The organism is Jiangella rhizosphaerae (assembly GCF_003579925.1).
GTDB classification, from domain to species: domain Bacteria; phylum Actinomycetota; class Actinomycetes; order Jiangellales; family Jiangellaceae; genus Jiangella; species Jiangella rhizosphaerae.
The window spans coordinates 1-56,404 of record NZ_QUAL01000190.1; the positions used below are offsets into that span (position 1 = coordinate 1).

Annotated in this window: 55 protein-coding genes and 1 pseudogene (1 of these 56 cut by a window edge); 27 read left to right on the forward strand and 29 right to left on the reverse strand. The window is 71.4% G+C overall.

The genetic code is table 11. The features are described 5' to 3' along the window. Positions 1-1,912: helix-turn-helix transcriptional regulator (locus DY240_RS21520; RefSeq protein WP_119661896.1), on the forward strand; the 1,912-nt coding region annotated here is incomplete at its 5' end. A 2-nt stretch (positions 1,913-1,914) separates the two neighbouring features. Here the strand turns inward: DY240_RS21520 and DY240_RS21525 are convergent. Further along, a complete protein-coding gene (locus DY240_RS21525; protein WP_119661897.1) occupies positions 1,915-2,118 on the reverse strand; it encodes an SHOCT domain-containing protein in 204 nt (67 codons plus the stop codon). Then, on the reverse strand, positions 2,115-2,597 hold the full coding sequence (locus DY240_RS21530; protein WP_119661898.1) for a DUF6325 family protein: 483 nt from the start codon (positions 2,595-2,597) through the stop codon (positions 2,115-2,117). Before DY240_RS21530 ends, DY240_RS21525 begins: the two co-directional genes overlap by 4 nt. A 223-nt stretch (positions 2,598-2,820) precedes the next feature. Between DY240_RS21530 and argF the strand changes: the two genes are divergently transcribed. Genes argF through DY240_RS21560 form a run of 7 tightly spaced genes read left to right on the forward strand, consistent with a single transcriptional unit; the run spans position 2,821 to position 11,985 of the window. Then, on the forward strand, positions 2,821-3,822 hold the full coding sequence (gene argF / locus DY240_RS21535; RefSeq protein WP_119661899.1) for an ornithine carbamoyltransferase: 1,002 nt from the start codon (positions 2,821-2,823) through the stop codon (positions 3,820-3,822). 13 nt (positions 3,823-3,835) lie between these two features. Beyond that, positions 3,836-4,780: a carbamate kinase gene (arcC, locus tag DY240_RS21540; protein WP_119661900.1), complete on the forward strand. Its 945-nt coding sequence runs from the start codon at positions 3,836-3,838 to the stop codon at positions 4,778-4,780. Next, entirely contained in the window at positions 4,777-6,042 is a 1,266-nt protein-coding gene (locus tag DY240_RS21545) for an arginine deiminase (RefSeq protein WP_119661901.1), read from the forward strand. The genes arcC and DY240_RS21545 overlap by 4 nt, the downstream gene beginning before the upstream one ends. 10 nt (positions 6,043-6,052) lie before the next feature. Further along, complete coding sequence (locus tag DY240_RS32170; protein WP_158602934.1) at positions 6,053-6,205, forward strand: hypothetical protein; 153 nt, start codon at positions 6,053-6,055, stop codon at positions 6,203-6,205. A 17-nt stretch (positions 6,206-6,222) separates the two neighbouring features. Continuing rightward, on the forward strand, positions 6,223-7,743 hold the full coding sequence (locus DY240_RS21550; RefSeq protein WP_119661902.1) for a Na+/H+ antiporter NhaC family protein: 1,521 nt from the start codon (positions 6,223-6,225) through the stop codon (positions 7,741-7,743). Continuing rightward, entirely contained in the window at positions 7,733-9,310 is a 1,578-nt protein-coding gene (locus DY240_RS21555; protein ID WP_119661903.1) for a YfcC family protein, read from the forward strand. Before DY240_RS21550 ends, DY240_RS21555 begins: the two co-directional genes overlap by 11 nt. 20 nt (positions 9,311-9,330) lie before the next feature. Further along, positions 9,331-11,985 (forward strand): LuxR C-terminal-related transcriptional regulator, encoded by a 2,655-nt coding sequence (locus tag DY240_RS21560; protein WP_119661904.1) that lies wholly within the window; start codon positions 9,331-9,333, stop codon positions 11,983-11,985. Between the two features lie 670 nt (positions 11,986-12,655). Here DY240_RS21560 and DY240_RS21565 read toward each other — a convergent pair. The 5 genes and pseudogenes from DY240_RS21565 to DY240_RS21585 all read right to left on the reverse strand — a co-directional run. Then, positions 12,656-13,042: pseudogene (locus DY240_RS21565) on the reverse strand (NADP-dependent oxidoreductase); the annotation flags it as partial. Positions 13,043-13,082: 40 nt separating this feature from the next. Further along, positions 13,083-13,862, reverse strand: coding sequence for an ABC transporter ATP-binding protein (locus tag DY240_RS21570; RefSeq protein ID WP_119661905.1), 780 nt, complete (start codon positions 13,860-13,862; stop codon positions 13,083-13,085). Beyond that, positions 13,859-14,917: a FecCD family ABC transporter permease gene (locus DY240_RS21575; protein WP_199701989.1), complete on the reverse strand. Its 1,059-nt coding sequence runs from the start codon at positions 14,915-14,917 to the stop codon at positions 13,859-13,861. The genes DY240_RS21570 and DY240_RS21575 overlap by 4 nt, the downstream gene beginning before the upstream one ends. Then, a complete protein-coding gene (locus tag DY240_RS21580; RefSeq protein ID WP_119661906.1) occupies positions 14,914-15,723 on the reverse strand; it encodes a class I SAM-dependent methyltransferase in 810 nt (269 codons plus the stop codon). The genes DY240_RS21575 and DY240_RS21580 overlap by 4 nt, the downstream gene beginning before the upstream one ends. 17 nt (positions 15,724-15,740) lie before the next feature. Continuing rightward, complete coding sequence (locus tag DY240_RS21585; protein WP_199701995.1) at positions 15,741-16,754, reverse strand: ABC transporter substrate-binding protein; 1,014 nt, start codon at positions 16,752-16,754, stop codon at positions 15,741-15,743. Positions 16,755-17,510: 756 nt separating this feature from the next. Here DY240_RS21585 and DY240_RS21595 point away from each other — a divergent pair. Together DY240_RS21595 and DY240_RS21600 are read left to right on the forward strand one after the other, a co-directional pair. Further along, positions 17,511-17,861: a hypothetical protein gene (locus tag DY240_RS21595; protein WP_119661909.1), complete on the forward strand. Its 351-nt coding sequence runs from the start codon at positions 17,511-17,513 to the stop codon at positions 17,859-17,861. A 585-nt stretch (positions 17,862-18,446) separates the two neighbouring features. Beyond that, positions 18,447-19,106 (forward strand): hypothetical protein, encoded by a 660-nt coding sequence (locus tag DY240_RS21600; RefSeq protein WP_119661910.1) that lies wholly within the window; start codon positions 18,447-18,449, stop codon positions 19,104-19,106. 230 nt (positions 19,107-19,336) lie between these two features. Here DY240_RS21600 and DY240_RS21605 read toward each other — a convergent pair whose 3' ends face one another. The 4 genes from DY240_RS21605 to DY240_RS21620 form a co-directional block, all read right to left on the reverse strand. After that, on the reverse strand, positions 19,337-19,609 hold the full coding sequence (locus DY240_RS21605; protein ID WP_119661911.1) for an SHOCT domain-containing protein: 273 nt from the start codon (positions 19,607-19,609) through the stop codon (positions 19,337-19,339). Between the two features lie 31 nt (positions 19,610-19,640). Further along, positions 19,641-20,147: an SDR family NAD(P)-dependent oxidoreductase gene (locus DY240_RS21610; protein WP_119661912.1), complete on the reverse strand. Its 507-nt coding sequence runs from the start codon at positions 20,145-20,147 to the stop codon at positions 19,641-19,643. A 78-nt stretch (positions 20,148-20,225) separates the two neighbouring features. After that, a complete protein-coding gene (locus tag DY240_RS21615) occupies positions 20,226-20,807 on the reverse strand; it encodes a DoxX family membrane protein (RefSeq protein WP_119661913.1) in 582 nt (193 codons plus the stop codon). A gap of 132 nt (positions 20,808-20,939) precedes the next feature. Further along, positions 20,940-21,377: a pyridoxamine 5'-phosphate oxidase family protein gene (locus tag DY240_RS21620; RefSeq protein ID WP_199701998.1), complete on the reverse strand. Its 438-nt coding sequence runs from the start codon at positions 21,375-21,377 to the stop codon at positions 20,940-20,942. A 130-nt stretch (positions 21,378-21,507) separates the two neighbouring features. Here DY240_RS21620 and DY240_RS21625 point away from each other — a divergent pair, with 130 nt between their 5' ends. Beyond that, positions 21,508-22,173, forward strand: a complete 666-nt coding sequence (locus DY240_RS21625) for a response regulator transcription factor (RefSeq protein ID WP_325049301.1) — start codon at positions 21,508-21,510, stop codon at positions 22,171-22,173. Here the strand turns inward: DY240_RS21625 and DY240_RS21630 are convergent. Continuing rightward, complete coding sequence (locus DY240_RS21630) at positions 22,142-23,857, reverse strand: sensor histidine kinase (protein ID WP_119661914.1); 1,716 nt, start codon at positions 23,855-23,857, stop codon at positions 22,142-22,144. The two genes, DY240_RS21625 and DY240_RS21630, sit on opposite strands and share 32 nt — an antisense overlap. Positions 23,858-23,944: 87 nt before the next feature. Next, the gene (locus DY240_RS21635) at positions 23,945-24,157 is read right to left on the reverse strand and encodes a DUF1918 domain-containing protein (RefSeq protein WP_119661915.1); all 213 of its coding nucleotides are present in this window, start codon (positions 24,155-24,157) and stop codon (positions 23,945-23,947) included. Positions 24,158-24,279: 122 nt separating this feature from the next. Here DY240_RS21635 and DY240_RS21640 point away from each other — a divergent pair, with 122 nt between their 5' ends. Then, complete coding sequence (locus DY240_RS21640; RefSeq protein ID WP_119661916.1) at positions 24,280-26,766, forward strand: glycoside hydrolase family 65 protein; 2,487 nt, start codon at positions 24,280-24,282, stop codon at positions 26,764-26,766. A gap of 21 nt (positions 26,767-26,787) precedes the next feature. Continuing rightward, a complete protein-coding gene (locus DY240_RS21645) occupies positions 26,788-27,213 on the forward strand; it encodes an Hsp20/alpha crystallin family protein (protein ID WP_199702001.1) in 426 nt (141 codons plus the stop codon). Positions 27,214-28,282: 1,069 nt separating this feature from the next. Here the strand turns inward: DY240_RS21645 and DY240_RS21650 are convergent. The 3 genes from DY240_RS21650 to DY240_RS21660 are packed head-to-tail and all read right to left on the reverse strand — an operon-like array spanning position 28,283 to position 33,383. After that, positions 28,283-31,213, reverse strand: a complete 2,931-nt coding sequence (locus DY240_RS21650; protein WP_119661917.1) for an FtsX-like permease family protein — start codon at positions 31,211-31,213, stop codon at positions 28,283-28,285. A gap of 5 nt (positions 31,214-31,218) precedes the next feature. Continuing rightward, positions 31,219-31,935 carry an ABC transporter ATP-binding protein gene (locus tag DY240_RS21655; RefSeq protein WP_119661918.1) on the reverse strand — a complete coding sequence of 239 codons (717 nt, stop codon included), beginning with the start codon at positions 31,933-31,935 and terminating at the stop codon, positions 31,219-31,221. Further along, a complete protein-coding gene (locus DY240_RS21660) occupies positions 31,935-33,383 on the reverse strand; it encodes a DUF4389 domain-containing protein (RefSeq protein ID WP_119661919.1) in 1,449 nt (482 codons plus the stop codon). Before DY240_RS21660 ends, DY240_RS21655 begins: the two co-directional genes overlap by 1 nt. Positions 33,384-33,553: 170 nt before the next feature. Here DY240_RS21660 and DY240_RS21665 point away from each other — a divergent pair, with 170 nt between their 5' ends. The 4 genes from DY240_RS21665 (at position 33,554) to DY240_RS21680 (ending at position 35,956) form a co-directional block, all read left to right on the forward strand. After that, positions 33,554-34,279: an SRPBCC family protein gene (locus tag DY240_RS21665; protein ID WP_147375426.1), complete on the forward strand. Its 726-nt coding sequence runs from the start codon at positions 33,554-33,556 to the stop codon at positions 34,277-34,279. A gap of 32 nt (positions 34,280-34,311) precedes the next feature. After that, on the forward strand, positions 34,312-35,379 hold the full coding sequence (locus DY240_RS21670; protein ID WP_119661921.1) for a zinc-dependent alcohol dehydrogenase family protein: 1,068 nt from the start codon (positions 34,312-34,314) through the stop codon (positions 35,377-35,379). A gap of 3 nt (positions 35,380-35,382) precedes the next feature. After that, positions 35,383-35,583 (forward strand): hypothetical protein, encoded by a 201-nt coding sequence (locus DY240_RS21675; RefSeq protein WP_119661922.1) that lies wholly within the window; start codon positions 35,383-35,385, stop codon positions 35,581-35,583. Positions 35,584-35,722: 139 nt separating this feature from the next. Beyond that, positions 35,723-35,956: a hypothetical protein gene (locus DY240_RS21680; RefSeq protein WP_119661923.1), complete on the forward strand. Its 234-nt coding sequence runs from the start codon at positions 35,723-35,725 to the stop codon at positions 35,954-35,956. On the opposite strand, the gene DY240_RS21685 is transcribed toward DY240_RS21680, so the two are convergent. Next, positions 35,913-38,516: a cation-translocating P-type ATPase gene (locus tag DY240_RS21685; RefSeq protein WP_119661924.1), complete on the reverse strand. Its 2,604-nt coding sequence runs from the start codon at positions 38,514-38,516 to the stop codon at positions 35,913-35,915. The two genes, DY240_RS21680 and DY240_RS21685, sit on opposite strands and share 44 nt — an antisense overlap. Continuing rightward, entirely contained in the window at positions 38,513-38,971 is a 459-nt protein-coding gene (locus tag DY240_RS21690) for a CBS domain-containing protein (protein ID WP_119661925.1), read from the reverse strand. The genes DY240_RS21685 and DY240_RS21690 overlap by 4 nt, the downstream gene beginning before the upstream one ends. Before the next feature lie 153 nt (positions 38,972-39,124). On the opposite strand from DY240_RS21690, the gene DY240_RS21695 reads away from it, so the two are divergent. Both DY240_RS21695 and DY240_RS21700 read left to right on the forward strand, forming a co-directional pair. After that, entirely contained in the window at positions 39,125-39,622 is a 498-nt protein-coding gene (locus tag DY240_RS21695; protein ID WP_119661983.1) for a flavodoxin family protein, read from the forward strand. A 30-nt stretch (positions 39,623-39,652) separates the two neighbouring features. Next, the gene (locus tag DY240_RS21700) at positions 39,653-40,072 is read left to right on the forward strand and encodes a pyridoxamine 5'-phosphate oxidase family protein (RefSeq protein ID WP_147375427.1); all 420 of its coding nucleotides are present in this window, start codon (positions 39,653-39,655) and stop codon (positions 40,070-40,072) included. On the opposite strand, the gene DY240_RS21705 is transcribed toward DY240_RS21700, so the two are convergent. Next, positions 40,024-40,845: an HAD family hydrolase gene (locus DY240_RS21705; protein ID WP_119661927.1), complete on the reverse strand. Its 822-nt coding sequence runs from the start codon at positions 40,843-40,845 to the stop codon at positions 40,024-40,026. The two genes, DY240_RS21700 and DY240_RS21705, sit on opposite strands and share 49 nt — an antisense overlap. Continuing rightward, positions 40,842-41,756 (reverse strand): universal stress protein, encoded by a 915-nt coding sequence (locus DY240_RS21710; protein WP_119661928.1) that lies wholly within the window; start codon positions 41,754-41,756, stop codon positions 40,842-40,844. The genes DY240_RS21705 and DY240_RS21710 overlap by 4 nt, the downstream gene beginning before the upstream one ends. 177 nt (positions 41,757-41,933) lie before the next feature. Between DY240_RS21710 and DY240_RS21715 the strand changes: the two genes are divergently transcribed. Together DY240_RS21715 and DY240_RS21720 are read left to right on the forward strand one after the other, a co-directional pair. Next, entirely contained in the window at positions 41,934-42,206 is a 273-nt protein-coding gene (locus tag DY240_RS21715; protein ID WP_119661929.1) for a DUF1876 domain-containing protein, read from the forward strand. Positions 42,207-42,211: 5 nt separating this feature from the next. Further along, positions 42,212-42,841: a hypothetical protein gene (locus DY240_RS21720; protein ID WP_147375428.1), complete on the forward strand. Its 630-nt coding sequence runs from the start codon at positions 42,212-42,214 to the stop codon at positions 42,839-42,841. On the opposite strand, the gene DY240_RS21725 is transcribed toward DY240_RS21720, so the two are convergent. Then, the gene (locus tag DY240_RS21725; RefSeq protein ID WP_407659370.1) at positions 42,769-43,440 is read right to left on the reverse strand and encodes a hypothetical protein; all 672 of its coding nucleotides are present in this window, start codon (positions 43,438-43,440) and stop codon (positions 42,769-42,771) included. The two genes, DY240_RS21720 and DY240_RS21725, sit on opposite strands and share 73 nt — an antisense overlap. 219 nt (positions 43,441-43,659) lie before the next feature. On the opposite strand from DY240_RS21725, the gene DY240_RS21730 reads away from it, so the two are divergent. Continuing rightward, positions 43,660-43,869 carry a hypothetical protein gene (locus DY240_RS21730; RefSeq protein WP_147375429.1) on the forward strand — a complete coding sequence of 70 codons (210 nt, stop codon included), beginning with the start codon at positions 43,660-43,662 and terminating at the stop codon, positions 43,867-43,869. 3 nt (positions 43,870-43,872) lie between these two features. Here the strand turns inward: DY240_RS21730 and ppsA are convergent, their stop codons facing one another. From ppsA to gap, 6 genes are read right to left on the reverse strand one after another with little or no spacing between them, the layout of a single operon-like run. After that, positions 43,873-46,257 (reverse strand): phosphoenolpyruvate synthase, encoded by a 2,385-nt coding sequence (ppsA, locus tag DY240_RS21735; protein ID WP_119661932.1) that lies wholly within the window; start codon positions 46,255-46,257, stop codon positions 43,873-43,875. Then, positions 46,254-47,888: an NAD(P)-binding protein gene (locus tag DY240_RS21740; protein ID WP_199702007.1), complete on the reverse strand. Its 1,635-nt coding sequence runs from the start codon at positions 47,886-47,888 to the stop codon at positions 46,254-46,256. Before DY240_RS21740 ends, ppsA begins: the two co-directional genes overlap by 4 nt. After that, on the reverse strand, positions 47,888-48,901 hold the full coding sequence (locus DY240_RS21745) for a thiamine pyrophosphate-dependent enzyme (RefSeq protein ID WP_119661934.1): 1,014 nt from the start codon (positions 48,899-48,901) through the stop codon (positions 47,888-47,890). The genes DY240_RS21740 and DY240_RS21745 overlap by 1 nt, the downstream gene beginning before the upstream one ends. A 14-nt stretch (positions 48,902-48,915) precedes the next feature. Next, entirely contained in the window at positions 48,916-50,091 is a 1,176-nt protein-coding gene (locus tag DY240_RS21750) for a transketolase C-terminal domain-containing protein (protein WP_119661984.1), read from the reverse strand. Continuing rightward, positions 50,084-50,665, reverse strand: coding sequence for a 2-oxoacid:acceptor oxidoreductase family protein (locus DY240_RS21755; protein ID WP_119661985.1), 582 nt, complete (start codon positions 50,663-50,665; stop codon positions 50,084-50,086). Before DY240_RS21755 ends, DY240_RS21750 begins: the two co-directional genes overlap by 8 nt. A gap of 28 nt (positions 50,666-50,693) precedes the next feature. Further along, on the reverse strand, positions 50,694-51,695 hold the full coding sequence (gene gap / locus DY240_RS21760; protein ID WP_119661935.1) for a type I glyceraldehyde-3-phosphate dehydrogenase: 1,002 nt from the start codon (positions 51,693-51,695) through the stop codon (positions 50,694-50,696). 203 nt (positions 51,696-51,898) lie between these two features. Here gap and DY240_RS21765 point away from each other — a divergent pair, with 203 nt between their 5' ends. The 4 genes from DY240_RS21765 (at position 51,899) to DY240_RS21780 (ending at position 55,011) form a co-directional block, all read left to right on the forward strand. Next, a complete protein-coding gene (locus tag DY240_RS21765) occupies positions 51,899-52,867 on the forward strand; it encodes a universal stress protein (protein ID WP_158602935.1) in 969 nt (322 codons plus the stop codon). Between the two features lie 228 nt (positions 52,868-53,095). Then, a complete protein-coding gene (locus DY240_RS21770; RefSeq protein WP_119661937.1) occupies positions 53,096-53,464 on the forward strand; it encodes a hypothetical protein in 369 nt (122 codons plus the stop codon). Positions 53,465-53,476: 12 nt separating this feature from the next. Then, a complete protein-coding gene (locus DY240_RS21775; RefSeq protein ID WP_119661938.1) occupies positions 53,477-53,956 on the forward strand; it encodes a GyrI-like domain-containing protein in 480 nt (159 codons plus the stop codon). A gap of 11 nt (positions 53,957-53,967) precedes the next feature. Continuing rightward, a complete protein-coding gene (locus tag DY240_RS21780; protein WP_119661939.1) occupies positions 53,968-55,011 on the forward strand; it encodes a DUF3048 domain-containing protein in 1,044 nt (347 codons plus the stop codon). 45 nt (positions 55,012-55,056) lie between these two features. Here the strand turns inward: DY240_RS21780 and DY240_RS32175 are convergent, their stop codons facing one another. Together DY240_RS32175 and DY240_RS32180 are read right to left on the reverse strand one after the other, a co-directional pair. After that, positions 55,057-55,206 (reverse strand): VOC family protein, encoded by a 150-nt coding sequence (locus DY240_RS32175; protein ID WP_158602936.1) that lies wholly within the window; start codon positions 55,204-55,206, stop codon positions 55,057-55,059. A 46-nt stretch (positions 55,207-55,252) separates the two neighbouring features. After that, positions 55,253-55,729 carry a universal stress protein gene (locus DY240_RS32180; RefSeq protein WP_158602937.1) on the reverse strand — a complete coding sequence of 159 codons (477 nt, stop codon included), beginning with the start codon at positions 55,727-55,729 and terminating at the stop codon, positions 55,253-55,255. A gap of 199 nt (positions 55,730-55,928) precedes the next feature. Between DY240_RS32180 and DY240_RS21790 the strand changes: the two genes are divergently transcribed. Continuing rightward, positions 55,929-56,404, forward strand: the 5' portion of a protein-coding gene (locus tag DY240_RS21790; protein WP_158602938.1) for an SDR family NAD(P)-dependent oxidoreductase. 283 nt of this gene lie beyond the right edge of the window; 476 of the gene's 759 nt are visible here — the first part of the coding sequence; it begins with the start codon at positions 55,929-55,931; its stop codon lies off the right edge, out of view.

Genomic DNA, 56,404 nt, shown 5'->3' on the forward strand with positions numbered 1-56,404 from the left:
GGCCGGCCTGCGCCTGGGCGCCCTCGCCGTACGGGCCGCGCAGGCCCGGCCGGACGCCGCGCCACCGGCGCCCGATGCCGAGCTGATGATCGAGGACTACGTGCTGCACGAGGTCCTCGGTGCGGAGAGTCCCGCCGTCACCACGGCGCTCGCCGACATCGCCGTCGTCGAGCGGGTGAACCCCAGCCTCGCCGAAGCACTGACCGAACGGCCGGACGTCGGCGCGCTACTGCTGCAGGCGGAGGAGCGCGGCCTGTTCGTCACGCGGATCGACGCCGGATGGTTCGAGATGCACGCGCTGGTCCGCGAGGTCCTGCTCACCCAGCTCGCCAGGGGTTCCCCCGACCGGCTGGCCACCCGGCACGCGCGCGCCGCCCGGTGGTTCACCGATGCCGACGAGATCCCGCTGGCGCTGGAGCACTGGCTGCGCGCCGGGCTCCACCGCGAGGCACTGCGGCTGCTGGCGGCCAAGAACGTCGAGCTCTACGACACCGGCCGCGAGGCGACGATCATCCGTACCCTCACCGCCATCCCGCTGCGGGTCGCGACAGCCGACCTGAGCGCCATGATCGACTACGCGTGGTGCCAACTGCTGGTCAGCCGCCGCGGATTCCTCGATGCCGTCGACCGCCTCAGTTGGTGGGCCACCCAGTCGGTGCATCGTGGTAAAGGAGCCGCCAACCGGCTCACCATGTTCCGTTCGATCGCGGCCACCATGACCGGCGACTGGTCCACCGGCATGTCGCTGGCCAAGCGCACACTCAGCGATGCCGGATCCGGCTGGTGGCGCGACCCGGTCGGCCGGTTCGGCTGGAACATGCTGGCTCGTGCCGTAGCGCTGTACGAAGGGTGGGACGACAACAGCGACGACATCCGCGAAGCCGACATCGCGGTCAGTGGCGACCCCGAGAGCCGGCTGGCGCTGGAGGGCACCCGAGCCCTGGGTGAGGCGCTTGCTGGCCGCCCCCTCCAGGCCGTCCAGGTGGCGTCGGGCATCCGCCGGTCCGCGACCGTCGCCAACCGGGCGGTGCTGCGGGCCGAGCTGGCCACCGCCGAGGCGCTGGCCCACCGAGAGCTCGGCGACCGGTCGCGCGCTCTCGCGGAGTCCACCGCGGTGGCCGCCACACCGCTGGAGCCGGTGTTGTACTGCAGCGTGCTCGCTCAGCTCGACGTCACCGAGGCGCACGCCGATGACGGAGACCTCGACGCCGCGCATGTCGCGTTCGACCGTGCTCGCAGCCTGGCCGAGCCCGACCTGGCCGGCCCTGGCGGGCGCACGATGCTGGCCCGCGTGGCGACGCGGCTGCAGCTCGCCGCCGGGGACACCGAACGTGCCCGCCGCTGGTCCGACCAGATCGTCGACCCGTTCTGGCGCGCTGCGAGCGATGCCCGCGTGCTGCTCGCCGAGGGCCGGCCCCTCGAAGCGGCATCGGCGCTCGAGCAGGCCCGGCCCCGGTGCGTGCGTCACGACGTCGTGCGCAACCTGCTGCTCTCGCGCACCGCCGGCAGCCACGAGGCGGCCCTCAAATACGTCGCGGCAGCCGCTGAGCGGGCGGCCGCGCACGGCATGGTCCAGACGGTCGCGTCAGAAGGAAGCGACGTCGTCGAACTGCTCGAGCGCGCGGCCTGGCAGGTACCCCCGGAGTGGCTGGATCGAGTGCGCCGGACGACGGTACCTCGCCGGGGTGAGGCCGGGCTGGTCCGCGGAACCGGCGAGCCGCTCACCCAGCGCGAGCGCGACGTCTTGCGCTTCCTGCCCAGCAGGCTCTCGCTTCCGGAGATCGCCGACGAGTTGTACATCTCCGTCAACACGTTGAAGTTCCACGTCAAGGTCATCTACCGCAAGCTCGGCGTCCGCTCGCGGGCCGAGGCGGCCGAGATCGCCCGGGCGATGGCCGGGCTGCGGCGGTGACCTCACGGCGAGAGTATCCGGCCCTTCTGCTGCTCGAACTCCTCCGGCGAGAGCAGGCCGCGCGTCACCAGATCGTCCAGCTCCTTGAGCTGCTCCACCGGGTCGACCACCAGGCCGGGTGAGCGGATCGGTCCGGGCAGGTCCGGGCACGGCGGGCGGACCAGCAGGTCCGTACCGCGGGCTCTGGTGGCGGCGACGCGTCTCATGGCACTGCTCCTCCCGGTGGTCCGCCGGCCCGGCCGTTGCGTTCGGCCAGGACGTCCTCGACCCTTGACGGCGGGATCCGCTCGCCGGCGGCGATCCGGCCGCCCGCTTCGTGCGCCGCCACCGAGAGCGGCAGCGCCCAGCGGTCCTCGGTGACGACCAGCACGCCGCAGGTGCCGAGGCGCAAGGTCGAGGACGCCAGCTGGATGTCGTGCTCGGTGAGCAGGCCGCCGACGTCGCCCTCGACACCACGCAGCCCGGCGAGGCTCTCGACGCCTTCCAGCTCGTGGACGTCGACCACACCGTCGGCGCCGCGTTCCAGCACGACGAGGTCGAGGAGACGGACCGCCGCCGCTTCGACCAGCTCCGCCAGGGCCGGGACCAGCCGCTCCAGCGACCGGAGGTCCGGCACCGACACGACCAGGTATGACATGAGGTCCGGCGCCATCGGGGTCCCCTCGATCGGTTCGTGGCCGTCCACAGCACCTCCCGCGGTCGGGCGATCCCACCATCTTCTACCTCGCCCGGCCGTTGCGGACCACACGGCGCGGGGTGGACTTCCTCCCCGTCGAGCTCGCGGCGCCGCCGGCGGCGCGCACTGGTGCCGCCGCGCGCCCACCCCGCGCTGGGTGGGAGCTCACCACCCGGATCACCGGCACCCTCTCCGATAGCTGGAGCAGGACCGACGCGAGGAGTGGCACACCATGCTCAACCTCCGCAACCGGAGCTTCCTCAAGGAGCTCGACTTCGAGCCCGACGAGCTGCGCCACCTGCTGCGGCTCTCCGAGGCCGTCAAGATCGCCAAGTACGCCGGCACCGAGGTCAAGCGGCTCGAGGGCAAGGAGATCGCGCTGATCTTCGAGAAGACCTCGACCCGGACCAGGTCCGCGTTCGAGGTGGCCGCGTTCGACCAGGGCGCGCACGTCACGTACCTCGACCCGTCCGGCTCCCAACTCGGGCACAAGGAGTCGGTCGCCGACACCGCCCGCGTCCTGGGCCGCATGTACGACGCCATCGAGTACCGCGGCTCCCGGCAGGCCGACGTCGAGACGTTGGCGGAGTACGCCGGCGTTCCCGTGTACAACGGCCTCACCGCCGAATGGCACCCCACCCAGATGCTGGCGGACTTCCTCACGATGCACGAGGCGAGCCAGAAGCCCTACGACGCCCTGGCGTATGCCTTCGTCGGTGACTGCCGGTTCAACATGGGCCGCTCGCTGCTGGCCATGGGCGCGCTGATGGGCGCCGACGTCCGCCTGGCCGGGCCGGAGTCGCTCGCCCCGCCCGACGACGTCGTCGCGACGGCGCGCGAGATCGCCGCCCGCACCGGCGCGCAGATCACCGTCACGACTGACGCCGCGCAGGCCGTGTCGGGCGTCGACTTCGTCCACACCGACGTGTGGGTGTCGATGGGCGAGCCGAAGGACGTCTGGACCGAGCGCGTCCAGCTGCTCACGCCGTACCAGGTCAACCGCACGCTGCTGGAGAAGTCCGGCAACCCGAGGGTCCGGTTCATGCACTGCCTACCGGCCTTCCACGACCCGAACACCACGGTCGGGCGCGAGATGATGGAGCACACCGGCATGCACAGCGGCCTCGAGGTCACCGGCGACGTCTTCGACTCGCCCGCGAGCATCGTCTTCGACCAGGCCGAGAACCGCCTGCACACCATCAAGGCCCTGCTCATGGCGACCCTCGGTGCCTGAGGAGGCTGCCGTCATGCGCATCCTCGTGGCCCTCGGCGGGAACGCCCTGCTCCGCCGCGGCGAGCCGATGACCGCGGACGTCCAGCGGGCCAACGTCCGCACGGCCGCGCTCGCGCTGGCTCCGGTCGCCGCCCGACACCAGCTGGTGGTCTCGCACGGCAACGGGCCCCAGGTGGGCCTGCTCGCCCTGCAGGCGGCCGCCTACGCCGACGTCGAGCCGTACCCCCTCGACGTCCTCGGCGCGCAGACCGAGGGGATGATCGGCTACCTCATCGAGCAGGAGCTGGGCAACGCACTCCCGCCGGAACTGCCCTTCGCCACCCTGCTGACCATGGTCGAGGTCGACGCCGCCGACCCGGCGTTCCAGGACCCCACGAAGTTCGTCGGGCCGCTGTACGACGACGACACCGCCGCCGGCCTGGCGGCGGCCAAGGGCTGGGCGTTCAAGCGCGACGGCGACAACCTCCGCCGCGTCGTCCCGTCGCCGCAGCCGAAGCGCATCTTCGAGATCCGGCCGATCCGCTGGCTGCTCGACCGCGGCGTGCTCGTCGTGTGCGCGGGCGGCGGCGGGATCCCGACCACCTGGCTGCCCGGCCGCGAGCGCACGCTCGGCGGCGTGGAGGCGGTCATCGACAAGGACCTGGCCAGCGAGCTGCTCGCCCGCGAGGTCGGCGCCGACCTGTTCGTCATGGCCACCGACGTGCCCGGCGTCTTCCTGGACTGGGGGACGCCGGACCAGCGGCAACTGGGCCACGTCACCCCGGAGGAGTTGCGCGCGCTGCCGTTCGCCGCGGGCTCCATGGGCCCGAAGGTCGACGCCGCCGCCCGCTTCGTCGAGGCCACCGGGCGGCGCGCCGCCATCGGCGCTCTCGCCGACCTGGGCCGCATCGTCGAAGGCACCGCGGGCACCACCGTCGAACCGGCCGCCGACCGCGCGCTGGCGAAGGAGGAACGATGAACAGCTTCGGTGTGCACTCCGAGGTCGGCACGCTCCGCAAGGTGCTCGTCCACCGGCCGGATCTGAGTCTGCAGCGGCTCACCCCGGGCAACCACGACGACCTCCTCTTCGACGACGTCCTCTGGGTCGAGCGCGCCCAGTACGAGCACGACCGCTTCGTCACGCTGATGCGCGAGCGTGGCGTGCAGGTGTACCTGCTCACGGACCTGCTCGCCGAGACGATCGCCGCCGACGACGCGAACAGGACCCGGCTCATCGAGCTCGTCGCGTCCGAGTACACCGTCGGCTGGTCGCTCGTCGACGAGGTCCGCCAGATGCTCGCCGAGCTCAAGCCCGAGGACTTGGCCCGTCACCTGGTGGGCGGCCTCACCGTCGCCGAGTCCGGGCTCGACCTCGGCAAGGCGGCGACCAGCTCGCTCATCGGTGCCGCGGCGGCCGACGACCCCAGCGTGTTCGTCCTGCCCCCGTTGCCGAACACCTTGTTCACCCGCGACTCGTCGTGCTGGATCTACGGCGGCGTGTCGGTCAATCCCATGTACTGGCCGGCCCGCCGGCGCGAGGCGTACAACGTCGCCGCGATCTACCGCGGCCACCCGATGTTCCGCGATGCCGGCTTCGAGTTCTGGTACCCGCCGCAGGACCGCGCCGGGCGGCTCGAGACCGCCGACTTCGGCCGCGCGTCACTGGAGGGCGGCGACGTCATGCCGATCGGCAACGGCACCGTGCTCATCGGGATGAGCGAGCGCTCGCAGGCCCGCATGATCGAGCAGATCGCCCGGACGCTGTTCGCCGCCGGGGCGGCCGAACGCGTCATCGCGTGCGTCATGACGAAGGACCGCGCGCACATGCACCTGGACACCGTCTTCACGCTGCTCGACCGCGACAGGGCGACCGCGTATCCGAAGGTCGTCCCGCACATCAAGGCGATCAGCCTGCGGCCGGGGCGGCGCGAGGGCGATTTCCACGTCACCGTCGAGCCGGACTTCGTCGGCGCCGTGGCCGACGCCCTCCGCGTGCCGCGGCTGCACATCGTCGAGACCGGCGGCGATTCGTACCAGCAGGAGCGGGAGCAATGGGACGACGGCAACAACGTCGTCGCGCTCTCCCCCGGCGTGGTGGTCGCCTACGAGCGCAACACCTACACGATCGCCAAGATGCGCGAGGCCGGCGTCGAGGTGCTCGAGATCGAGGGGTTCGAGCTGGGCAAGGGTCGCGGCGGCGGGCACTGCATGACCTGCCCGCTCGAGCGGGACCCGATCTAGGCGGGCGGCCATGAGCACGGGGATGCGCTGGCTGGTCGGGATCGTCGTGGCGGCGGCCATCGTGGCGCTGGTCGCCTACGCCCGCAATCCGGCCAAGGCCGGACGCAGCCTGGACGACGCCGGCGTCGTGGCCGTGGGTCCGGCCGCGACGGCGGCGCCCTGAACGGCGACGGGGCCGGCATGGCTCCCGACGAGGCACTTCCCGCGCACCGGCAGGAGCCGCGGCCGCCCAGCCTGCTCGACGCGGTGGCTCCAGTGGTCGTGCTGGTGGTGCTGCTGACGCTCACCATCGTGCTGTTCGGCATCGACGCCGCCGCCGGTCCGCTCCAGGTCGCATTGCTGGCCAGCGCCGTCTTCGCCGGCCTGGTCGCGCTGAAGAACGGGCACACGGTCGCCGCCGTCCGCGACGCCGCTATCGGCGGCGTGACCTCGGCACTCGGCGCTGTCTTCATCCTGCTGGCCGTCGGCGCGATGATCGGCACCTGGAACATGGCCGGCGTCATCCCGACGGTGGTGTCGTACGGCCTGCTGTTCCTGGTGCCGTCCATCTTCTACGCCGCGGTCGCCGCGATCTGCGCGCTGGTGGGTGCCGTCACGGGGAGCTCGTGGACGACAGCGGCCACCCTCGGGGTCGCCTTCGCCGGCATGGCGCCGATCCTGGGCATGGACACCGCGATCACCGCGGGCGCCGTCGTGTCCGGCGCGTACATGGGCGACAAGATGTCCCCGCTCTCGGAGACGACCGTGCTGGTGCCGAGCCTGGTCGGCGGCGTCACGGTGAACCAGCACATCCGGGGCATGGCCTGGACGGCGTTCCCCGCGTTCGGGATCGCGCTCGTGCTCTTCCTGGTCATCGGGCTGGCCGCAGATCCGGCGGCGTCGGCGATCGGCACCGACGAGGCCCGTGCCGAGCTCGCGTCGGCGTTCTGGATCTCACCGGTCAACCTGCTGCCGCTGCTGTTGTTGATCGCCCTGTCGCTCCTGCGCACGCCGCCGTTCCTGGCGATCTTCTCGGTCGCCGTGTTCTCAGGCGTGTTCGCCTGGCTCACCCAGCCCGACGCCGTCGAGGCCTTCGTCGACGAGCCCGGCCAGGGGCGGCTGCTCACCGGCATCGAGGCGGTGTACGACGCCATGGCGAACGGGTTCGTGTCGGTCAGCGGCAACGCCACCATCGACGACCTCTTCTCGACCGGCGGCATGGCGGGCATGCTCACCACGGTCTGGCTCATCCTCGCCGCGCTGAGCTTCGCCGCGATCATGGAGCAAGCCGGGTTCCTCACCCGGCTCATCCAGCCGCTCGTCCAGCGGGTGCACTCCGACCGGGGCCTGATCGCGTCCGCCGGCGGCACCGCCGTGGGCCTCAACGTCGTCGCCGGCGACCAGTACGTCGCCGCGGTGCTGCCCGCTCGGGTGTTCAGGTCGGTGTTCGCCCGGCAGGGCCTGGCGCCGCGGATGCTGACGCGCACCGTCGAGGACTCCGGCACCGTCACGTCGCCGCTCGTCCCGTGGAACAGCTGCGGGGCGTACATGACCGGCGTGCTCGGCGTCTCGACCATGCAGTACCTGCCATTCGCGTTCTTCAACCTGCTCAACCCGCTGGTGTCGCTGGCGTTCGCCGTCACCGGCTACCGCATCGAGCACGTCCGCCCGGAGCCGGCCGCAGAGCCGGAGCCGTCCCGAGGAGGCAGCCATGTCGAGTGACGCCCGTGCGCCGGACCGGCCGGCCGTGACCGAGGAACCGGCCGAGCGCACGGCCGAGCGTGCTCCATCGGGTCCCCGACCGCCGGACGAGCAGCCGCGGCGCGGGCGGTTCAGCCTGCCGTCGGCGTACACGATCCTGTTCGCGCTCATCGTCCTGACGGCGATCGCGACGTGGATCGTCCCGGCCGGGCAGTACGCGCTCTCCCCCGAGGGCACGCCGGTCCCCGGCACCTACGAGGAGGTCGAGTCCAACCCCCAGCGGATCGTCGTCGATTCCCTGGAGGCACCGATCAACGGGCTCTACGGCATCGAGGACCCGGCCACCGGCAACGTCGACGTCTTCAACACCGGCACGCTGTTCGGCGCCATCGACGTGGCGCTGTTCATCCTGGTCATCGGCGGTTTCATCGGCATCACGATGCAGACCGGCGCCATTCAGGCGGGCATCGCCGTGCTGGTGCGGAAACTGCACGGGCGCGAGCGCTGGCTGATCCCGATCCTCATGATGATCTTCGCCGCGGGCGGCACCACCTTCGGGATGGCCGAGGAGAGCCTGGCGTTCTACCTGCTGATCACGACGGTGATGATCGCGGCCGGGTATGACGCCCTCGTCGGTGCGACGGTCATCCTGCTGGGTGCCGGTATCGGCGTGCTCGGCTCGACGGTGAACCCGTTCGCCACCGGCATCGCCTCGGAGTTCGCCGACGTCCCGCTGACCGACGGCCTGTGGCTGCGCATCGCCATCCTGGTCCTGTGCCTCGCGGCCGGCATCTGGTGGGTGCTGCGCTACGCGATCAGGGTCAGGCGCGACCCCTCGGCGTCGCTCGTCGCCGACCTGCGCGAGTCGAGCGCGAAGCAGATCGCGTCGGCCGCGCCCGCCGACGACGACAGCGTCCGGCTGGCCGGGCGGCACAAGCTCATCCTGGTCGTCTTCGGCGCCGCCTTCGCTCTCATGGTGTACGGCGTCGTGCCGTGGGAGGACATCGGCATCGACCTGCCGACGCTGTGGTGGTGGTTCCCCGAGATGACGGCGCTGTTCCTGCTGTTCGCGATCCTCATCGGCCTCATCGGCGGCATGGGTGAGGGCCGGCTGACGACGGTGTTCGTCGACGGTGCCCGCGACCTGCTGGGCGTCGCCCTGATCATCGGCATCGCCCGCGGCATCACCGTCATCATGAACAACGGCCAGATCACCGACACCGTGTTGCACTGGGCCGAGACGGCGCTCGGCGACGTCGGGGCGACCGCGTTCTCGATCGTGATGTACGCGTTGTTCCTGCCGCTGTCGTTCCTGATCCCGTCGTCGTCAGGCCTCGCCACGGTGGCGATGCCGATCATGGCACCGCTGGCCGACTTCGCCGGCGCCGACCGCAGCCTCGTCGTCACCGCCTATCAGAGCGCGTCCGGGCTGCTCAACCTGGTGACGCCGACGTCGGCAGTCGTGATGGGCGGGCTGGCGATCGCCCGGGTGCCCTACGGCCGGTACCTGCGGTTCGTGTGGCCCCTGCTGGTGATCCTGGCCGCGATCACCGTCGTCATGCTCGCCGTGGGCGCCTACACCACCTGAAGCGGACGCGAGGAGGGGACATGGTCCTGGAATCCAAGATCCGCATACCGCGGCTGTCCGCGCACACCGTGCCGCGCCACCGGCTGCTCCACGGCATCGAGGCCGCGGACGCCGCTGGTCAAGCCGTCACCGCGGTGTCCGCACCCGCGGGTGCGGGGAAGACGGTACTGCTGGCCCAGTGTGCCCGCCAGGCGCTGGCCCAGGGCCGATCCGCGGCCTGGCTGTCGCTGGACGCGGCCGACGACGATCCCGTGATTCTGTGGGCCGGGCTACTGGCCGCGTGCCGCCGTGCGGTGCGGGCCACCGACGCCGATGCGGCGGCCCGCATCTCAGAACTGGAATCGCAGACCGACCGGGTGGGCCCGGGGTTCCTGGCCGACTTCCTGGACACGCTCGGATCGTTGACGACGCCGCTGTGGATCATGGTTGACGACGTCCATCTGATCCGGCCGGGCCCAGCTTTGGAGGTCCCGGCCCTCCTGCTGCGGAACCGCCCCGCGCCCGTACGGCTGGTGCTGAGCGGCCGGTCCGACCCGCCGCTTCCGATACCGCGGCTGATCCTGGCCGGCGAGGCAACCGAACTCAGGGCGGCCGACCTCGCGTTCGATCACAAGGAGGCCGGCCAGCTACTCCGCCGCCACGGAATCCACCTTCCCGAGGAGGATCTGCGCCTGCTCCTCGACCGCACCGAGGGGTGGGCGGCGGGTCTGCGCCTGGCGGCATTGTCGCTGGCCTCGGAGCACGACCCCGCCGGCTACATCGCCCGGCTCGCCGGTGATGAACGGCCACTCGCGGACTACCTCGTCGCCGAAGTCCTCGCCACGCTGTCCCCCGACACCGTCGACCTGCTGATCGCGGTCTCGGTCGTCGACACCGTCGGCCCGGATCTGGCCGCCCGGCTCTCCGCCCGTCCCGACGCCGGAGCCACGCTGGATCGGCTCGCCCGCGAGAACGCGCTCGTCTATCACGTCGATCATGCGCCACCCTCGTACCGGCTGCACGGACTGCTGCGGAGCTTCCTCGTGGCCGAGGGCAACCGCCGGGACACCGAGATCCACCGTCGCCACCACGCGCGGGCCGCCCGCTGGTTCGCCGCGCAGCGGCTCACGACGCAGGCGATCTCCCACGCCGTCGACGCGGGCGACTGGCCGTTCGTCGCTGAGTTGGCCCGGCGCGACGGTGTCAGCATGCTGCTGCGCGGCGACGGGCAGAGCCTCGCCACCGCCCTCCGGCTGCTTCCGGCCGGCTGCGGCGCCGACCCGGGGACTCAGCTGGTCGGCGCGCTGGCCGCGGTCGAGAACCACGACCTCGGCCGAGCCCGTCAGCATCTGGAGGACGCCGGTCGCCACGATGCCATGCGCACCGACCCTCACCTGCGCCACCTGCACGCCGCTGCGCTCATGGCCGAGGCGAGGTTCCGCGGCGACCGCACGTCCCGTGCCGCCGCGCTCGTGACCGCCGGCCGCACCCCATCGGGTCGGCCCGACGTCGAGCTCCTGACAACCGCCCAGCGGGGCGCGCTCAGGCTCTGGCTCGGCACCTACGCGGACGCGGTCACCGACCTCACCGCGGCCGTGCATCAGGCGCGGCGCACGGAGTATGCCGCCGCGACCCTGGAATGCCGGTCGTACCTTGCGCTGGCCCATTCGGCCCTGGGCGACTTCCGGGCCGCAGAGGACCAGGCCACCCTCGCCCTCGCCGTCGCCGCACGGCGCAACTGGAGCTCGTCGCCGCGGATGGTGCCGGCGTACCTGGTGGCGGCCTACGCGGCTTGGCAACGCCTGGAGAACGACACCGTCTCCCGCTACGTCTCCCTCGCGGTCACGCTCGACGGCGACGTCGAACCGGAGCTCGGTCTCGCCGCCCGCCTCCTGGACGCGTCGCGAGCCTGTGACGTGACCGCGAACCGGCGCCAGGCGCTCCGTCTCCTGCACCACCAGTGGCCGCTCGGTGAGCCCGCGTTGCTGCCCACTCACGGCAGTGCGGTCTGCCTCACCGAACTGCAGACCGCCCTGTCGCTGGGCGATCGATATGACGCCGCCCAGGCGCTGACCCGGGCGGAACACCTCCTCGGCGACTGCGGAGACGTCCTCGTCATGCGTGCGCTCCTCCACGCCTCCCAAGGACGCCGTGCCGCACTGGAGACCGACCTGGCACCCATCCGCGCCGGAACGGCCTGCTTCCACTCGGCCGACGCCGAGCTGGCCGGGTGGCTCCTGCTGGCGGACGTGACAGCCGAGTCCGATGAGCCGTCACGTTCCCACGAGGCACTCGTCAGGGCGCTCGCCATCGCCGCGCCCCGCCGGCATCTGCGCGGCATGCTCGCCGCGTCGCCACGAGTGATGTCGATGCTCGTACACGACGCCGGCCGGTTCGGCGAGCACGACGACTTCGTCCACACGGTCCTCGCCGCCCGGCCGAAGCAGGCCGGACCATGGCCATCATCGATGTACGGCGAGAGCCTCACGGCCCGCGAACTCGACCTGCTCCGAGACCTTCCCTCACTGCTCTCCCTGGATGAGATCGCCGAGGCGCACGTCGTGAGCGTCAACACCGTCAAGACCCACCTCAAGGCCATCTACCGCAAGTTCGACGTCAGCAACCGCCGCCAAGCCGTCGGGCGCGCACGCGAGCTCGGCCTGCTGGGCGCGCCCCAGCGGGTCGACCGGCGATGACTGACGTGCCGTGGTCCGCTCGGGAGTTCATCGCATCAGGGCGCCACGTCCGAGAAACCCACCCGCCTGCGATCTTGTGCGGTCGACGGGCTACGGCCGGCCGAGGCTGATGATGGTCTTGCCCGTGGGGCGTTCGGTGGGGTTGAGTGCGGCGACGGCCTCGTCGAGCGGGCATACCGCGCCGATGCCGGTACGCAGCGTCCACGGAGCGGTACCCGATGTCGCCGCCGATGACGTCGAACACGAGATTCACCGGCCCGGCCGAGGTCAGGTCGCCGGTTGTGAGCCGGCGTTGGTCGTGCCGGTGGGAGGGTCGCGGGGGTTCGCGATGGAGCCGACATCGTGCCGACGGCCACGCGCGCGGCTGTGGCCCCCTCACCGTGCCGACGAACCCAGCCGTGTGGTGCCAGTCAGGCCGGGCGCACCGGTCTTGTCGCCGTCGACCCCGCGGTGCCGATGACGACGAGCCGCAGGCCGCTGATGGGGGAGGGATCCGGGTAGCCAGGACGACGCGGATCCCTCACCCATCCAGGCCGCGAAAGCACCACCTGCCGACCGCGACACCGCGACGACGACACCGCCACCATGACCACCACACCACGACACACACCCCACGCATTCATCGGCATCCCCCAGGCCGCAGCGCCGGCAATCTCGGCGTCGGCTAACAGTCGGTCTCCAGGTCGACGAACTCGTGCGCTCCGAACCCGAGGGCGGTCTCTCTGTCCGCGGTGCGGCCGGTGCCGATGACGTAAGCGCCCGATTCGCGCGCGAGCTGCGTCGCGACGGACCCGACCCCGCCGGCCGCACCGTGCACCAGCACGCTCTCACCGAGCTGCAGGCGACCGTGGTCGAAGAGGCCCTGCCAGGCGGTGAGGCCCGAAATCGGCAGGCTGGCCGCGGTGACGAAATCGATGTCGGCCGGGAGCGGAGCGAGGTTCCGGGCCTCGACGGCCACGAGCTCGGCGAGCGTGCCGTTGCGGGCCCAGTCGGCGAGGCCGAACACGCGCTGTCCGACGGCGAGGCCGGTGGTGCCGTATCCGAGTGCGGCGACGACGCGCTCACGCCGCCACTATGCAGGCCCTTCCAGGCCGGTGCTACCGGGCGTCCGTCGTCCGCAGGTAGGTCACGGTGGGCGCGCCGGTGTGCGGCGAGGTCTCGACGACAGTGTCGACGCCGTAGATCTGCCGGATGAGCGCATCGGTGAGGACGGCGCCGGGTGCGCCCGCGGCCGCGACCCTGCCGTCGTGCAGGACGACGAGGCGGTCGCAGTACCGGGCGGCGAGGTCGAGGTCGTGCAGCGCGGTGACCACGGTGAGGTCGAGCCGGCGCAGCAAGGTGAGCACGTCGAGCTGGTAGCGGATGTCCAGGTGGTTGGTCGGCTCGTCGAGGACGATGACGGCCGGTTCCTGGGCGAGCGCGCGGGCGAGCTGGGTGCGTTGCCGTTCGCCGCCGGACAGGGTGCGCCACGACCGCGTCCGCAGCGCGGTCAGGCCGGTGAGGTCGAGGGCACGCTCGATGGCCGCGCGGTCCGCGGCGTCCAGCGGGGCGAACCGGCCGCGGTGCGGGGTGCGGCCCAGCGCGACCGCGTCGGACACGGTGAGGTCGGTGTGCGCCTCGGGTGACTGCTCGACGATGGCCAGCCGCCGGGCGACGATCCGCCGCGGCAGGGTGTGCAGCGGTGTCCCGTCGAGCGTGACGGTGCCGCGATCCGGGCGTCGCAGTCCGGCGAGCAGCCGCAGCAGCGACGTCTTGCCGGCGCCGTTCGGGCCCAGGACGCCCAGCATCTCCCCCGGCCGCGCCGTCACGTCGACGCCGTCGAGGATCGTCACGCCGCCCGCCGACCAGGCGAGGTCGTGTGCCGCGAGCAGGGTCACGGCCGGCCCGCCTTTCGCAGGACGAGGGCGAACGCGGGCGCGCCGAGCAGTGCGGTGATCACGCCGACGGGAACCTCGTGCGGGGTGAACGCCGAGCGCGCGAACGTGTCGACCCAGACGAGGAAGGTCGCGCCGACGAGCGCGGCGAGCGGCAGCAGCAGCCGGTGCCCGGGCCCGGCCAGCAGGCGGACGACGTGCGGGACGAGCAGGCCGATGAAGCCGATGGCGCCCGACGCGGCCACCGCGGCGGCCGTGATGAGCGCGGCGAGGACCATGAGCGCCGCCCGGGCCCGGGCGACGTCGATGCCCAGCGACGCCGCGGTATCCCACCCGAACGTGAAGGCGTCCAGCGCCCCGGCGTACAGCAGGCAGATCAGCGTCGCGGGGACGATCACCGCGGCGGCCGCGGCCAGCGGCTCCCACCGGGCGCCGCTCAGCGATCCCAGCAGCCAGTAGGTGAAGCCGCGGGTGGCGTCGGCGTCGCCGTCGAGCATGAGCACGAGCGAGGTGATGGCCGAGAAGAACTGCGAGACGAGCACGCCGGTGAGGACGACCCGCGCGGGGTCGGCCACCCGGCCGCCCCCGATGAGCAGCAGCACGATCCCGAACGCCGCCAGCGCCCCGGCGAACGCGCCGGTCGACAGCGTCACCGCGCCGGCGCCCACGCCGAGGACCATCACCGCGACCGCGCCCGTGGACGCGCCGGAGGACACTCCGAGCAGGTAGGGCTCGGCGAGCGGGTTGCGGGTGACCGACTGCAGGACCGCGCCGGAGACGGACAGGCCGGCGCCCACCGTCGCCGCCAGCAGGACGCGCGGCAGCCGCGACTCCCAGATCAGCGAGTCGATCAGCGGCGGCACGGGCGGCGACGGCGCCAGCGCCCCCAGCCCGGCGTGGCGCAGCATGACGCCGAGCACGTCGGCCGGCCCGATCTGCGCCGTGCCGACAAACGCGGCGACCACGACCGAGACGGCCAGCGCGGCGGCACTCGCGACCACGACGACGGGCGGGCGCACCGTCCGGCCGGGCCGGCGGACGGCTCCGCGCGACCTCACCGCCGGGCGAGGACGACGACGTCGTCGTAGTGCCGCCACACCGTCCCGGTCTCGGCGAACCCGGCGGTGGCCAGCGCCTGCAGGTGCAGCTCGAGCGGCGCGTGCGGAGTCGGAGGCCGGTCGGCGAACCGGCGTTCCCGCTCGGCGAGGTGCCGGCCGAACTCGGGCACGGCGACGGCGCCGGCCCACCACTCGTCCCAGGTCGGCACGCCCCGCTCGTGTGCGGCGCGTTGCGTGCGGGCGTCGTCGGCCGCGGCCGCCGCGGTGAGGAACGGCTGGGTCCGCGGGTCGTAGCGGAGGTGGTCGGCGTTGAGGAACACCGCGTCCGGCGGCAGCAGCGCACCGAGCGTGCCGTACAGGGCCACGAGCTGCGCCGGCTCCAGCCAGTGCAACGCCGTCGAGGACACGACGGCCCGCACCGGGCCGCCGTCCGCGGGGAGCCGCCGCTCCCAGCCCGGCGCGGCGAGGTCGGCGTCGACCGGGGTGAACCGGTCGCCGTGCCGCCCGCCGACCCATGCGGCGGCGATCGCCAGCAACACCGGGTCGTAGTCGATCCCGATCACCCGCGCGGCGGGCAGCCGGTCGAGGACACGCGCGGACAGGCTCCCCGGGCCGCAGGCGAGGTCGAGGACCGTGAGGCCGGCGCCGTCGTCGCCGAGGTCGGCGGACGTCGCGCAGTGCCGGGCCACGACGTCCAGGACGATGTCGAAGCGCTGCTCCCGGTGGTTGATGTAGGCCGCCTGCTGGTCGTCCCAGGCCCGGACGAGCGCGTCGACGGCGGCCGTCGTGCCGGCGGCGCTCACCATGACATCAGTCGGTCGGCTCACGCGGCGCTGCCTCCTTCGCTCGACTCGATCATCGGCCTCGACCGACGACTCGGCGAAGCCTCCGGCCCCGCGTCGCCGTCGGTGCCGCGTGAGCCTCCCTGCGCGAACCCCAGCTCGACCAGGCCCTCGGCGACCGCCGGGATCGCCTCGACGCTGTGGATGGACGGGTCCATGTACTGGCCGGGGACGACGATGAAGCGGTCGTTCCGCACGGCCTCCATCGTCGAGGTCAGCGGGTCGCTCTTCAGGAAGTCGATCTTCTCCTGGGCCGTGTCGCCCGGATACCCACGGGTCAGGTCGGCCAGCACGATGACGTCGGGGTTCCGCGCCGCCACCTCGTCCCAGCTGACCTCCGGCCATTTCGTCGACGCGTCGGCGAACACGTTCTGCGCGCCGAGCAGCTCCGTCACCGTCTGCGGCAGCCCGCCCGGCCCCGCCACCGAGGGCGTCGACGCGTCCGCCGCCGTCGAGTAGAACCACACCAGCCGGGGCGACCCGGTGATCGCCTCGGCCGTCGCCAGGCCGTCGTCGATCACCGCCTGCTGCTGCGCCACCAGCTCCCGCCCCGCCGCCGGTACGTCGAAGATCTCCGCGATCGCCTCGATCTCCGCCAGCAGCATCTCGAACGTCGCGCCGCCCTCGACCGCCTCGTGGTACGTGCAGTCGAACTCGGTCAGGTACGTCGGGATGCCCAGCTCCTGCAGCTCGGCCCGCTCGCCGGCGTTCTCCGCGGTGAGGAACGAGGCGAACGACGAGTACACGAAGTCAGGCTGCGCCTCGAGCAGCGTCTCGTGCTTCAGCAGCCCGTCGGTGAGCAGCGGGATGTCGTCGTACTCGGCCTGGATGTCCGCCGGCACCGGGTCGGTCTCGTAGGCGGTCCCGACGACGCGGCCGGCCAGCCCGAGCCGGATCAGGATCTCCGTCGCCGATTGGTTCAGCGACACCGCCCGCGTCGGCGCCCGCTCGACCGTCGCCTCGACGTCGCAGTTCTCGTAGGTGAGCGGATACACCGTGGACCCCTCGCCCGTCGCGGCGGCGGTCGACCCCGCGTCCGCCGCCGGCTCCGACGCGCACCCGGCAAGCGCCAGACCAGCCGTACCAATAGCGACAATCGTTCTCATTCGCACGCAGGCACCATACACCAGGCCGCCGACGCCCGAGGCGGGTCTCCGGCCGCCTCGACGACCACTGGTCAGAAATGCTCGGCGGCCTCGTGCTGGCCCGCTGCGACGACGACACCACGTCGCTGACCGGAGCCGTCACCGACCAGACGCAGCTCCACGGCGTGCTCGCCACGATTCGCGACCTTGGTGTTCCCCTGATGTCGCTCGGGCGCGACTGGCCAGGCAACGGCGAGGACCGCTGGCCGAGCCAGACGTCACGCTTCATTACCGCAGGTCACATCCGATGTTTGGTCCGAACCACGCGGTTGCCACCTCTCCCGGACGGGTCTAGGGTCGCCCGCGGAGGGACCGGCGTAGGGGGCACGGGCCGGTGTTCCCGCCCGGCCGGGGGGCATGAGATTCCACAGACGCGGACGCGCGCGTGCACCACCGGCGCGATCCACGATCGATCCGCAGGGCTCATCCGCAGCACACACGTGGACATCCATGACATCCAACGGGGGATGACATGAAGCGCATCATCATCGTCCTGGTGGCCGTACTCGGGCTGCTCGGACTGGTCAGCACACCGGCCGTGGCGCAGGCGGCCACTTCATCACCGGCGGGGGCAACGCGCCGCAGTGTTTCGACATCGGCACGCAGGTGGTCTGCTCCGGCAAGGTCGCCGGTCTCGGCGGCACCACCTTCGAGATCACCGTCGAAGCGACCGGCATCGCCAGCGTCGTCTGCATCAACCCGGCCGGCAACCGCGCCCCCGGGCAGGACACCGAGGTGACGGTGTCCGGCACGACGACACCGCTGCCCACGCCGCGGAACGGGCAGTTCGTGTTCAGTCTCACGAGCGACGACCCCGAGCCGCTGCCGCCGACGCCCACCTGCCCGAACGCGCAGTGGACACCGGACATCGTCGACGTGACCTTCACGGAGGCCACGCTGACGCTGCTCGAGGACGGCATGGTCTCCGACGTGGTGACCGTGCCGGTCTCGTCGTGACCTCGTAGTCCGATCGACCAGCCAGGGGTCGGGCCCGCAGGCCCGGCCCCCTCTAAGCGTGGCGTCAGGTGCGGCTGGGTGCCGACGGTGACCGGGTGCGCACTGCACCGGCAGAACTTCGGCGCGATCCTCGGCTGGGTCACACACCTGCAGTCGACCGTCGGGCGGTCGCCACCAGGCGTCGTTGATCTTCGAGGACTTCGTGCGGACCGCGCACCTGCGCCAAACGGAACCTGGATCGCGGTTCGCACGGCTGGGATGATCGAAACAGCCTCCGACCTGGGTGGGCGATCCTGGGATCGAACCAGTGACCTCTTCGGTGTGAACGACGAACCCACACCTCGCCCACCTCGGTCGAATCGAGTCGCCGCAGGTCAGAGGCCTAGGCCCGCCAGGCCTGGCCCTGGCTGACGCAGCCTCACGAGCAAGATCGGCACACAGATGGCACACGATCTTGTGCCTCCGGCGCTGGTCTGCCCCGTCGCTCGACGCAAACCAGCCACCGCAGGTTTGGCCCCGGTGCGCGGATCACGCGGTGGGCCGCGCCGGCCGACCGGCTGTGTCCCGGCATGCCACCCTCTTCGAATGACGACCGCTCCGGTAGCTGCTACCTACGCGACCGCCGATGGCGCGGCGAGGTTCCTGGTCGCACGGCAGCTCACTATCGATCCCTCGATGACATGCCGAGAGATCGCATCCATGCTGTTGCAGGAGCCCGGCCTTCCGACCGGCGGCATAGACCTCGCCTTCGGGGGTCTGATGGTCGGTCTTCCCAGCGCTGACGACGATGTGTGGAGTCCGACCAGGAAGTCGTTGACAGCAACGGTGACGGTCGAAGGTCGCTTCGATTGGCGCCCGCCACACCTCGACACGACATTTGGCGAGCTCGAGGGCACTGCCGACGCCGGCTTCTGTCCACGCCCGGAGGCAGGCCTCACCCTCATCCTCACCGGTCCGTTCGGTGGTGGAGGCGCCGTCGATTGGCCACAACTGATCGACCTGCTCCAGACCGCGCACGACTATCTGTACACCTGCCTCGACGAGGCGGTCACCTTCGTCGGAGGAGCGGTCCTCGTCCGGCAACACGCGCAGCGTGCACTATCGGCCATCGGCAATGGTCTGCGTGCAGTCCGCGTCCTGTACGACCGCGGTGCCCTACCAGACCCCGACACGCTGGACATCTTCCTGGACAGGTCGCCGCACCTCGACGCCGTGCCCCTATCGATACACCTTGACGACGACTGATATAGCCAGGCTGGCCAATCACATCTATCGGCTGTGCGATGGTCTGAGGCTTGGGACGAGACCGAGGCGGAGCAGGCGGCACGCGACCTGAAAGAACGGCTCGACGACCTCTTGAGGCTGGTTCAGCGGGGCAAGCCGATTCCAACCGAGGTGGATCCCGCATGGCGCCTTCCGTCCTGACCAGGCAGCTGCCTACGGTTAACCTCCACGCAGCCTCGCCGGCGTCACCATCAGGATGGGTGCGCGGCGTGCAGTGCGGCTCGACGCCGCGCGTACTCCTCTTCGTCGATCTCGCCTCGGGCGAACCGTTCCGCCAGGATCTCTTCCGGTGCCGGCCGCGGCGCCGCGGGAGTGGTGCCCTGTCCGCGGCCGGTGTCGCCCGAGCGGTCCGGGTAGCGGACGAGTGCCACCACGCCCGCGATCACGAGTCCCCAGAAGATCACCATGCTGAACGTCATGAGGACGTAGCCCCATCCGCTCATGTGGTCGGAGTACCAGAACATTGCCGGCACCTCCCTACTGATGATGAATGCTCTAACGGGCGAGGTAGCCGCCGTCGATGTAGAGCTCGAGGCCGGTGACGAAGGACGCGTCGTCGCCGGCGAGGTAGGCGACACCGGCAGCGATCTCGTCCGGTCGGCCGAGCCGGCCCATGGGCGTCAGGTCGATCATCGTCCGCTCGAACGGGGTGCCTTTGGCCTGCTCGAGCATGGGGGTATCGATGAACCCGGGATGGACGGAGTTGACGGTGGCGAGGTCGCCCATGCCGGCGTTGTTGACGAGGATGTCCAGGCCGCCGTATTCGTCGACGGCGTGCCGTACGGCAGCCGACCAGTCCTGCTCGGACGTGACGTCGAGGTGGACGTACGACGCCCGTCCGCCGGCTTCGGTCACGGCCTTGACGGCCGACGTGCCCGGCTCGTCGTTCACGTCGGTGGCGACGACGGCCGCGCCTTCGGCCGCGAGCCGCTCGAGGATGGCCCGGCCGATGCCGCTGGCGGCGCCGGTCACCAGCGCCACCCGTCCATCGAGTCTGTTCATGGTCGGTTCCTCAGGTCGTGAGCCCGGACGTCCGAGCCACTGGGATCGTGGCTCGGACGTCTGCCGGCTCGACGGGCATCAGATCAGCCAGCGGTTCTTCTGGACGAACGGGATGCGCTCCCAGAGGCGGCCCAGTCCGAGGTAGCGGCCCGAGAAGGTGAGAGCCAGGACCACGATCATCAGCGCCTCGGTGATGTGCTCGTCCATGAACGGGTTGTTGTCCAGCGGCAGCGACGCCAGGTACATCATGCCGAGCAGGAGCACGCCGGCGACGGCGGCGATGCGCATGCCGATGCCGAGGATCAGCGCGAGCCCGATGCCGAGCAGGCCGATCATGAAGAGCCAGTCGGCCCAGGTCTGGCCGGCCAGGTCGTTGAAGAAGTCGCCGAACGGGCCTTCGACGCCGGAAAGGTATCCGGTGGTGGGGCTGCCGCCGTCGATCCAGGCGTTCTCGGCCGGGGTGGCGTAGCCGAGGCCGAACGTCTTGTCGAGGAACGCCCAGAGGAAGGTCCAGCCGAGTGCCAGCCGCAGGGCGGCCAGCACGTACTGGAGCGCGACCGGGCGGACGTCCGGGTGAGTGGTGCCGGTCGTGGTCACCGGCGCGGTGCGCTGACGCGGGAGGTTCCGGATCGGCGCGTCGTGGCTGCTGGACGTGGTCATCGTCCTGCCCCTTCTCGATGTCGCCGGCCTCTCCGGCGCTGGTTCCAGTCCACCGCTCGGGGCCGGTTCACCGCTGCTGCCCAAGGTCGCCCGCCCGGAGGACCTTGGTCATCTGGGCGTGGGACCGACGGCTCACACCGCTGCGCGCCGGGGTGGGATGCGGCGGCCACGAACGATCTCGGGCCGGATCCGGATGTAGTGCGGCCGGCCCCCCAGCGCCCACGGTGTCAGTCCGAGCGTTGCCAGCCGACGCCGCTCGGACTCGTGCCCGACGGCCTCCGCTCGGCCGATGAACACCACTGACCAACCGGTCAGGGTCGTCTCGTCGTACTGGTCGCCCTCGAACGCCACGACGGCCGATCGCGCCGCCTGCGCCAGTTTGGAGCCCATACCGGTCCGGATGATCACGTCCTCGCCGTCGAGCACGAAGTTCACCGGCTCGATCGCCGGCAGCGCGCCTTCGGTGAAGACGATGCGCCGATCGGGACGGTTCTCAGCAAGGCGAAGCAGGACTGCCGGTCGAGTTTCTCGAGCCCGGCGGAGTCGGCATGAAGCATCGTGTTCACGCACCGAGCATCCGGCGCGAGAACGACCGGCGGCCAGGGGCGAAGGTCCTCGGCGACATGAAGAGGACACCGGCCCATGCCGTAGAGGTCATTGGTCCTCACCGGACGCCCCGCTCGGCGGTAGCGTCGTGATCGTGGACAGCGGCCGTGTGATCAAGGTCTTCCTGCTCGACGACCACGAGGTGGTCCGCCGCGGCGTCGCCGCCCTGCTCGAGACCGAACCCGACATCGAGGTCATCGGCGAGGCCGGCACCGCCGAACAGGCCATCGCCCGCATCCCGGCCCTGCGCCCCGACGTCGCCATCCTCGACGTCCGCCTCCCCGACGGCGACGGCGTCACCGTCTGCCGCGAGATGCGGTCGCGACTGCCCGGCCTGCAGTGCCTCATGTTCACCTCCTTCGCCGACGACGACGCCCTCTTCGACGCCGTCATGGCCGGCGCCGCCGGCTACGTGCTCAAACAGGTCCACGGCACCGACCTCATCGGCGCCGTCCGCGCCCTGGCCGAAGGCAAGTCCCTCCTCGACCCCGACAGCACCGCCCGCATGCTGGCCCGTCTGCGCGACCGCGCCACCCGCACCGACCCCCTGGCCGCCCTCACCGACCAGGAGCGCCGCATCCTCGACCTCATCGGCGAAGGCCTCACCAACCGCCAGATCGGCGAACGCATGTTCCTGGCCGAGAAGACCATCAAGAACTACGTCTCCAACCTTCTCGCCAAGCTCGACATGAACCGCCGCACCCAGGCCGCGGCCCTGTCCGCCCAGCTCAAGGCCGAGCAGCATCACCGCGACGACTGAGCGGCACCTGCCAGCGGACCACCGTCCCGCCGCCGTTCCCGGCGGCCTCGAACGATCCGCCCAGTTGCTCGGCCCGCTGCGCCAGGTTGGCCAGCCCACTGTGCCGACGCTGCGCGGGCAACCCGATCCCGTCGTCGGTCACCTGAAGCGTCAGGTTTCCGTCCGCGACGGCGACGGTCACCTCGGTCCGTGTGGCCCTGGCGTGCCGGACGACGTTGGACAGCGACTCCTGCAGCACCGGCACCAGCTGGTCGGCGATCTCGTCCGCGACGGCGTTGTCCAGCTCACCGATCATCTGCAGGCCGGGTGCGAACCCAAGCTGCTCGCGAGCCGACTCCACCACGGCGACCAGCCGACCCCGCAGCGTCGTCGCCTCGTCGTCCTTGGACGACTGCAGCGCGAAGATGGTCGAGCGGATCTGCCGGATGGTGGCGTCGAGGTCGTCGACCGTACGTTCCACCCGGCCGGCGAGGTCCGGCCGATCGATCAACCGAGCGACGGCAGTCAAGCTCATGGCGCTGGCGAACAACCGTTGGACCACGACGTCGTGCAGGTCGCGGGCGATCCGCTCGCGGTCGTCGACCAACCCGTGGCGTTCCGCTTCCTTACGTGCGTCGGCCAGCTCCAGCCCTACCGCGGCCTGGTTGCCGAACGCGTGCAGCATCCGGATCTCCGCAGCGGTGAAGGGTGGCTCGCCGCGCCAGCGGACCAGCACCAGTACGCCACGCATCCGCGGCTGCGCGCCCAGCGGGACCAGCAGGGCCGGGCCGTCCGGAAGCCGTTCCAACAGCGGCGACGGCTCCGCGCCCTGACGGTGCTCGTCGACGGCCCGCGGCTCGCCGGACGCGAGCACCGCCGCGGAGAGCGTGCCCTCGGCGGCGAACTCCAGGCCGGCCACGGCTGGTGCGCTCGCACCTTCGGCGGCCACGACGCGCAACCGGCGGTCGTCGGCCGGCGCCACGACGACCGTGGTGTGCGCCGCTCCCATCGCACCAGCATGCGCGGCGATGGAACGGATGACATGGTCGGTGTCGGTCCCGGACAGCAGCGCCTGGGTCACCTCGGCCGATGCGTCGAGCCACAGCTCACGGCGCCGGGTGGCATCGTAGAGCCGGGCGTTCTCGATGGCGATGCCGGCCGCGGTGGCCAGCGCCTTCACGATCGTCTCGTCCTGCTCGTCGAAGTCGCGGCCGCCGTTCTTCTCCGTCAGGTAGAGGTTGCCGAAGACCTCGTCGCGGACCCGGATCGGGACACCGAGGAAGCTGTGCATCGGTGGATGGCCCTCCGGGAACCCGTACGACTCGGGATGCGCGGAGATCTCCGGCAGCCGCAGCGTCTCGGGCTCCTTGATCAGCAGGCCGAGGAGGCCGCGCCCGTGAGGCCAATGCGCGATGCGGGCGATCTCCTCTTCGCCGATCCCCACCGGGACGAACTGGGCCAGCTGTCCGTCCTCGCCTATCACTCCGAGCGCGCCGTACCGGCAGTCGACGAGGTCGGTCCCGGCTTCGACGATGCGCCGCAGGACGCTCTCGAGGTCGAGCTCTCTTCCGATCGACACCACGGCCTCGAGCAGCGCGTGCACGCCGTCACGCGCGGCGACGACGGCCTGCAACCGGGACTGCACCTCACCCAGCAGCTCGTCCAGCGGGAGCTTGGGCAGGAGTTGCTCGGACTCGGACACCATGACGACCCCCTCCTACCCGTGGGATCAGTCTTCCACGGGAGGAGGGTGGCTGCCCGGCACGACCGTCGCCGACACCGACACCGACGCTCATGGCTGCATCTGCGCCAGATGGCGCCGCTGGTGGTGAACTGCCGCGTCCGGACCCGGGAAGATGAGTGTCACGGCACCGTCATCGGACCATCGCACGACATAGGGCGGCTCGCCTCCGGCGCCTCGCACCTCGAGGACTTCGCCGTCGCGACCGTGCTCGCCGAGCAGGTGGCCCTTGATCAGGATGCGATCGCCGACATGTGCACGCATGAGTCGCACCTCCTCACTTCCAGGCTCCCGCTGCGCCGTCCACGCGGGCAGGGCCGAACGTCCCACCAGCGGGGTCCCTTGGCCCTGCCGGAGCGGCTCCCCTGGTGGCTAGCGTCGAAGACATGCTCCGGCGTGAACCCGTCGAGCTGCCCGAGCGCAGCTACCCGCGCGAGCCGTGGCGGCTCGTCGAATCCCGGTTCCATCCCCGCCACACCGCGCGGACGGAGACCGTGTTCGCGCTCTCCAACGGCTATCTGGGGGTGCGTGGCACGCACGACGACGGCCGGCCGGTGTTCTCGCCCGGCACGTTCGTGAACGGCTTCCACGAGACGTGGCCGATCACGCACGCCGAGGAGGCGTACGGCCTGGCCCGTACGGGTCAGACGATCGTCAACGTGCCGGACGCCAGTGCGCTCGTGCTGTTCGTCGATGACGAGCCGTTGGTGCTGCCGGTGACGAGGGTCCGTGAGTATGGCCGCGTGCTCGACATGCGCGCAGGCACGCTCACGCGTGAGTTGCTGTGGTCGACACCGGCCGGCAAGCACGTGCGGGTGCGCTCGACCCGGCTGGTTTCGTTGCATCACCGCCATCTCATGGCGATCGACTACGAGGTCACCGTGCTCGATCACGCCGCACCCGTCGTGATCCGCTCCATGCTGGTGAACCACCAGGACCGCCGGCGGACCGATGACGAGGTGACGCGGACCGCCGACCCGCGGCTGGGCACCGTGTTTCCCCGAAGGGTGCTCGACCTGCGCACCCGGCGCGTCGAGGGCGGCCGGTTCGTGGTCGGCTACCGGACGGTGGGCAGCGGGATGACCTTGGGCATCGGCGTGGACCACCGGGTCCAGGTCGCCGACGGTCACGATGTCACCAGCCGCGTCGATCCCGACCTGAGCGAGACCGTCATCCGGATCGATGCCGCCGCCGGAGTTCCCCTGCGGGTCACGAAGTACGTGGCGTACCACACGTCCCGATCCGCGGAGACCGACGATCTCGCCGACCGCTGCGAACGCACCCTCGACCGGGCCGCGGACGAGGGCTTCACCACACTCCTCACGCAGCAGCGAGCCGAGCTCGACCGGTTCTGGGAGCGAGCCGACGTCCAGGTCGACGAACGCGGCGACACCGGCGATTCCGTGGCCCTGCAGCAGGCCGTGCGGTGGAACCTCTTCCAGATCGCCCAGGCCACCTGGCGGGCCGAAGGCAGCGGCGTACCGGCCAAGGGGCTCACGTCACCGGCGTACGAGGGGCACTACTTCTGGGACACCGAGATGTACGTGCTGCCGTTCCTCTGCTACACGCAGCCGCGCATCGCCCGCAACCTGCTCCGCTTCCGGCACGACATGCTGCCCCGGGCGCGGCACCGCGCCGATGAGCTCGACCTCACGGGTGCGGCGTTCCCGTGGCGCACGATCAACGGCGAGGAGGCATCGGCGTACTACGAGGCCGGCACCGCCCAGTTCCATCTCAACGCCGACATCGCCTACGCCCTGCGCCGCTACGTCGACGTCCGCGGCGACCCGGGATTCCTGGCCGAGGCCGGCGCCGAGCTGCTGGTCGAGTCCGCCCGGATGTGGGCCGACCTGGGCTTCTACGGTGACGACGGCGCCTTCCACATCCACGGCGTCACCGGCCCGGACGAGTACACGACGGTGGTCGACGACAACGCCTACACCAACCTGATGGCCCGTGAGAACCTGCGTGACGCCGCGAGCGTCGTGGAACGCATCCGCCGCGACGACCCGGCCGAGTACGCGGCACTGGCCGACGCCGTCGGGCTGCGGCCGGAGGAGGCGAAGACCTGGCGGCGCGCCGCCGCCGCCATGGCGATCCCCTACGACGAGCAGCGCGGCATCCACCCGCAGGACGCGGCCTTCCTGGACCGCGAGGTGTGGGACCTCGACTCCACCCCGCGGGAGAAGTTCCCGCTGCTGCTGCACTACCACCCGCTGGTCATCTACCGCCGTCAGGTCGTGAAACAGGCCGACGTCGTGCTGGCGATGTTCCTGCTGGGCGACGAGTTCACGGCCGAGCAGAAGCGACGCAACTTCGAGTACTACGAGCGGCTCACGACCGGCGACTCGTCGCTGTCGGCGTGCGTGCAGGCCATCGTCGCGGCGGAGATCGGCGAGGAGAAGGCCGCCCTCGACTACTTCCGGTACGCCCTGCTGATGGACCTGGGCGACGTCGCGGGCAACGTCGCCAACGGCGTGCACATCGCTTCGGCCGGGGGTGTCTGGATGGCCCTGGCCTACGGCTTCGCCGGGCTGCGCGACCGCGGCGGCGAGCTCGCGTTCACCCCACGTCTGCCGACGTCCTGGGCCCGGCTGCGGCTGCCGCTGCGCTTCCGCGACCGCCAACTGGAGATCACGCTGACCGAACGCCGGGAGACGTACCGGCTGGTCGAGGGCGAGCCACTCGACGTCACCGTGCGCGGGCACCGCTACCGGCTCACCGCGGCCGAGCCGCTCGAGGTCAGTCCGCCGTCGTCGCCGTCGACGAGCGGCTTCGCCAGGCGTACCGAGGCGGGAGGTCCAACGGACATCGGCGGCGGGGACCATCGCCTCTCCACGGGTCGGGCGGACGGCGATGGACTGGAAGCGTGAGCACGGAGAGGAGGTGAACAGATGAGCCTCACCCCGCGGCACGACCTCCGCCGCGCGGTCCCCGACCTGCTCGACTGGGTCGAGGATCTGCCCAGCATGTTCGCCTGGCCCACGCCGCCCGGCCTCCGCGCGTTCCGGCTGGAGGAGCACCTCGACGACGAGAAGTACGTCGTCCGGGCCGAGCTGCCCGGCATGGACGCCGAGATGGACATCGCGATCGAGGTCACCGACGACCGGCTGACGATCACCGCCGAGCGCACGGACCGTCGCGAGGAGGCCGACCGCTCGGAGTTCCGCTACGGCCGGTTCCACCGCACCGCCGTCCTGCCCAAGCGCGCCGACGGCAGCAAAGCGACGGCTCGCTACGAGGCCGGGATCCTGGAGATCACGGTCCCGATCGTCGAGACGCCGTCCGAGTCACGCAGTGTTCCGATCACGAGAGGATGACCGCCACGACCCACTGAGCATCCCTGAACCCGTGTGCCTGCCCTTGCTCCCGTTCGGGCAGGCACACGCATGTCTCGTGCCAACTTGCGACGCTCGACAAGATGCCTCATCGATCCGACCGCTTGGGCGAATCACGGGACGCATGTGATCATCGGAGCGGTCGCCGCTAACATTCCAGCGTGGAGGTCGCGTGGATAGCGCTAGTGGTGGCGATCTGTTCCTTGGCGTGGAACGTCATTTCTACCGTAATTGGATGGCAACATGCACGGCCAAGGGTGCGATTGGTTGTTGGCACCACTAGCGAAAGCTACTCGCTCTCGTCGCCTGAAGGATCGGTCACTCTAGACCTTTCCGCGGTCAACTATGGCGGCAGGGCCACCTCAATAATGGGCTTGGGTGTCTGGGCCTCGCCGCACTGGCCGGGGCAGAGTTTCTGCCGCCGCGGCCCGGCCGCGAAAGTCTCTATTCGGCGGGCACTACACGGCGCCACCTCCGCAAGTTCGTCGGCGGCATCGATGAACGGAGGCGCAAGCGTGGCCCGAGAACGTTGCCAGGTTCTTACTTGGTCGACAATGGAATCCGTAAGCAGGGCAGCACAGCGCAGCAGTGGCTCACAGGTCCGCAACTGCCGACGACGCTTGACCCGAGCCATTCGTTGACCTGGAAGCTAGATTTCCCAGTCTCATACAAGTGCGCAACGCGCCCGAGCTCCCGACGCACGTAAATGCATACATCGATCTCAGCACCGGCCATCGAATCTGGGTTGTCATCGTCATCGATGAGTGGGCTTTCGACCGCGCATGGAAGATGCTGGAAGGTCGACTTAGGGCCGACAACCGGATCACATTTCCGCAGTGGCCGAAACATCGTCCTGACCAACACGAGGCATTGGACGACCTGCCGTCCCCGGACATTCAGCTGCACCTGAGAAGCAGTCGACCTGAGCGCATAGTCCACCAGGCCGGCTAGAACGGATCGGCGGCTTTGTGCGTGCGAATCGACGACGATCCTTCGTGTAGTACGAACGATGAGAAGCCGACCTGAGGACTCGCCCGGGTAGCGTCTGTCGTCAATCGGAGGCTCTGACGGCCACGGCCGGGCGGATCCGCGCGGCGCGCTGCGCGGGTGCCAGCGTGGCCAGCACCGAGGCGGCCAGCGTGATGAGGACGAGGATGAGGATCTGGCCCCAGGCGATCGGGTACGGCCCGGTGATGGTCTCGAACGCGGCGCTGTTGCGGTAGAGCAGCCAGGTGGTGGCGACGCCGAGCACGGAGCCGATGATGACGCCTTCGACGGCGATGAACGTGCTCTCGGCGAGGAAGGCGGTCCGTACTGTGCCGGCCTGGAAGCCCAGCGCGCGCAGGACGCCGATGGCGCGCCGGCGCTCGCGCACGGCGCGGACCATGATCACGCCGAGGCTGATGATGCCGACCAGCAGCCCCAGCGCCAGGTAGCCCTGCATGAGGCGGAAGAACTGGTTGTTCGCGGCGTAGGTCTGCTCGACCGCTGCGGCGAGGTCGGTCGCCACGACACCGTGGTCGACGTGGGCGCCCTGGATCTCGGGCACGAGCCCGCCCACGTCGACACCGTCAGCGGTGCGCAGCAGCGCGCTGGACTGCGTGGCCGCCGGCCCGAACTGGTCCACGACCGCGTCGGCGCCCAGGAAGACCGGGAACCGGAGGTCGGCGCCGGTGACGCCGTAGAAGGGGCTGCCGTCCCGGACGACGCCGGCGACGGTGCGCTCGGTCTGCTCCCCGGTGCGGGGGTCGGTGAGCGTGATGACCTCACCCGGTGCCACGGGCTCGCCCGGCGGGCCGCCGGTCGACCCGTAGAACGTGTCGACGAGGACGTAGGCCGGGTCCTGGCGGATGAGGTCCCACGCCGCGCGGTCGCTGAGCAGCCGCGGCAGCCGCGCGTCCAGCACGGGCGGCGTGTCGGTGAAGTCGGTCGCGACGCCGACGGCCACCACCGGCAGCCGTTCGGTCGTGGCCAGGCGCGGGTCGTCGCCCTCGGCGACGGCGATGGTCAGCGGCGACACGTCGTTGATCTCGCCGGCGAAGTCTCTCGTCAGTTCCTGCCGCAGGTCCCCGATCGGCATCGTGGGGTTGTAGTCCACCCGCAACGACCAGCCCGACGTGGCATCGGCGACGGCCTGGTCCATGTTCCGGTCGATGATCGTCATGATCTGCGTCATCAGCACGATGACCAGGACGACGACCGAGTACATCGCCAGCGTGGCGCCGGTACGGAACCGCTTCGCCGTCGGGTACGCCACCGCGAGCCGGGTGGCCAGGCCGCGCTGGGTGGGCCGCTGCGTCAGCCGCCGGAGCGGCCGCAGGAGCACCGATTGGTGCAGGCTGACCAGGGTGACCGCCGCGAACGAGAGCATGCAGCCGAGCACCACGTACGGTGCGGTGCTGGCCTCGTCGTAGATGTCCGGCCGGACGGTGTTGGCCAGCAGCCCCCACGCCAGTACGCCCAGCGCCACGACGGTCAGCGCCGTGCGCGATCCCATCAGCCGCGACAGCATCGGCACCGCGGCGACGGCGGCCAGCGTGGGCAGCAAGTAGGTCTGCGTGGCCGCGCTGGCGATGACCGCCGGGACCGCCGCCGCCGTGAGCAGCACGGTGGCGATGGCGGACAGAATGACCAGTCGCGTGCGGGTCTTCGGGCGGACCGGTGCCTCCAGGTCGCGGATCGCGGCGATGATGTTCGTGCGCGCGATCCGGACGCTGGTCAGGATGACGGCCAGGAAAGCGAACAGGAAGCCGGCCGCCGCGCCGCCGATCAGGCTGGCCGGGGTGATCTCGAAGGCCACCCGCAGCTGGTTCTCGCCCTGGTCGTAGCTGTTGAGGATGCGCAGCGCGATCGCGACGATGACCCGTCCGAGCGCGATACCGAGGAGCGCACCGAGGACGGCGGAGGTCAGCGCGTAGACGGCGCCCTCGATGGCGAACTCGCCGGTGACGTGCCGGCGCCGCATGCCGATGGCCCGCAGGATCCCCAGCTGGCCTCGGCGCTCGTCGGCGAGCATCACGAACACGTTCACCAGCAGCAGGATCCCGGCGATGATGCAGAAGCTGCCGATGAACAGGAACATCGAGCCGAGGCTCTCGCCGGTCTCCGCGGCGGCGTCCAGGACGTCCTGCTTCGGTGTGGCGACCGCCGCGCCCTGCGCGGTCAACGGCCCGAGCAGCTCCGACATCGCGGCGCTGACCTCGTCGGTGAGCTCCGCGCCCGCCTCCACTCCACCGGAGTTGGACACCAGCGTGGTGGTCGTCGGTTCCACACCGCCGGCGGCCGCGGCCGCCGTCAGCACGCCGGGTGAGACGAACGCGTCCCGGTTGGCCGAGGCGCCCAGGCCCAGTCCGGCCAGGCCCTCGGCGGGCACGACCTGTGTCACGACGGCATCGAGCCGCTGACCGTACGCGTGGAAGGTGAGCTGGTCGCCCGGGCCGGCGCCCAGCCGGTCGGCCAGGTTGTCGTTGATGATCACGCCTCCGCTGCCGGGATCGGCGACGTCGAGCCCGGACGGGTCCGGCGCGCCGAAGCCGGCGGCCGCGTCGAAGTCGACCTCCCACAGCAGCACCCGCGGCTCGGCGACGACGCCGTCGGCGCCCTGCCGGACGGCGGCGGCCTGGTCGCCGCGGATGGTCAGCACGCCGTCGACGCGTGGGTCGTCCCTGAGCGGAGCGAGCCGGTCGGCCACCTCGTCGCCCTGGTCCAGGGTCGCCGAGCGGACCGACTCGTCGACCGGTCCGAGAACGTCATAGGCGGTCTGCCGGACCGAGCGGTCCAGCGAGTCGCCCACGGCGAGGCTGGCGACGATGAGCGCGGTGCCCAGCACCGAGCCGAGGACGACCAGGAGCGTCTCCGTCGGCCGGCGAATGATCTGGCGCAGCGCCAGGCGGCGCAGCACGGCCTTGCCCAGCAGCACGGTCACGAACGCGACCGCGGCGGCAACGGCGACGACCAGGGTGGTCGTCAGCGGGTCGAGCATCGTCCTCACCTCATCGCGGGTGCGCGAATCTCGTCGCGGATGAGGCGGCCGTCGCGCATGGTGACCAGCCGGCCGGCCGAGTGGCCGATGCCGTCGTCGTGGGTGACCAAGACGATCGCCTGGCCCTCGTCCTCGTTGAGCCGGCGCAGCAGGTCCATCACCTGCGCGGCCATCGCGGAGTCCAGGTTGCCGGTCGGCTCGTCGGCCCAGACGACGGCCGGCCCCGCGACGAGCGCACGGGCAATGGTCACCCGCTGCTGCTCGCCGCCGGACAGCTCGTTGGGCCGGTGGCCGGCGCGCCCGGCCAGGCCGACCTTGTCCAGCATCGCGACCGCGCGCTCCCGTGCCTCCCGGGCGGGCACGCCGACCAGCAGCAGCGGCAGCTCGACGTTCTCGGCCGCGTCGAGCACGGGGATCAGGTTGAACGACTGGAACACGAAGCCCATCGAGCGCGCCCGGTGGGCGGTGCGTTCGTGGTCGCTCATGGCGAACAGGTCACGGCCCTCCACGAGTACCCGGCCGCCGTCGATGTCGTCGAGGCCGGACAGGCAGTTGAGCAGCGTGGTCTTGCCGGAGCCCGACGGGCCCATGACGGCCACCAGCTCGCCGCGCCAGACCGTGAGGTTCAGCTCGTCCAGGGCCACGACCTCCTGCTGCCCGGTCCGGTACACCTTGGTCACGGATTCGGCGACCAGCAGCGGCTCGTTGGCGGTGGTGGTCATCATGCACCCCCTGTGGTGCGGTCCCGCCGGACGGCGAGGTAGATGAGCAGAGCGGCGATCAGCAGGCCGAACCCACCGACGCCGATGACGATCAGCGCCGCCCAGGGCAGGACGGGGAGCTCGGCGGCCACCCGGGCGCCGACGTCGACGCCGGCGCCGCCGTCGGCGTTCATCGCGACGACCACCCAGCGGCCGTCCTCCGGCTCGAACGTCAGCGTCTGGTCGCCGGTCCCGCTGCCCGTCGCGGTCCAGAAGTCCTGGGCCGCGGGCTCGGTGGCCGGTGCGGTGCCGGAGTGCTCCCGGTAGGTGACGTCGTCACCGGAGATCCGGGTGACCTCGTCGTAGCCGAGCCCTTCCAGGTAGGCGGCCGCATCGGACTCGCGCGCCACCCCCACGAACACGTCGCCGTCACCGGCGTCGAAGCGGATCTGCACCTCGCCGATGACGTCGCGCACCTGGACCCAGTCGGGTACGTCGGTGTCGATGTCCAGCCCGGTGCCGACGATCGCGTACTGGTCACTGCTGAACTCGACCTGCGCGCTGGACAGGTAGCCGCCGGAGTCGCGCTGCGTCCGGTCCACGATCAGCGCGGCGGCGCCGCCGGCCACCAGGCCGAACGAACCGAGCGCGACGATCGAACCGAGGACCAGCGCCACCACCCGGCCCGCTCCCATCCGTCGAGCAGGCGGAGCTGGAGGCTGCGGAGGTGGTGCCACCGTCGGTGCCGGGTCGACGGCGTGCACCGACCCGACGTCGAACCGGCCGGAGCCCAGTTCCAGGACCGCGGGTTCCCGCTCCCCCATGTCCAGGCGGAACGGCGGGTACTCGTCGGTCATCAGTGCGGCATACGCCACCACCCGGTACACCCAGCGGTTGAGGCCGAGGACGAGGTCGAAGATGCCGCGCGGATAGCGGCCCGTCACGGCGAGCGCGACGGCGGCCACCACGACGAGCAGGCTGATCAACCCCGTGATCGGGCTCCGCACCACCCAGTCACCGGCCTGGGACCCCAGGTAGGTCACGCCGCCCAGGAAGATCCCGATGATCAGGTAGTGCGGGATGGCCAGCAGCCACCACTTCACCAGCACCAACCCCCGCGACAGCCGCTCGGGATACGCCACGTCCAGCCGGGCCGGGTAGTCCGGCACATCAGCCAACGTGAACGGCGGGTACCGATCGGTGCCGAGCGCGCCGTAGCTGTAATACGCCACCCGCCACGACCACCGCAGCACACCGACGTTGAAGTCGAACAGCGCGCGCGGGTAGCGCCCGGTGAACAGGATGGCCACGAACGCCATGACGCTCACCACGGCGAACGCCGCCCACAAGAACGCGAGAACCACGTAATGCGGAATGGCCAGGAACCACTTCACCAGCCACAACCACCGCGACATGCCCGTATCGAGCCGGCCCGCGAGACGGACCGGCGAACCGGCGGCCACTGCCATCGGACTCATCCCCTTCGGACGGAAGCTTCTCCCCCAGTCCACGCCCGCTTCGCCACCACCGGCAGAGGAGTTCGTCGCCATGCCGCGGGGCCCAACGGCGGGACCGATGCCCGGACAACGCGGGACCTTGGCCCCTCGCCAGGTTCGCCGGCTGATGGTGTCGTCGTCGTATGGACACCCAGGCGGGAGAACACGCCGACACCACGAGGCGCATCAGGGAACGTCGCAGGGCGCTGATCGCCGCCTCGACACTCATGGCCTCGACCACGGTGGCCGTCGCCACCCACGCCCGCCTGTGCAACTGGGGCGCGACGGCCGAGGAAGGCGTCCGCCAGCTCCCTGGTGACGAGTTCATCTTCGACGCCGACTCGGCCACCACCCGCGCCGTCACCATCAGCGCGCCCCGCGAGGAGGTGTGGCGTTGGCTCGTGCAGATCGGCCAGGACCGCGGCGGCTGGTACAGCTATGACTGGCTGGAGAACCTGTTCGGCCTCGACATCCACAGCACCCATGACATCCGGGACGAATGGCAGCACCTCGCTGCCGGCGACCAGGTGCGGGCCGCGCCCGCGGGCGTCCTCGGCATGAAGGACGGCTACGCCTTCCGAGTCGCCCGCATCGACCCCGGCCACGCCCTCGTGCTCCGCCAGCAGCCGCCCGAACACCCCTGGGACGCCACCTGGGCGTTCGTGCTCGTCGACGACACCCCCGACAGCTGCCGCCTTCTGGTCCGCAGTCGCTCGAAGCGCTCGCCCGGCCTCACCGGCCGGCTCACCTGGATCGGCGGCGAGCTCATGGACCCGATCGTCCTCGTCATGACGCGGAAGATGCTGCTCGGGATCCGGGCACGCAGCGAATTCGCCCGCGACCGGCGGCTGCGCCGGACAGCTGCCTGATCACACCGGAAACACCAACCGAAGGGGAAACCATGAAGGCGCTCGTGTACCACGGCCCCGGCCGCAGGTCCTGGGAGGACGTCCCGGACCCCGCCGTCAAGAACCCGGACGACGCAGTCGTACGGATCGACTGCGTGACGATCTGCGGCACCGACCTGCACATCCTCAAGGGTGACGTCGCCACCGTCGAACCGGGCCGGGTCCTCGGCCACGAAGCGGTCGGCACCGTCGAGGAGATCGGCGGCAACGTCCGCAACGTCGCCGTCGGCGACCGCGTGCTCGTCTCGTGCATCTCCGCCTGTGGGCGGTGCCGGTACTGCCGCGAAGGCCGCTACGGCCAGTGCCTGGGCGGAGGCGGCTGGATCCTCGGCCACCGCATCGACGGCACGCAGGCCGAGCGGGTCCGCGTCCCGTTCGCCGACACATCCGTCCACCGGCTGCCGGACCAGGTGAGCACCGAGGACGCCGTCATGCTGGCCGACATCCTGCCCACCTCGTACGAGGTCGGCGTCCTCGCCGGCGCCGTCCGGCCGGGCGACACCGTCGTCATCGTCGGCGCTGGGCCGATCGGTCTCGCCGCCGTCATCACGGCCCGGCTGTTCAGCCCGTCACACATCGTCGTCGTCGACCCCGCGCCCGGCCGCCGTGAGGCCGCCGCGGCACTCGGCGCCGACGTGCAGCTCGATCCCGGTGCCGACGACGTCGCCGTGCGGGTCCGCGACCTCACCGACGGTCTGGGGGCAGACGTCGCCGTCGAAGCCGTCGGTATCCCGGAGACCTTCGAATCGTGTGTCGAGCTGGTCCGCCCCGGAGGCCACGTGGCCAACGTCGGCGTACACGGCGCACCGGCCACGCTGCATCTGGAGACCGCCTGGATCCGCGACCTCACCATCACCACGGGCCTGGTCGACACCCACACCACACCGGTCCTGCTGCGCATGCTGGCCGCCGGCCAGCTCGCGCTGCCCGGCCTCGTGACGCACCGGTTCGGCCTCGACGAGATGCAGGACGCCTACGACGTGTTCTCCCGGCCGTCCGAGACCGGCGTGCTCAAGGTCGCGCTGTTCGGAGCCGACCGTCCTCGCCCCGGCATCGAGTGACCCATGGCCGACCTGCACCTGTGGTGGCTCGCCGAGACCCTGACGTGCGAGTACGCCGGTGCGGTCGCCGCCGACACCGTGGTGCGGGCCGTCTCCTCGGCAGCCCGCACCTTACGTCGTCTGGACCTGAGCGACGACGTCTTCTGGGAGCTCACCGAACAGATGGCCCGTCGCCAGCTGACCGATCTCCTTGCTCATCGCTGACCTCGGACGCCGTCAATTTCCTGCGTGGGAGTCAGTCATCGGCCGGAGCCCTACCCTGGTCCCGTGGTAGTCGACCCCGCCCCGCTTCGAATCCTGGGCAGGTCCCGAGGCTATCGCTGAATGCATCCAGTGGGCCGACGTGGCCGCTCAGCTCCTCTTCGAGCGGGGGAACCTGGTGCACAGCGGCTGGGTGACCACGACGGACGACGACGGGGTCGCCCAGCTGACTCGGAGGCACATGAAGACCGGCGACGAGTATCCGTTCAGCCAGTCCGACCTCGAAGAACTCGGCCACGAGCTCGGTGTGCTGGCCGCCACCGGGTACCTGTTCATGGCCGTCGCGATGACGGAGCTCTTCGACTCCGACGAGTGATCAAGACGTGTCGCACACCTTTGTCGACTGCGTCCGCGGCGAAAAGGCCGGCCACGCCGGCCAGGACGACCGCCCAGCCGACCACGGTGGGTCCCTCGTGGTCGAAAACCTCGGCGAGGGCAGGCACGTAGACGACCAGGAGCGACACGGTGAGCGCGAGCCCGATGGCGGGCAACAGCAGCCGGTTGGTCGTCCAGCCCAGTTCGCCGGGCCGTCGCGTGGAGCTGCGGCAGGCGAACGCGTTCGCGGTCTGCGCCAGGACGACGGCGAGGAACGCCGCGCCCGAGGCGGCCAGCTGAGTCGCCCCGCCGGGGAACGGCTCACCCGGCCGCCAGCCCGCCGCGACGAACGTCAGCACGAACGCGGCCATCGAGAACAGCGTGATGGTGGGCCCGAGGACACCGAACGCGCGCCGGGCCACGGTGCGGTCGAGGAGGCGTCCGGTCACCGGCGGCCGGTCCAGCACGCTTTTGGCCGGCGGTTCGGCCCCCAGGGCGACCGCGGACCAGGTGTCGGTACCGATGTCCAGGGCAAGGATCTGCAGGACACCCAGAGCCAGCGGGAACTGCCCGCCGGAGAGCATCCAGACGACGAACGGCGTGAGCTCGGCCACGTTGTCAGAGAGGTGGTAGGTGAGGAAGCGCCGGATGTTCAGGAACGTCGCCCTGCCGAGCTCCACGCCGGCGACGAGGGTCGCGAAGTGGTCGTCGAGCAGCACCAGGTCCGACGCCTCGCGGGCGACGTCGGTGCCGGAGCGGCCCATCGCGATGCCGATGTCCGCCTCGTGCAGCGCAGGGCCGTCGTTCACACCGTCGCCGGTCATCGCCACCACGTGGCCCCGGCCGCGCAGGGCGCGGGCGATGCGCAGCTTGTCCTCCGGTGACACCCGGGCGACGACCACGCCGTCGCGGTCGAGCAGCGCCCCGAGAACGGCCTCCTCCGCCGGCAGCTCGGCGCCGACGAGCACCGGATCGTCCTTGCGGCGCAGGCCCACCTCGGAGGCGATCGCCGCAGCCGTCGCCGGATGGTCGCCGGTGATCATGGCGACCTTGATGCCGGCATGCCGGCACGCGCGGATGGCCTCGTGCACGTCGTCGTGGGGCGGGTCTTCCAGGGCGAGCAGGGCGTACAGCTCGAGGTCGCGCTCGGCGTCCGCGGCCGTCTGCGGAACGGTCGCGCCGGCCGCACGGCCGGCGACGGCGAGCACCCGCAGGCCACGATCGGTGAGCGCCGCCAGCGCGTCCACGGCACCATCACCGCCGTCGCCACGGGTGCACAGCGGCAGTACGGCATCGGGCGCGCCCTTGACGATCACCTCGTCGCCGGCCACGACCGACATGCGCCGGCGCCGCGGGTCGAACGGGAACCGGACCAGGACCTCGGCCGGGATGTCACCATCGACGCCGACCCGCCGGGCCAGGGCGTCGAGTGCGGCCTCCATCGGATCACCGTGCGCTCTCCATTCGCCCCCGACCTGGTGCACGTAGCCGGTCGAGCACAGCACGCCGGCCCGGGCCGCCCGCCGAACGCCCGCGGCGGCAGGCGCGGACTCGTACTCCACCTCGGCGTCCGGCGCATAGCCCGGTGTGAGGATGCGCGCGCCGCCTGACGGTGTCCATGCCTCGACCACCGTCATCTGGTTGAGGGTGAGGGTGCCGGTCTTGTCGGTGCAGATGAAGGTGGTGGAGCCGAGCGTCTCGACCGCGTCGAGGTTGCGGACCAGCGCCTTCTTGCGCGCCATCTGCTCCGCACCCCACGCGAGCGAGAGGGTCACCGTCGGCAGCAGTGCCTCCGGCACGAGCGCGACGGTGACCCCGATGGCGAACACGAGCCCGTCGGAGGCCGGCTCTCCGGTCAGCATCGCCACGGCGAAGAATGCGGCACCGACGCCCACCGCGATGGCGGCGATCGTCCGTACCACGCGCCGCAGCTCACGCGTCAGCGGGCTGGCCGGCGACGTGGACTCCGTCGTGAGGTGCGCGATGCGGGCCAGAGCGGTACCCGCGCCGATGGCCGTCACCCGCGCCGTCGTCGCACCCTCCACCAGGAAGGTGCCGGCGTGCACCGGATCGCCCACGGCGACGGCGACCGGCTCGCTCTCGCCGGTCAGCAGTGAGGTGTCGACCCGCAGGCCCTCCGCGACGACGACAGTGCCGTCGGCCGGCACCCGGTCGCCGGACTCCAGCGCCAGCAGGTCGCCGACGACGACCTCGGTCGCGTCGACCTGCCTGCGCCGGCCGTCGCGGATCACGGTGACGGCCAGCGGCAACAAGTCACGCAGCCGGTCCGCGGCCCGGTCCGCCCGGCTCTCCTGGACGAAGGCGAAGAGCGCGTTCAGGACGATCACCACGACGATCGCGACGCCCAGCTGCGGCAGACCCGCGACGAACGCCAGTGCGGCCGCCAGCCAGAGCATGACGGCGAAGAAGTGGACGAGCTGGTCGAGCAGCCGCCGTGCGGCCGACGTCCGGGCCGGAGCCGGCAGGCGGTTCGGCCCGTCCCGTGCCAACCGGGCCGCGGCCTCGTCGCTCGACAGACCGGCGACAGCGGCGACGGTCACGATGCCAGCCCGGCCGATGCGGGTGCCGCCGCATCCGTGTGGCCGAGGAGGGCACGCATACGTGCCCGTCCACCGGCGACCGCGGCCAGGACGTCACGTTCACTGACGATGCCGACCAGCGACCGGTTCGCGTCCAGCACCGGCAACGCGGTGAAGCCGCTGTCGAGCAGGATCCGCGCGGCCAGCCCGACCGGTGCATCGTCACGCACCCGTGGCCGCAGCCGGCCCAGCAGCAGTTCACCGAGCGTCTCGCGGAACGGCGGGTCGCCGCGTTCGCACCAGGCGATCGCGACGTCCTCGAGCGAGACCACGCCGTGAACGCGACCCGTGTGGCTCACCACGGCGACGTGCCCGGATCCGGTGCGGCGCATGAACTCCCACGCCGTCAGGCAGGCCGCGGACGGATCGAGCACCTCGACCCGCCGGGACATCACCTCGGCGACGGTCACCGACATGGCGCCTCCCCTCTCCTGACCTCACGCTAGGCCGCCACCCGCGCAGCGCACTGGTGCCGAAGGTCCCCAGGTCACGGGTCGAACGAGGGTGGTGCCGCAGCGCCGTCCGGCGGACAGTCGAGGTAGTGAGAGAGTCCGGAAGGAGTGGACGTCATGCGCGCACTCGTCGTCTATGAGTCCATGTTCGGCAACACCCAGAAGATCGCCGAGGCCATCGCCGACGGCCTGGCCGCGAACATGACCGTCGACGTCGTCGAGGTCGGCTCCGCGGGCACGTCCCTGGACGGCGTCGACCTGCTCGTCGTCGGTGGACCGACCCACGCGTTCAGCATGAGCCGCGAGTCCACCCGCAAGAGCGCAACGGAGCACGGCTCCGGCACGGTCGTGTCGAAGGCCGGCGGCATCCGCGAATGGATCGCGGACCTGCACGCCGGCAGCACCCCGTTCGCGACCTTCGACACCAAGGCCGACAAGCCCCACCTGCCCGGGTCCGCGGCCCACGCCGCGCGTCGGCACCTGCGCCACCGGGGTCTGCGTCCGTTCGCGGCGGCGACCAGCTTCTACGTGACCGACATGGAGGGCCCGCTCGCCGACGGCGAGGAGGAACGCGCCCGGCGCTGGGGTGAGCAGCTCGGCCTGGCCGCGACCTGATCCGCTGACGAGGCTGAGGAGGTGACCGCCGTGACCACGGACCCGCGCACGGGGATGACCATCCTCGACGAGGACACCTGCTGGAGCCTGCTGAGTTCCGCGCGCCTCGCGAGGGTGGCCATCGCCATCGCCGGCGACATCGAGGTGTTCCCGGTGAACATCGTGGTGGACGACCGCACCGTCGTCTTCCGCACCGGCGAGGGCACGAAGCTGGCCGCCGCGGTCATCGCCCCTCGGGTGGCGGTCGAGGCCGACGGCGCCGACCCGGCGACGGGCCGGGCCTGGAGCGTCGTCGTCAAGGGACGGGCGGAGCGGCTGGACCGGTTCGCCGACATCTACCGCGCCGAGGACCTGACGCTGCCCGACTGGACCGGACACCCGAAGCAGTGGTTCGTCCGGGTCTACGGCGACCAGATCGCCGGCCGGTCCTTCGAGACGGCGCCGACCTGACCTCGCCGCGGCGGCGCGAACCGGAGCGGGGTGCGCTCGACCAACACAACGTCAGCCGGCGACGAGACGACCACTGTCGCCCCGGCCTCGTACATCGAGCCGCACCGTGCACCACGACGATCGACACCGATGATCACCCCGAACGCCCCACTATGGCCGGCGCGCACGCCGGCGATGGCGTCCTCGACCACCGCGCACGTCGCGGGACGGGCGCCCAACCGGCGGGCCGCCTCCACAAACGGTGCGGGGTCGGGTTTGCCGGGCAGGCCGAGCCGCTCCAGGTCGTTGCCGTCGACGCGGACGTCGAACAGCTCGCCGACTCCGGCGGCACGAAGCACCTGGTCGCAGTGCCGGCTCGACGACACGGCGGCCGTCGGCACGTAGCGTCGCCGCAGCTCGCGCAGGACGGAAACGGTCTCCGGATAGGCCGTGACGCCCGTGCGCTCGACCGCCTCGACGAAGCGCCGGGTCTTCTCCTCGGCGAGGGAGGCGACGGTGTCGCCGTCACCGCTCTCCGGCAGACCGATGCCGCGGGCAGCGAGGAAGTCCCGCACGCCGTCGAGCCGCGGTTTGCCGTCGACGAACCGCAGATAGTCGGAGTCGGCGTCGAATCCGGGCAGCTGGAGGTCATGCTCCGAGCCATAGCGCCGGAGGAACCCGTCGAAGGTCGCCTTCCACGCGGTCGCGTGCACCCGCGCCGTGTCCGTCACGACCCCGTCGACGTCGAAGATCACGGCGTCGAGCAGGTCCAGGTAGAGGGTGGCGGTGGTCATCGCCCAGGCCTCTTGTCGCGGATCACCGTCACCGGGATCGGCATTCGCCGCAGGATGCTCCGGGCGGACGAGCCGAGCAGCATGCCGGTGACCCGTCCGTGTCCGCGCCCTCCGATGACGGCCAGATCCGCTCCGGCGGCGTACTCGGCCAGTGCCGGCGCCGGGTGCCCGTACTCGACCGCCGTGGTCACGTCCACCTCGGGGTATTTCGCCCGCCAGGAGCCCAGGGAGTCGGAGAAGATGCGGGCCGCGGCCTCCTCGTAGCGAGCCACGTCGGGGCGCAGCGGCCGGTCCGCCGGGTAGCCGAGGGGCAGCTCCATGGCGTGCACAGCGACGATCCGAGCACCCCGGTCGGCCGCAAGGGAGAAGGCGTACTCGACGGCGGCGTCACCAGGAGCCGAACCGTCGACGCCCAGCAGAATGCAGCGCCGCGGCCGGATCGGGGGCTTCCAGGCGTCAGGGACGACGGTCAGAGGCACCCGGGTGTGCGTGGCGCATGCCAGCGAGGTCGAGCCCATCACGAGCTCGGCGAGCTTGCCCAGCCCCTGCCGGCCGACCACGAGCATGGGCGAGCGCAGCGAGGCACGCAGCAGGATCCTCGGCGCCATGCCGAACCGCAAGGCCGTACGCACCTGCAGGTCGCCGTAGCCGCCGGCGGCCAGCCGGTCCAGGGCCTCGTCGAAGACGTCGTCGGCCAGCTCCTGCGGCGCGACGTCGAGCACGGCGAGGGAATGGGACTCTCCGGGGTGGGCGAAGACCAGCGTCAACCCACACCCACGTGTCCGTGCCTCGGCGGCGGCCCAGTCGAGCGCGATGAGCGCGCTCGGCGAACCGTCGAGACCGACCACGATCGGCCGGTTCGCCATCGCCGACGGTGCCGGTTGTTCAGCGGGAACGGATGCTGTCGTCATGACTCCAGCACACCTCTCGCCGCGGGTTCACGGCAGGGCAGCGTGGCCCCTCGCGGCGGGCCGAAGGTCCCGGCTCCGGTCGGCCAACGCCCCTGGGTGCTGGCCACCTGGCTGCGTAGCGTCGATAGTGGGGCCGGGCGTCCTGGCCACGGTCCCCTGACCGGTGAGGAGGACGTCATGGCCGCCATCAAGCACTGGACCGTCGACATCTACATCGGCGAGCACGACGACGGCAGCACCTATGCCGAGGCCCGTCTGATCACCCATGCCACGGCCGGTCTCCGTGCCACCGGGACTGCCCGGCTCAATCCGAGCGACGTCAACGTGCCGGAGATCGGTGACGAGCTGGCCACCGCCCGCGCGCTGCGCGTCCTCGCCGACGAGCTGCTCGGAACCGCGAGCGACGACATCGAGAACATCACGCACGAGCCCGTGCACCTGAAGCGGTGAGCACCATGCGAGTTCTGGTCTCCGAGGCAGCGCCCGGAGACGCCGTCGAGGTACTGGGACGCCTGCGTGCGGCGGGCCACACCGTCGTCACGTGCCGGGGCGGCGCGCGTTGCCCGCTCGCCGTCGACGGGACGTGTCCGCTGGCCGACGGGCTCGTCGACGTCGTCGTGCACGTCCGGGCCCGGCCGGGCGCGCTGAGCGATCACGACCGGCCGTTCCAGTGCGGCGTCGTCGCCGGTGTGCCGACGGTCCTGTGCGGATATCCCGCGGCGGAAGGCCCGTGGTCCCGCGCGGAGGCGCACTGTTCCCCCGCCGGCATCGTCGCGGCGGTCGGCAACGCAGCACGGCCCACGTCAGGTGCCGCCCGGAGGCGGGTCGAGAAGGCCGTCGCGGAGGTGCTGCGGCCCCACCGGCTGCCGCCCCCGCGTCGGGTCGACATCACCGTGGACCACAGCGTGGTCGGTGTCTCGTTGACCTTCGATCGGCGGCTGCCGGTCATCGTCCGTGAGCAGCTGCGGCCAGCCGTCAGGTCGGCGCTCGCGGCATTCAGCCCGTATTGGGCCTACGCCCGAGTGGCGGTCCTCGCCGACGTGCCGGCGACAGCAGGGCCTGGGGCGGGCCGGCCGGCCGAATGAGTCGATGGACGGAGATCACGTGCCGCGACGACGAGGCCGGCGGACCAGCCCGGTGCCCGGCCGTGTGCCGGAGGGTGGATCGACGCCATGTCATGGCCGCTGCGCGCCAAGAGCCAGGCGATCAGAGAGTTGGAGTTCCACATCTCACCTGCCTCGAGCTCGTCGCGTCCCCAGGTGGCGGTCGGGAATGCCCGCACGAGGGAGAGAACATGCCCCGCCCGGGTCGGATCGGCGCTGACGCGCCGAGGGCTGTCCACCGCTTCGCGGGCGTCCGGGATCATGCCGTCACGCCACATGCGCACCTCGTAGCGGAAGAAGCGACAACGGCCGAGCCACCGCAGGCCTACGGGTCCCTCGCTCACCGCCCCACGCTCAGGCGCCTCGATGCCCCACACGGGCGCCATCTCGATGGTGAACCGGTCGACTCCGAGGCGTACTTCCAGCGCCGCATGGTAGAGATCGCAGCGGTCGCGGTGTTCGAGACGAGCGGTGAGCGCCTCGAAGATGCGTCCGTTCGTGCGGACGCAGTGCGTGTTGTCGCCGGCGCCCAGCGGTAGCCAGTAGAGGTCGATGCTGGCGGGCGTGCGTGGCATCGGCATCGTGTTCACGGCCCGATCACCTCCCGCTTCCAGCCAACGACGGCCCGCGGGTCAGCGACAGGTGCGAAGGTCCCCAGGGTTCGGGACCGCCGGGGGACGTTGGTCATCCGTGGGCGCACGGTGGCAGGAAGAATGTCCGTCCTGCGCTCGGTCGCACCTCAGCCGAGTGCAGCGAGCACGAGGCAGACCGGCCCGCCGGTGATGTGTGCTGGTGCGATCGTGCTGAGCCTGCTGTTCTTCGGCGCCGCGCGACTGCTGGGCTTCACCGACCTGCCGCAGACCGCACCCGAGCTGTCGGCGTTCGTCGTCGCGCTCAACCTGTCCGTGCCGATGGCGGTCTGGATGAGGTTCCGCGGGATGGAGTGGCGGCCTCGCCTCGGTACGCGGATGCCGCACGGCGTGAGCGCTCGACGAGTTGAGCCCGGGTAGCCCTCACGCCGCCTCCGTCCCAGCCGCACGCTCGGCGTCCGCCACATGGCGGATCACCGCGAGCAGGCTGTCCGGCGTCACCGAGATGGAGTCGATGCCCGCCCGCACCAGCGTCCGCGCGAAGTCGGGATCGTCGCTGGGCCGCTGCCCGCACAGGCCGACAGGTGCGCCGGCCGCATGTGCCAGCTCGAGGAGCCGCCTGATGCTCCACTCGACGGCGGGGTCGCGCTCGTCGAACAGCGGCGCCAGCAGGTCGGAGTCGCGGTCGACGCCGAGCGTCAGCTGCGTGAGGTCGTTGCTGCCGATCGAGAAGCCGTCGAACAGCTCGGCGAACCGGGCGGCCAGGATGATGTTGGACGGGATCTCGGCCATCACGTAGACCTTCAGTCCGTTCTCGCCGCGCACCAGGCCCTCGTCCGCCATGGTGGCCAGGACCTGCCGCCCTTCGTCCGGTGTGCGGCAGAACGGGATCATCACGATGACGTTCCGCAGGCCCATGGCGTCGCGCACGCGGCGGATCGCGCGGCATTCCAGCGCGAAGCCGTCGCGGTAGCCGGGTGCGTAGTAGCGGCTGGCGCCGCGCCAGCCGAGCATGGGGTTCTCCTCGGACGGCTCGAACCCGGCGCCCCCGACGAGCGTGGCGTACTCGTTGGTCTTGAAGTCGCTCATGCGCACGACGACGGGCTCCGGCCAGTGAGCGGCGGCGATCCGGCCGATGCCGTCGGCCAGCCGGTCGACGAAGTAGTCAGCAGGTGTAGCGCTGCCCCGGGTGATCCGCTCCACCCGCTGCCGCGTGGCGGAGTCGAGCCATTCCGGATGAGCCAAGGCCATCGGATGCACCTTGATGTGATTGGCCACCAGGAACTCCATCCGCAGCAAGCCCACGCCCGCGGCGGGCAGCCGCCACCACCGGAACGCCGCGGCGGGATCGGCGACGTTGAGCATGACGCGGGTGCGCGTCGCCGGAATCGCCGTGAGGTCGAGGTCTTCGGCGCTGTACGCGAGCCTTCCGCGGTAGACGTGGCCACGGTCGCCCTCGGCACAGGAGACGGTGACGCCGTCGCCGTCGGCGAGAACGGTGGTGGCCGAGCCGGTGCCGACGACGGCGGGCACGCCGAGCTCGCGGCTGACGATCGCCGCGTGCGACGTACGCCCGCCGTGGTCGGTGACGATGGCCGCGGCCTTCTTCATGATCGGTTCCCAGTCCGGGTCGGTGACGCCGGTGACGAGAACGCCGCCGTCGGGGAACGCGTCGATGTCGGCCGCACTGGACAGCTTGCACACCACGCCGGCGCCGATCGCGTCGCCGACGGCCAGCCCGCTCACGACGGGCTCGGCCTCCTCGCGGAGCCGGAAAGTCCGCATCGTCGTCGTGTGCCGCCGGGTCTGCACGGTCTCCGGGCGGGCCTGGACGACGAACAGCTCGCCGGTCCGGCCGTCCTTGGCCCACTCGACGTCGACGGCCGTGCCGTAGTGGTGTTCGATCGCGACCACCCAGCGTGCGATCCGGAGGATCTCGTCGGTGGTGAGCACCCAGGCGTCGCGTTCCTCGACGCTCGTCGCGGTGGCGGTGGTGCCGCCGGTGGCGCGGTAGACGACCTTCTGCTCCTTGCGGCCCTTGGCCCGCGAGATCACCGGGCGGATGCCCGGCTGATCCAACAGCGGCTTGAAGACGACGTACTCGTCCGGGTCGACGGCCCCGCTGACGACGGACTCGCCCAAGCCCCACGCCGCGTTGACCAGGACGACGCGTGGGAATCCGGTCTCGGTGTCCAAGGAGAACGCGGTCCCGGCACCGGCACGGTCGGCGCCGGCCATGACCTGCACACCGACGGACAGAGCCACGTCGAGGTCACCGAAGCCGAGGTCGCGCCGGTAGTTGATCGCGCGGTCGGTGAAGAGGGAAGCGAAGCAGCGCTGGCAGGCCGCGACGACGGCATCGAGGCCGCGGACATTGAGGAAGCTCTCCTGCTGCCCGGCGAAGCTCGCCTCGGGGAGATCCTCGGCGGTCGCGCTGCTGCGGACGGCGACGGCCGGCTCGTCCTCGCCCGCATCGGCAGCGAGGCCGGCGTAGAACGCGGCGATCTCGGCCACCAGCTCGCCCGGCATGCGCCCCTGACGGATGAGCGTGCGGATTCGCTCGCCCACCTCGGCCAGCGGACTGCCGTCGTCGAGCCGGCGAAGCTCGGCGGCGATCCGGGCGGGCAGGTCGTTGGCGTCCAGGAAGGCGCGGTAGGCATCGGCGGTGACCGCGAAACCGGGCGGCACGGGCACGCCGGCGTGGGCCAGGTGCCGGGTCAGCTCGCCCAGCGACGCGTTCTTGCCACCGACCAGGGCGACATCTCCACGCCCGAGGGTGTCGAACGGCACGACGAGGGTGGTGTTCATGACGGCTCCAGTCGTTGTTCCGGAATCATGGCGATGGCTCCGGCCGGGCACTCGGCGGCGCACAGGCCGCAGCCCTTGCAGTACTCCAGATCGATCTCGTACCGCCGGCCGGGGCCGAGCTTGATGACGGCGTTGTCGGGGCAGACGCTGTAGCAGTTGTCGCATTCGAAGCAGCCGCCGCAGGACAGGCAGCGGCGCGCCTCGAACAGGGCGGTGGCCGCGTCCAGGCCGGCGACCACCTCGTCGAAGGTGGAGGTGCGGCGCGCCGCCTCGAGCTTCGAACGGTGTTGCCGTGGCGCGTCGGTGTAGTACCAGGGGTTGAGCCCCTCGAACGCCGCCTCCACCACCGGCGCGGACGCCTCCACGGCCGTCTCGCGCAGCCAGGCGTCGATGGCCTGTGCCGCACGGCGGCCGTGGCCGATGGCGCTGGTGACGGTGCGGTCGCCGGAGATGGCGTCGCCGCCTGCGAACACGCCGGGCAGGCCGGTCATGAAGGCGCCGTCGACGACGATGCGGCCGTGCGCCGTCGCGACCGACGGCGTGTGCGAGACCAGGCCGAGGTCGCTGTCCTGCCCGAGCGCAAGCACGACGGCGTCCGCGTCGAGCTCGTCGAACTCGCCGGTCGGCTGCGGGAACCCGGACTCGTCGAGCCGCATCCGCTCGACGGTGACCCGGCCCTCGTCGGCCTGGGCGATGGTGGACAGCCAGCGCAACCGCACGCCCTCCTCCTCGGCCTCGGTGACCTCGGACTCGTGTGCGGGCATCCGGTCGCGGGTGCGCCGGTAGACGATGAGGGCGTCAGCCGCGCCGAGGCGGCGGGCGGTGCGGGCGACGTCGACGGCGGTGTTGCCGCCGCCGTACACGGCGACCCGCCGCCCGAGCAGCGGCGGCGCGCCGCCGGCCGTCCGCCGCAGGACGGAGAGCGCGTCGAGGATGTGGGCGGAATCACCGGCCGGCACGTAGGTCCGGTGGCTGAGCTGGGCGCCGACGGCGAGGAACACCGCGTCGAAGCCCTCGGCGTCGCGGATGTCGGCCACGTCGCCGACCCGGGTGTTCAGCTCCAGCGTCACGCCGAGCTCCACGATGCGCCGGATCTCGGCGTCGAGGACGTCGCGCGGCAGCCGGTAGGCCGGGATGCCGAAGCGCATCATCCCCCCGGGTTCGGGACCGGAGTCGCGGATCGTCACGTCGTGCCCTAGCAGCCGCAGATGGTAGGCGGCGGCCAGGCCGGCCGGACCGGCACCGACCACGAGCACCCGCCGCCCGGTCGCCTCACCGGCGGACACCGTCCAACCGGCCCTGATGGCCTCGTCACCGAGGAAGCGCTCGACCGAGTTGATGCCGACGGTCTCGTCGAGCTGCCCGCGGTTGCAGGCGGTCTCACACGGCCGGTAGCAGACCCGGCCCATGATCGCCGGGAACGGGTTGACACTCATGATCTCCCGCCAGGCGGCCTCGTAGTCGCCGTCCTGGGCGAGGTGCAGCCACTCGCGGACGTTCTCGCCCGCGGGGCAGGCGGCGGCGCACGGCGGGAACAGGTCGCGGTAGACGGGACGCTCGACGCGCCAGGCGCCGGTGCGGTTCGTCCGGCTCGACGCCGAGCCGAGCGTGATGGCGAACGGCGTGTCCATCAGGACACCTCCTCCGGTGCGGATTCGGCCAGCAGGCCGTACCGGGTGATGTTGCGGTCGGCCTGGGCCTGGATGCGGGCGATCACGTCCGTCCGCTCGCGTGGCCGGAACAGATGGGCGTAGCGGCTCTGCCGTCGCAGGTACTCCTCGACGGCAACGTGGTGGCGGATCCGCGTGACAGCGGTGACCTCGCCATGCTCGGCTTCGAAGACGGGGAACAGCCCGCTCTGCGTGGCCAGCCGGGCCAGCCGGATGGTGTCGTGCGCCTCACTGCCCCAGCCGAGCGGGCAGGGCACCAGCACGTGCAGGTACCGCGCACCGCGCAGGTCCATGGCGCGGGTCACCTTGTACTCCAGGTCGCGCAGGTCCGCGACGGTGGCCGTCGCGACGTACGGGATCTCGTGTGCCATCGCGACGGCCGGGACGTTCTTGCCCTGGCCGAACACGTTGCCCGGCTCCGGGCCCACGGCCTGGGTGGTGGCGGTGCGGGCGGCCGGCGGCGTGGCGCCGGAGCGCTGCACGCCGGTGTTCATGTAGGCCTCGTTGTCATAGCAGACGTAGAGGACGTCGTCGTTCCGCTCGAACATCCCGGACAGGCAGCCGAAGCCGATGTCGACGGTGCCGCCGTCGCCGCCCTGGCCCAGCACGCGCACGTCGGTGCGGCCCTGGGCGCGCAGCGCCGCGGCCACGCCCGTGGCGACCGCGGGTGCGTTGCCGAACAGGGAGTGCAGCCATGGCAGCTGCCACGCGCTCTCCGGGTACGGCGTCGAGAAGACCTCGAGGCAGCCGGTGGCGTTGACGGCGATCAGCCGGTTGGCGGTGGCCCGCAGGGCGGCGTCCACCACCCACCGTGCGGCGAGGGCCTCGCCGCAGCCGCGACAGGCACGGTGGCCGCACGTCAGGGCGTCGGCGCGGTCCGGCCGCGCCTGGCCGGCCCGCAGCTCCGCGGCGAGCAGCCGGTTGCCGGCCACGAGGCTGCCGGTCTGCCGGTACGGAATCTGTTCCACAGGCATTGCCGACACTCCCTTCAGCGGGGACGTGCGAGCTCGCGCTCGACGAGCCTCAGGTCGAGGTCGAGGAAGGTCAGCGATTCGACACGGCCGCCGTGCGCGTCCACGAGGGCCCGGCGCAGCGACGCGCGGGTGATCGGGCGGCCGCCGAGGCCGGCGACGACGGTGACGCACTCGGCGCCGGCGACGGCGCCCCGGACATCGGCGGTGACGATGCCGCCGGTGCCGGCCGAGAACGCCCGCTCCAGCACCACCACGCGACGGGCGTTCGTCAGTGCGGCACGCACCGCGTCGAACGGGAACGGCCGGTACGTGGTGATCCCCAGCACGCCGATGCGCAGGCCGTCGTCACGGAGCTCGTCGACGACGTCCTTCAGGGTGCCGAGCACTGAGCCGAGCGCGACCACGACGGTCTCGGCGTCGTCGGTGCGATAGGGCCGGACGAGTCCGCCGGTGGCGCGACCGAACGACTCGGCGAAACCGAGGGCGACCGCCGGGATCGCGTCGAGTGCGCGCAGCTGGTTGACGTGAGCGAGGTAGCGCACCTCGGTGAAGGCCTCCGGGCCGACCATCGCACCGATGGTCACCGGGTCGGATGGATCGAGGAACTGCCGCGGCCGGTACGGTGGCAGGAAGTCGTCGACGTCGTTCTGGCCGGGTAGGTCGACCTCTTCGAACGCGTGCGTGAGCACGAAGCCGTCCATGCAGACCATGACCGGCACCGACAGCCGCTCGGCGACCGCGAAGGCCTGGATGTGCAGGTCCGCCGCCTCCTGGTTGTCCTCCGCGTAGAGCTGGATCCAGCCGGCGTCGCGCATGACCATCGAGTCGCTGTGGTCGTTCCAGATGTTGATCGGCGCGCCGATGGCCCGGTTCGCGATCGTCATGACGATCGGCAGGCCGAGCCCGGCGGCGTTGTGGACCGCCTCGGCCATGTACAGCAGTCCCTGGCTCGCCGTCGCCGTGTATGCCCGGGCGCCGGTGGCCGACGCACCGATCGCGACGGACATGGCGGCGAACTCGGACTCGACGTTGATGAACTCGCACGGCGCGAGCGCGCCGGACTTCACCGTCGCGCTCAGCGCTTCGACGATGTGGGTCTGCGGCGAGATCGGGTAGGCGCAGATCACCTCCGGCCGGCACGCGGCAACGGCCGCCGCGACGGCCTGCGATCCCTCGATCTGCCTAAGCATGAGCTGCACTCCCCTGATCGGAACGGACCAGCTCGTACGCCTCCGTGGCGGCCGCGATGTTCCCCTCGACCAGCCCGTTGCCGAACCGGCCACGGATGGCCGCAACGACGGAGTCGATCGACACGACGCCGGTCAGCGCCGCGAACGCACCGAGCAGGGCCGCGTTCGGCACCGGGCGGCCGATGTGCCGCTGGGCCAGGTCACTAGCGGGCACGGTGACGAGGTGTCCTCGCGGATACCACCGTGTCCGCTCGGTGAGCCCGAGCTCGGCCGGCCCGGCGGCGGCGTTCAGCAGGGCGTAACCGTCGCTCTTCAGCCCGGCGAAGACGTCGACACCTTCGAGCAGCGTGGTGTCCTGGACGATGATGGCGTCCGGGTCCATGACCGGCTCGCGCAACCGGATCGCCACGTCGGCGATCCGGCAGAACGCCATGACGGGCGCTCCGGTGCGCTCGGAGCCGAAGCTCGGGAACGCCTGGGCGTGCCGGCCCTCGGCGAAGGCGGCGACGGACAGCAACTCGGCCGCCGTCACCACGCCCTGCCCGCCGCGTCCGTGGATGCGCACCTGGAACATGGAGCCGGACATCGCTGCCGCCATTCCGTCACAGCCGGTCGGCCACGTATGCGGTGAGATCGGCGAGCTGCGCCGTGTAGCCCCACTCGTTGTCGTACCAGCCGAACACCTTCACCAGCTCGCCATTGGCCTCGGTGAGACTGGAGTCGAACAGGCAGGCGGCGGAGTCGCCGATGACGTCCCGGGACACGATCGGCCGCGTCACGTAGGCGAGCCGGCCCGCCAGCGGACCGGTCCCGGCCGCGAGCTGGAAGGCCTCATTGACCTCGGCCCGGGTGACCTCACGGCCGAGCACGACGGCGAGGTCGACCAGCGAGCCGTCCTCGACCGGCACCCGCAGCGCGACACCGTCGAGCCGCCCGGCCAGCTGTGGGATCACGACGCCGACGGAGCGGGCCGCACCCGTGCTGGTCGGGATGATGTTGACGGCGGCCGAGCGGGCCCGGCGCAGGTCCTTGTGCGGGCCGTCCAGCAGCCGCTGGTCGCCGGTGTAGCCGTGCACGGTCGTCATGAAGCCCTTGACGATCCCGAACGCGTCGTGCAGGACCTTCACCATCGGGGCGACGCAGTTCGTCGTGCAGGAGGCGTTGGAGACGACGTCGTGGAGCTCGGGGTCGTAGACCTGTTCGTTCACGCCCATGACGATGGTCGCGTCGACGCCCTTGCCCGGAGCGGAGACGAGCACCTTGCGGGCACCGGCCTTGAGGTGGCCGGCGGCGTCGTCGCGAGTCCGGAACCTGCCGGTCGACTCGATGACGATGTCGACGCCGAGGTCGCCCCACGGCAGCCGGGCCGGCTCGGGTTCGGCGAGGACGGCGACCCGCCGCCCGCCGACGAGCAGCGCCGGGCCGTCGGTCTCGACCTCCTCGGGCAGCCGGCCGTACGTGGAGTCGAAGGCCAGCAGGTGGGCCAGCGTGCCGACGTCCGCGACGTCGTTGACGGCCACCACCTCGATCCCTTGCTCCAGCACGGCGCGAAGGTAGGTGCGCCCGATGCGGCCGAAGCCGTTGATGCCGACTCGTACAGTCATGATCCGCCTCCGGGTTCGGTCCGTTCTCATGACCAGCCTTCGCCGCGGCCGCCGCCGCCCACAGAGACGAAGGTCCCGCCGAGCCGGGCCGTGCGGCAGGACCTGCGGCTCTACCCCGTCGGCCGGCGGCGGAGGGACGGTGAATGTGACGACAGCGCCGAGAGCTGCGCCGTCCCGGAGATCGGAGGCCGACGATGTGGAACGTGCTCCAAGCGACGGACCGGCCGGTCGTGGTCGGCATCGATGGCCGCCCGGACAGCGAGCCCGCCCTGCTTTGGGCGATGGGTGCCGCTCGGGCGCACCGGGTGCCACTGCGGATCGTGCTGGTCGCGGACGCACCCGAGTTGCAGCGGTACGTGCCCTACCGGCCGCCCGAGAACGGCGAGACGTTCATGATCCCGGCACACCCCGTCCGGCACCCGTCGGACGACGACCTCGACCGCGCGCTCGCGATCGCCAGGCGGCGGCTGCCATCCGGGTCCGTCACCGGACGGCGCGCACCCGGCTCCGCCGCTACCGCGCTGATCGAGGACTCCGCCGACGCCGCCGTGCTCGTCGTGGGCACCCGCCGGCGCGGCCCGGTCGCGGCCGCGACGCTCGGATCGGTGAGCGCGACGGTCGCCGCCCACGCACGGTGCCCGGTGGTCGTCGTCGGGACCGAGCCACTCGCTTCCACCGCGGACCTGCCCGTGGTGGCGGGCATCGCCGACGACCGGGCCGCCGACGGCGTGCTCGACTTCGCCTTCCGCGAGGCGCTCGCGCGCCGAGTCCCGCTCAACGTCATCCACGCCGCCCGGCCGGACCTCGGCGAGGCACGCCATCCCGGCGATTTCTTCGGAGGGATGGTACCGGCGTTGGGCGCGCGGCTGGCGAACTACGCATCCCGGTATCCGGGGGTGCCGGTGACGTCCCACCTGTCCACATCCGACGCCGCCGAGGACCTGGCCGCGGCCAGCGCGCGAGCCCAGCTGGTGGTCGTCGGGTCACGCGGCCGGGGCAGGGTGTCCGGCCTGGTTCTCGGCTCGGTCGGCCAGCGGCTGCTGCACGATGCGCACAGCCCCGTCGCCGTCGTCCATCCGACCCGCGTGCGGACACCGCGGAGGGCGGTCGTACGGCCCGCCGATAGCGGGACCGAAGGCCCTGTCCGCGCCGCCGCCGGCGGCGAAGAGTGAGAGTGACGCCCACCAGCCAGGAGAGCGAAAACCCCGGAGCGTTGGAGATGACGGCCGAAGAGCCGCGAACACACCATCGCCGCGATGGGTCAGCTCCGGCGGGATCACACCGGCTGGCGGGCGCCCTACGACCTTCGATCTCGGCCAACGGAGGCGATGACGGTGATCATGCTGGAGGGCACGCGTGCTCAGCGACGGGCTGCGCCCTGCAGGGCGAGACGGAGCTACATGATCGCGCGACGCGACCTGGCCGAGCAGTCCGCAGCGGTGGTGCGGACGGAGCTCCCGGCCGAGGAGCTCGGCGGCTGGCTCACCGTCGCCCACCACGTCGTCACCCAGTATCTACGCAGCCGGAGGGCCCAGCCCGCCGGCCCGCCGTTCGCCCGGATCAGCGTCGTCGACGGCATCGCGGTGGTGGAAGCCGGCTTCCCCGTCGATGGCGAGATCGAGGGCGACGGGTACGTCGAACCGTGGGCACTGCCGAGCGGACCCGCCGCCGTCACGACGCATCTCGGCCCTTACGAGGCGCTCGAGCCGACGGGCGGCGGGACGCCGGTGGCCGCCGGTAACTGCATGGCGCGGGACGAAGATCCGTGAGGAGGACCCTCGATGCTGACCTACGCGATCACGATGCGCGAGCTCACCACGCAGCCCACAGCGGTCGTGCGGACTGAGGTCACGGCCGAGGACATGCCCGGCTGGCTGACGATCGCCTATCACGCCGTCCTCGAGTACCTGCGGAACTACGGTGCCCATCCCACCGGTCCGCCGTTCGCGCTGTTCAGGTTCCTGGGTGACACCGTCGCCGTCGAGGCGGGGTTTCCCGTCTACCGGGAGATCGAGGGCGACGGATTCGTCGAGCCGTCCACATTGCCCGGCGGCCCGGCCGCCGTCACCACGCACCTGGGCCGGTATGAGGACCTCGAGGCCGCCTACCGGGCCGTGCGCGAGTGGGTCGCCGCACACGGTTACCAGTCGGCCGGCCCGCAGTGGGAGGTCTACTACACCGATCCGACCGCTGAAGCGAACCCCGAGCGGTGGCGCACCGACGTCGTGCTGCCGTGCCGCCCGGCCGGCGGCCGCGAATGAGGGGGTGAGTCATGTCCCGCAGGACGCTGGTGGCGTCCATCGCCGCCGTCATGATCGGGGTGCTGGCGATCGTCGCCGGTCTCGTCGCCGTGCTCCGCGACGGCGGCGGCGATGCCGGTCCGGTGTCGCGTCCGCCGTCCGCCACACCGGAGGAACGACCCGCCGTCGCTCCGCTGACGGGTCTGCCGGCCGGCACGGACCTGGACCACCCGGCCGTCGCGATCAAGGTGTCCGACGTCCGCCACGCCCACCCACAGGTGGGCGTCGATCATGCGGACATCGTGTTCGCCGAGCCGATCGGTGTCTCCTACACGCGGCTGGCCGCTGTCTCCCACTCCACCATGCCCGAGCTGGTCGGACCGGTCCGCTCGGTGCGACCCGCCGACGCCCCGCTGCTGGGCCCCCTCGCCGCGGTGTTCGGCAACACCATGGGCGCCGGCTGGGTGATGGACTATGTCGACTCCGTCGCCGATCTCGACGATCTGGGCACGCTGCGCGCCGGCGACTCGGACGCCTACGTCATCGACTCCGACCGGCCGGCACCGGACCACGTGTTCGCCCGGCCGGCCGCGCTGCTGGAGCTCTCGGACCGGACCGCGCCGCCGTCGCCGTACTTCGCTTACGCGGCCGGCGGCGCGCCCAGCTCGGCCGAGGCGGGCGGCGGGCCGGGATCGGCCATCGAGATCTCCTACGGGCCGACCTGGCAGGTAGCGTGGACCTACGACGCGGCGAGCGGGACGTACCTGCGCGACGAACCGTGGGGTTCGCACGTGATGGCTGGCGGCACCGGCATCAGCGCGGTCAACGTCCTGGTGCTCGACGTCACCGCCACCGTCGGCAAGATCGGCACCGGCAGCGGCGCTCCCGTGCCGATCCTCGACCTCGTCGACGCCTCCGGGCGGTTCCAGGCCTTCGCCGGCGGGGCGTCGGTCACCGGCACGTGGTCCAAGGGCGACGTGAACGAGCCGTTCCAGTTCCGAACCGACGCCGGCGACGAACTCCTCCTCGAGCCCGGGAACACCTGGGTCGAGCTGCCACCGGCGTTCCGGGGTTGAGTGCGCTCGGCACGCCAGCCGTGCCGGGCGGCGCCGTGCGGTGGCTCACGTGGCGAAGAGGCCGAGAACGTGCCCTTCCGGGTCGGTGATCATGGCGAACTCACCGATGTCGCGGATCTTCATCGGCTCGACGACCGTCTTGCCGCCCAGCTGCTCCGCGCGCCGCAGTGTGTCGTCGAGACTGTCGACGGACACGTAGACGGTGACGTAGGGCGGAACATCCTCCGGCAGTCGGCTCCTCTCATCGCGCGAGCGCGACGTCGTCGTGCTCGCCGTTCGCTTGGTGCAGGGGTACCGGGATCACGACGACCGGGCATGCGGCGTGGCGGACGCAGTACTCGCTGGTGGACCCCATGACGGCGCTGTACATGCGCCCATGTCCGTGGCTTCCCACCACCAGGAGATCGGCCCGGTGCGCGGCCTCGACCAGCACCGGTCCGGGCGGACCCTCGACGAGCTCCATGGCGACCGGTGTGCTGCCGCCTCCGGGGATGACCCGGGCCACGACCTCGGACTGCGCCCGGCGGGCGGAGTCCTCGTCGGCCAGCGGCAGGATCGGCGTTCCTCCGGTGTCCAGGTGGCTCGCGGTCCAGGCGGTCACGATCTCCACCGTGGCGCCGAGCCGGTGCCCGATGCGCTCGGCCCAGGCGAGGGCGCGGTCGGAAGCGACCGACCCGTCCACGCCCACGATGATCAGAGGCTGTTCCCGCGTGTCCATGGCTCTCTCCTCTGCCGATCTCGTCCTACGAGACCAGCCTCGCGTCGCCTGCCCGAGGTCGACAGAGGCCATGGTCGGCGATGCAGGACCGATGGTCCTCTCGGTCGTGACCTGCGGCCCTGTCAGCGGTTCGCCGCCCGCAGGAGGCTGGTCGCGGAGCCGTTCACGGGGGACGGCTCGGACACGAGGAAGGCGTCTCATGAGTGAGCGACGGTACGCGGGCAGGGTGGCGCTGGTCACCGGTGCCGGATCCGGCATCGGGCAGGCGGTGGCCGTGCAGCTGGCGTCCGAGGGCGCTGTGGTGGTCGGCTGCGACGTGGACTCCGACGGCTTGGACCTGACGACCAAGCAGATCGAGGACGACGGACACCACGCCATCATGATCATCGCCGACATCACCGACCAGGCAGACGTCGACCGCGTCGTCGCAGCGCTGCCCGGCGGCCGCATCGACCTGCTGGCCAACGTGGCCGGCATCATGGACCACTTCGTCCCGGTCACCGAGCTCGACGACGCGCTGTGGGACCGCGTGCTGGCGGTCAACCTCACCGGCCCGATGCGGCTGTGCCGCGCCGTCATCCCGCGCACGCGTGTCGCGGGGGCGGGCTCGATCGTCAACGTCTCCTCGATCGGCGGCCTGACCGGCGCCGTCGCCGGCTCGGCGTACGTCGCCTC

Bases quoted from the DNA above. Each gene is read 5' to 3' on its own strand.
- DY240_RS21525 (WP_119661897.1), bottom strand. From the start codon at position 2,118: ATGAGACGCGTCGCCGCCACCAGAGCCCGCGGTACGGACCTGCTGGTC.
- argF (WP_119661899.1), top strand. From the start codon at position 2,821: ATGCTCAACCTCCGCAACCGGAGCTTCCTCAAGGAGCTCGACTTCGAG.
- arcC (WP_119661900.1), top strand. From the start codon at position 3,836: ATGCGCATCCTCGTGGCCCTCGGCGGGAACGCCCTGCTCCGCCGCGGC.
- DY240_RS21545 (WP_119661901.1), top strand. From the start codon at position 4,777: ATGAACAGCTTCGGTGTGCACTCCGAGGTCGGCACGCTCCGCAAGGTG.
- DY240_RS32170 (WP_158602934.1), top strand. From the start codon at position 6,053: ATGAGCACGGGGATGCGCTGGCTGGTCGGGATCGTCGTGGCGGCGGCC.
- DY240_RS21550 (WP_119661902.1), top strand. From the start codon at position 6,223: ATGGCTCCCGACGAGGCACTTCCCGCGCACCGGCAGGAGCCGCGGCCG.
- DY240_RS21555 (WP_119661903.1), top strand. From the start codon at position 7,733: ATGTCGAGTGACGCCCGTGCGCCGGACCGGCCGGCCGTGACCGAGGAA.
- DY240_RS21560 (WP_119661904.1), top strand. From the start codon at position 9,331: ATGGTCCTGGAATCCAAGATCCGCATACCGCGGCTGTCCGCGCACACC.
- DY240_RS21580 (WP_119661906.1), bottom strand. From the start codon at position 15,723: ATGGTGAGCGCCGCCGGCACGACGGCCGCCGTCGACGCGCTCGTCCGG.
- DY240_RS21600 (WP_119661910.1), top strand. From the start codon at position 18,447: ATGACGACCGCTCCGGTAGCTGCTACCTACGCGACCGCCGATGGCGCG.
- DY240_RS21605 (WP_119661911.1), bottom strand. From the start codon at position 19,609: ATGTTCTGGTACTCCGACCACATGAGCGGATGGGGCTACGTCCTCATG.
- DY240_RS21610 (WP_119661912.1), bottom strand. From the start codon at position 20,147: ATGAACAGACTCGATGGACGGGTGGCGCTGGTGACCGGCGCCGCCAGC.
- DY240_RS21615 (WP_119661913.1), bottom strand. From the start codon at position 20,807: ATGACCACGTCCAGCAGCCACGACGCGCCGATCCGGAACCTCCCGCGT.
- DY240_RS21630 (WP_119661914.1), bottom strand. From the start codon at position 23,857: ATGGTGTCCGAGTCCGAGCAACTCCTGCCCAAGCTCCCGCTGGACGAG.
- DY240_RS21635 (WP_119661915.1), bottom strand. From the start codon at position 24,157: ATGCGTGCACATGTCGGCGATCGCATCCTGATCAAGGGCCACCTGCTC.
- DY240_RS21640 (WP_119661916.1), top strand. From the start codon at position 24,280: ATGCTCCGGCGTGAACCCGTCGAGCTGCCCGAGCGCAGCTACCCGCGC.
- DY240_RS21645 (WP_199702001.1), top strand. From the start codon at position 26,788: ATGAGCCTCACCCCGCGGCACGACCTCCGCCGCGCGGTCCCCGACCTG.
- DY240_RS21650 (WP_119661917.1), bottom strand. From the start codon at position 31,213: ATGCTCGACCCGCTGACGACCACCCTGGTCGTCGCCGTTGCCGCCGCG.
- DY240_RS21655 (WP_119661918.1), bottom strand. From the start codon at position 31,935: ATGACCACCACCGCCAACGAGCCGCTGCTGGTCGCCGAATCCGTGACC.
- DY240_RS21660 (WP_119661919.1), bottom strand. From the start codon at position 33,383: ATGGCAGTGGCCGCCGGTTCGCCGGTCCGTCTCGCGGGCCGGCTCGAT.
- DY240_RS21665 (WP_147375426.1), top strand. From the start codon at position 33,554: ATGGACACCCAGGCGGGAGAACACGCCGACACCACGAGGCGCATCAGG.
- DY240_RS21670 (WP_119661921.1), top strand. From the start codon at position 34,312: ATGAAGGCGCTCGTGTACCACGGCCCCGGCCGCAGGTCCTGGGAGGAC.
- DY240_RS21675 (WP_119661922.1), top strand. From the start codon at position 35,383: ATGGCCGACCTGCACCTGTGGTGGCTCGCCGAGACCCTGACGTGCGAG.
- DY240_RS21690 (WP_119661925.1), bottom strand. From the start codon at position 38,971: ATGTCGGTGACCGTCGCCGAGGTGATGTCCCGGCGGGTCGAGGTGCTC.
- DY240_RS21695 (WP_119661983.1), top strand. From the start codon at position 39,125: ATGCGCGCACTCGTCGTCTATGAGTCCATGTTCGGCAACACCCAGAAG.
- DY240_RS21705 (WP_119661927.1), bottom strand. From the start codon at position 40,845: ATGACCACCGCCACCCTCTACCTGGACCTGCTCGACGCCGTGATCTTC.
- DY240_RS21710 (WP_119661928.1), bottom strand. From the start codon at position 41,756: ATGACGACAGCATCCGTTCCCGCTGAACAACCGGCACCGTCGGCGATG.
- DY240_RS21715 (WP_119661929.1), top strand. From the start codon at position 41,934: ATGGCCGCCATCAAGCACTGGACCGTCGACATCTACATCGGCGAGCAC.
- DY240_RS21720 (WP_147375428.1), top strand. From the start codon at position 42,212: ATGCGAGTTCTGGTCTCCGAGGCAGCGCCCGGAGACGCCGTCGAGGTA.
- DY240_RS21725 (WP_407659370.1), bottom strand. From the start codon at position 43,440: ATGCCGATGCCACGCACGCCCGCCAGCATCGACCTCTACTGGCTACCG.
- ppsA (WP_119661932.1), bottom strand. From the start codon at position 46,257: ATGAACACCACCCTCGTCGTGCCGTTCGACACCCTCGGGCGTGGAGAT.
- DY240_RS21740 (WP_199702007.1), bottom strand. From the start codon at position 47,888: ATGGACACGCCGTTCGCCATCACGCTCGGCTCGGCGTCGAGCCGGACG.
- DY240_RS21745 (WP_119661934.1), bottom strand. From the start codon at position 48,901: ATGCCTGTGGAACAGATTCCGTACCGGCAGACCGGCAGCCTCGTGGCC.
- DY240_RS21750 (WP_119661984.1), bottom strand. From the start codon at position 50,091: ATGCTTAGGCAGATCGAGGGATCGCAGGCCGTCGCGGCGGCCGTTGCC.
- DY240_RS21755 (WP_119661985.1), bottom strand. From the start codon at position 50,665: ATGTTCCAGGTGCGCATCCACGGACGCGGCGGGCAGGGCGTGGTGACG.
- gap (WP_119661935.1), bottom strand. From the start codon at position 51,695: ATGACTGTACGAGTCGGCATCAACGGCTTCGGCCGCATCGGGCGCACC.
- DY240_RS21770 (WP_119661937.1), top strand. From the start codon at position 53,096: ATGATCGCGCGACGCGACCTGGCCGAGCAGTCCGCAGCGGTGGTGCGG.
- DY240_RS21775 (WP_119661938.1), top strand. From the start codon at position 53,477: ATGCTGACCTACGCGATCACGATGCGCGAGCTCACCACGCAGCCCACA.
- DY240_RS21780 (WP_119661939.1), top strand. From the start codon at position 53,968: ATGTCCCGCAGGACGCTGGTGGCGTCCATCGCCGCCGTCATGATCGGG.
- DY240_RS32180 (WP_158602937.1), bottom strand. From the start codon at position 55,729: ATGGACACGCGGGAACAGCCTCTGATCATCGTGGGCGTGGACGGGTCG.